Genomic DNA, 57,671 nt, shown 5'->3' on the forward strand with positions numbered 1-57,671 from the left:
ACCCAGGCCTGGCGGAGGAAGCGATCGAGAAGTACCAGCTCTGTGATCCCAATGCTGGGACCTCTGGGTCCACAGGAGGCGATGCCTGAGCCCAGGACCATCACCTGGACTGAGGTCCATCACCTGGGCTGAGGACCGAGGACACGGAGGCACGCCGCCGAGGCTGACGTCCCCACAGGCCCGTCCCGCAGATCAGGGGCCGCGCGACCGCATACCGGTCGAGCGGCCCCTGATCCGTGTTCGGCTCCGGGCCCGTCGACGCCTGTTTTTGTAGGAGAGGCACAACTGGCCGGTCACATCTCTGACCGACTAGGCTCAGGGCCCATGACCGCCTCCGCCCCTCAGCTGCCTCCACCCGCCCGGGTCTCCGAGGCTTCCCTGGAGGTCCTGCGGCGGCACACCGACCACCTCACCACGGCGGTGAACCTCCACCTGGAGGGCACGCTGCCCTGGTACCGCCAGCTCACCACCGACGAGCGCGCCTCCCTGCGGCTGATCGCCCAACGCGGCATCCTCGGCCTGGTCAACTGGCTGGACAACCCGCAGACACGTTCCCTGCCCCTGGTCAACGAGCTCCTCGGCTCCGCGCCGCAGGACCTCATGCGGACCATCTCGCTCCAGCGTGCCCTGCAGCTGATCCGCACGATCGTCGAAGCGGTGGAGCATCGGCTCCCCGGCCTGGTGCCCGCCGACGATCAGCAGGGCATGCTCGAAGCCGTGCTGCGCTATTCGCGTGAGGTGGCCTTCGCCATCGCCGACGTCTACGCCCGTGCCGCCGAGTCCCGCGGCGCCTGGGACTCGCGCCTCGAAGCCCTGCTGGTCGACGCCGTGCTGCGCGGTGAGGCCGGAGAGCAGATCGCCTCCCGCGCCTCCGCCGTCGGCTGGCGCAGCTCGTCGGGAGTCGTCGTCGTGGTCGGACCCGCGCCCGACCAGGCGGACGCCGCCTTCATGAGCCACCTGAGGCGGCAGTGCGTGCGCTTCGCGGCGGATGCGGTGGTCGGCGTCCAGGGCGACAGGCTGGTCCTGCTGCTCGGCGGCGTGACCGACCTCGATGGGGGTCTGGAACGCATCATGTCCAGCTTCGGCGAGGGGCACGTGGTCTACTCGCGCATCTCCAGCTCCATCGAGCAGGCGCATCGCTGCGCCCAGGCCGCCTACTCCGGACACAGCGCCGCCCCGGCCTGGACCCTGGCCCCGAATCCGGTGGCTGCCGACGACCTCCTCCCGGAACGTGCGCTGGCCGGGGACGACACGGCCCGGCAGATGCTCCGCGAGGCGACCTTCATGCCGTTGGCCGCTGCCGGCAACGGTCTGCTCGAGACCGTGACGGCATACATCAGCGCCGGCCGGTCGCTGGAGGGGACGGCCCGCGCGCTCTACGTCCACCCGAACACCGTGCGGTATCGGCTCCGCCGCGTCACAGACATCACGGGCTGGGACCCGACGGAGCCGCGCGACGCGTACGTGCTGCAGACCGCTCTGGCCGTCGGACGCCTGTAGACTCGTCCTGGCCTCCGGTTTGTAGAGACCCCACAAAGGTCCCCGGAGAGCTTGGTCCACCCATGCCCCGCTCCGAGCAGCTGCGATATGGAAGGTTGGTAGTGTGCTAGCGATCATCTGCCCTGGACAGGGCTCCCAGTCCTCCGGCTTCCTCTCGCCGTGGCTCGAGGACGACTCCGCCCGCGAGACGCTGCAGGAATGGTCGGAGGTCGCGGAGACCGACCTGGTCCTCCACGGCACCCAGTCCGACGAGGACACCATCCGCGACACCGCACTCGCCCAGCCCCTCATCGTCGCCGCCTCTCTGCTGTCGGCGCGCGCCCTGGGCCTGACCCCCGGTCACACCCCCGAGGCTGTGGACACCGACCAGCTGCTCTTCGCCGGCCACTCCGTCGGTGAGGTGCCGGCCGCCGCCCTGGCCGGAGTACTCAGCGCGGAGCAGGCGCTGCGCCTGATCCGAGTTCGCGCGCAGGGCATGGCACAGGCGGCCGCCGCGGAGGCGACCTCCATGGCGGCGGTGCTCGGCGGCGTCGAGGACCAGGTGCGTGAGAGCATCGAGGCCCACGGCCTGACCGCCGCCAACGCCAACGGCCCCGGACAGATCGTGGCAGCCGGCACGGCCGACCGGATCGCGGCCCTGGAGGCTGAGCCCCCGGCGCGCGCCCGGGTGATCCCGCTGAAGGTGGCCGGCGCCTTCCACACCCAGCACATGGCCCCCGCCCAGGAGACTCTGGCCGCCGCCGTGGCGGACTTCTCGGTGCAGGACCCGATGGCACGTCTGCTCTCCAACCGCGACGGCCAGGCCGTCGCATCCGGGGGCGAGATCCTGGACCGACTCGTGGAACAGGTCACACGTCCCGTGCAGTGGGACCTGTGCATGGAGTCCATGAAGGCCGCCGGCGTCACCGGTGTGCTGGAGCTTCTTCCAGGCGGCACTCTCACCGGGCTCGCCAAGCGCGGCCTCAAGGGTGTGGCCGCTCTGGCCGTCAAGTCCCCCGACGACCTCGACGCCGCCCGGACGTTCGTCGCCGACCACGCCTGAGCCCCACTCACCGTCCGATGCGCCGAGCCGCGCCCCGATCCCCGCAGCTGCCCTCCGGCAGCGCCGATTCACAGCAAGGACAGCTTCCGTGACAGCCACACTCAATCAGACCGAGACCGTCGCCGGCACCCAGGTGATGGGCATGGGCGCCTACCGCCCGGATGTCATCGTCGACAACGAGCAGATCTGCCAGTGGATCGACTCCTCCGACGAATGGATCCGCCAGCGCACCGGGATCCGAACCCGCCACCGTGCGGCCGCGGACGTCTCCGTGGTGGACATGGCAGAGGGCGCGGCCCGGGGAGCCCTGGAGAAGGCCGGACTCACCGGCGAGGACGTCGGAGCCGTCATCGTCGCCACCGTCACGCACCCCTATCAGACGCCCTCAGCGGCCGCCGCGGTCGCCCACCGGATCGGCTCCACCCCGGCGGCGGCCTTCGACATCTCCGCGGCCTGCGCCGGCTACTGCTACGGCATCGCCCAGGCCGACTCCTTCGTCCGCTCCGGACTCGCGAAGCATGTCCTGGTGATCGGCGTCGAGAAGCTCTCCGACGTGATCGACAACCATGAGCGCAGCATCTCCTTCCTCCTGGGAGACGGTGCCGGCGCGGCCGTCGTCGGCCCGGCCGAGACGCCGGGCATCTCCCCCAGCCTGCTGGGCTCCAACGGCGAGAAGTGGGACTCCGTGTCGATGAACGGTTCGCTGATCCCGTTGCGCGACGCGCTGGCGCGAGCTCGGGAGACCGGCGACGCCGGTGAGCTGCTGGATCCGGAGACCACCCTCTGGCCCACTCTGCGGCAGGACGGACCGACCGTCTTCCGGTGGGCCGTCTGGGAGATGGCCAAGACCGCGCAGAAGGCCCTCGACGCCGCGGGCATCACGGCCGAGGATCTCGCCTCCTTCGTGCCGCACCAGGCCAATATCCGGATCATCGACGAGATGGTCAAGCAGCTCAAGCTCCCGGAGCACGTGCTCGTCGGACGCGACATCGCCGATGCGGGAAACACCTCCGCCGCGTCCATCCCGCTGGCCGCCCACCGGCTGCTGGAGGAGAACCCCGAGCTCTCCGGCGGGCTGTGCCTGCAGATCGGCTTCGGCGCCGGGCTCGTCTACGGCGCCCAGGTCGTCCGCCTGCCCTGACCCGGGCGCGGAGGACCACCACAGATGTCCTGGTCGTGGCGTCGCACAGCCGCCCGGCCAGGCCGACAGCGTCAGGGACACCTGAGGCACACACCAGAACACCGTACGAGCGACTCGTACGACCGAACAGAAGGGAGCAGCCCCGTGGCTGACAAGAACGAGATCCTCGCTGGCCTGGCTGAGATCGTCAACGAGGAGACCGGACTGGAGACCGAAGAGGTCCAGCTGGAGAAGTCCTTCACGGAGGACCTGGACATCGACTCGATCTCGATGATGACCATCGTGGTCAACGCCGAAGAGAAGTTCGACGTGAAGATCCCCGACGAAGAGGTCAAGAACCTCTCCACCGTCGGCGACGCCGTCACCTTCATCGCCGACGCCAAGGGCTGACCTGCCCGGCCTCAGTGTCCGGGGAGCGGGCAGGCGCCGCAGGTCCCGACGATCTCGGGCCGTGCGCCGGCCCGCTCCCGACTGAAGACCCACCATCCACCACTGACCAGAGGTAGATCCATGACACGCCGTCTCGTCATCACCGGCCTCGGCGCCACCACACCCATCGGCGGCGACGTGCCGACCCTGTGGAAGAACGCATTGACCGGCACGCCGGGCGCCAAGACCCTCGAGCACGACTGGGTCGAGCAGTACCAGCTCCCCGTCACCTTCGCAGCCGAGGTCCAGGTCGAGCCCGCGGAAGTGCTCGCCCGGCCCGAGACCCGGCGCATGGACCGCTCCACGCAGCTGGGCATGGTCGCCTCCCGTCAGGCGTGGAAGGATGCCGGCCTGGATGAGGCCGACGTCGATCCAGAACGCCTCGGGGTGTCCTTCGCCACCGGTATCGGAGGTGTGTGGACCCTGCTCGACTCGTGGGACACCCTGCGTGAACGCGGGCCTCGCCGCGTGATGCCCATGACCGTGCCGATGCTGATGCCCAACGGCGCCGCCGGGGCCATCAGCCTGGACTTGGGCGCCCGGGCCGGCGCTCGGACCGCCGTTTCGGCCTGCGCCTCGGGCACCGAAGCCCTGGAGATGGCCATCCGGATGCTGCGGGAGGGCGAGGCCGACGTCGTCATGGCCGGCGGCACCGAGGCCGCCATCCACCCGCTTCCGCTGGCGGCGTTCTCCTCGATGCAGGCGCTCTCCCGCCGGAACGACGACCCTGCCGCGGCGTCTCGCCCCTACGACGTCGACCGCGATGGCTTCGTCATGGGTGAAGGCGCCGGTGCCCTGGTGGTGGAGACCGAGGAGCATGCCAAGGCCCGTGGCGCCACCATCTATGCCGAACTGGCCGGAGCCGCCGTCACCTCTGACGCTCACCACATCACCGCACCCGACCCTGAGGCCATGGGGGCGACTCGGGCACTGCGCAAGGCGCTGGCCGACGCAGGCGCCTCGGTGGAGGACGTCACGCATGTCAACGCCCACGCCACCTCGACGCCGGTCGGCGACAAGCCGGAGTACACGGCGCTGAAGTCGGCCCTGGGGGATCGCCTCGACGAGGTCTGCGTCTCGGCGACCAAGTCCCAGACCGGTCACCTGCTGGGCGCCGCTGGTGCCGTGGAGTCCCTGCTCACCGTGCTGGCTCTCCACGACCGCAAGGCCGCCGTCACCATCAACCTCGAGAACCAGGACCCAGACATGCCGCTGGACGTGGTCACCGGGCAAGCGCGTGAACTGCCGGCCGGCGATCAGGTCGCCCTGTGCAACTCCTTCGGCTTCGGCGGGCACAATTCGGTGGTGGCGTTCCGCACGGTCTGATCGCAGCCTCGGCTCCGATCGTTCTCTGAGCGTTCCCCACCGGGGATCTCGCAGGACGTACGAAGGGCGGTCTGCCCAGGATCTTCTGATCCTGGACAGACCGCCCTTCTGTCACGCTGTGGGAAGCGGTGCCGCGTGGGAAGCGATCGCCCGAAGGCGATTCAGCGGCAGGTTCAGACGTCGGCGGTGGACGGAGGAGGGCTCCACCGGACCGACAGGCGTCAGCCGATCAGCCGACGCGGTGCAGCCAACGCACCGGTGCGCCCTCGGCCGCGTGGCGGAAGGGGTCCAGCTCCTCGTCCCAGGCCTCACCCAGAGCCAGCGAGAGCTCCTGATAGACCACAGAGGGGTCGCCGGCCCCCATCTCATAGGCATAGCGGATCCGGTCCTCGGAGACCAGGATGTTGCCGTGGACGTCGGTGGTGGCGTGAAAGATCCCGAGTTCCGGAGTGTGGGACCAGCGGCTGCCGTCACAGCCCGGGCTGGGATCCTCCGTGACTTCGAAGCGCAGCTGCGCCAGGCTCCGCAGGGTGGAGGCCAACGTGGCTCCGACCCCCTGGGTGCCGCGCCAGCTCAGCTCGGCGCGGAACGTGCCGGGCGAGGCGGGCTGGGGCTCCCACTGGAAGTCCACTCGCGCATCCACCACTGACGACACCGCCCATTCGACATGCGGGCAGAGCGCAGCAGGCGCCGAGTGGATGTGCAGGACACCCCGGGCCGTGTGTGCAGACATATCCATCCTCCGTTGTGCTGTTGGTACGTCTTCCCCTACGACCGACAGCGCGGCACCGGATGAGTGCATCTGCAGTATGAAGCTGTGACTCGACAATTGTGCATGAGCGACGACTCATCTGCCAAGTGGAGTCAGGGCCGACCGAACGCCTGCGCTCTGACGAACGCTGGCCGAGCGGCCTGGACTCCGTGGACAGCTTAACAGGTGAGCGTGCGCCGCGACACCATCTGTGAGGGCTGTGTCTCGTCATCCCTCGCCCCGGTCACCTGTGGCGGGCGCTCACGCTCCGGCAGGACGCCGCGCAGGCTCAGGCCCGAGGATGCGCCTGTCCATAGGCAGCACGCAGGCCTTCGACGGAGACGTGGGTGTAGAGCTGAGTGGTCGACAAGGAGGCGTGTCCCAGCAGCTCCTGCACTGTCCGCAGATCTGCACCACCGTCGAGCAGATGGGTGGCGGCGCTGTGACGCAGCGCGTGAGGACCCCGGGCCGCCGTGGTGCCGAGGCTTTCGAGCAGAACATCGACCACCCGACGGACCGTGCGCTGGTCGATGCGCGCCCCGCGACGTCCCAGGAAGACGGCCTGCCCGGAGCCCTCCGTGACGAGACGCGGGCGCCCCTGCTCCAGATAGGCTTCGACGGCCTGCTCGGCGGGCACGCCGTAGGGCACCATCCGTTCCTTGTCCCCCTTGCCCAGTACGCGGACCATCCGGCGATCGGCGGCGAACGACGGCACGTCGAGCCCGACCAGCTCCGCCACACGCATGCCGGTCGCGTAGAGGAGCTCGACCATGGCGAGGTCCCGCAGGGCGACGGCGTGGTCGATCGGGGCTTCCGCGCGCCGCTCCGCAGTGTCCCGGCACCGCTCGGTGAGCCGGGTGATCAGCTCATCCACCTGACGGTCCTGCAGGACGTCCGGCAGGCGGCGGGCCGTCCGCGCGGTCCGAAGCCGCACTGAGGGGTCCTCGGGCAGGGAACCACGACGGTGCGCCCACGCGGTGAAGCTGCGGACCGCCGCGATCTTGCGGTTCACGGTCGCCCGTCCGAGACCGGCGTCGTGGAGGTCCGCCAGCCAGGTGCGCAGACGGAGCAGGTCCAGCCGAGCCAGTGGACCCACGGCCTGCCGAAGCTGACGAAGGTCAGTGCGGTACGAGCGCACAGTGTGCGCCGAGAGTCCCCGCTCTGCGCTCAGATGGGTCAGGTAGTCCCGGAGCAGGGCGTCCTGCTCGGCATCCGCGGCATCGACGGCACCCACGGCATCGTCGGCGGGCACGCGCGCGAGGTCGCCGTCCGGACTGCCGCCCGGCGGTCTGGCTCTCCGGCCTGTGGCCGGATCGTCCCTGTCCTCCATGTCGGCAGTCTATCGGTGCGATCACGACGTCGGCGGCACACCGTGGCTCCGCCCCCAGCGGCCGCCCGACTCCCGCGCCAGGCCGCACCGTTGGAGCCGGGTGAGCCCGCCCAGCACCTGCGGCATGGGCAGTCCCGCCACTTCCGACAGCTTTCCGGCGGTGCTGAGCCGCCGCAGCGGCAACGCATCGAACAGCAGCCTGTCGGTCTGGTCCAGGCCATCCAGCACCTCCGTGATCCTCGCGCGCTCCCCCGGGGCTCCACTGTCCCCGGCGTCCTGCCCTCGGCCGCCCCGATCGCCCGCTGTGCGCACGGAGACCGTGGGACCCGACCGTTCCGGCAGCGGAAGTCTCGGCTGGTCGAGTCCTCCGATGCGCGGATCCGCAGGCCCGTCGCTGGTGGCTGTCGGGGTCACCTCAGCGATGAGGCTGACGACGTCAGCGGCATCTGTGATCAGTTCGGCGGGGGTCTCGCGAAGGAGCCGGTGACAGCCTGCGGAGCTCGCCGCATGCACACTGCCCGGCACAGCACCGACCGGTCGACCGAGCCCCAAGGCGTGGTGGGCCGTGTTCTGCGCCCCGGACCGCCATCGGGACTCCACCACGACCGTCGCCGCGGTCAGCGCAGCGATCAACCGGTTCCGGTGCAGGAAGCGGTGTCTGGTCGGACTCCCACCGGGCGGCATCTCGCTCACCAGCAGGCCGTGCTCCCCGACCGCCCGCAGGAGAGAGTCATTGCCTGCGGGATAGAATCGGTCCAGACCCCCTGCGAGGACCGCGACGGTCGGAGCGGCCGCCTCGGCACCTCTGAGGATCGCCCCATCCGCTGTCGGGCCTGCCGGACCGTGCGGCGTCGCACCGTCGCGGCGCAGCGCGGCACGATGGGCGGCGGCATCGATGCCGTAGGCCCCTCCGGAGACGATGCAGACACCGTGGCCCACCAGGTCCTCGACGATCTCGGCTGTGACCCGCAGCCCGTAGTCGCTCGCCTCCCGCGAACCGACGACGGCGACCCGACGGGGCAGACGCGGCAGCCGGCCCCATGCAGCCTCGCTGCGCGGCCCGGCGCCACGATGCCATAGCGCCAGCGGCGCGGCCCCGCCGAGATCCTCAAGCTCACTGGGCCACCATGGGTCCTCCGGCACAGTAAGGCCCCCTCCGAACCTCCAGATGGTCTCCAGATCACGCGCCCCCTGGGCCTGCCTCCGGCGAGTGCGCCAACGGGCCAGCCCAGCATGGAGATCGCGTTGTCTCGCACCGAGCCCGGACTGTGCCCCCAGTTCCCCGATCTGAGTGGTCAGCGTCGCCCCAGGATCTGCCTCCGACATGATCAGGGCGTGGGCTTCGACCGGCCCCAGATGAGCGACCAGCAGCCCGGCGAGTGCGTCACCGGGTTCGACCAGGCGACTCAGCTCGGCCCGCACCCGGAGCAGATCCTCCTCGACAGCAGGTCGCCCGCGGTCCTGTCCGACGGCCCCGTTCATGCCGCCCTCCTCTCCTCCGCGGTCTGCCTCAGCTGCATCGCCGCATCGACCTCCTCGGTCCCTGGGCAGGACTGGCCGGCGAGGTCGGCCAGCGTCCAAGCCAGCCGGAGCACCCGGACATAGCCGCGGAGCGAGAGCACCGCCCGATCCAGGCTCGCATCGAGCGCCCGGGTGCTGGCGGGTGCCAGCCGCAGCGGTCCGGTGAGCAGCCGCAGCGGGAGGTCCCCGTTCGTCCTCAAGCCCCAGGGGGCGAGCCGTTCCCTTTGGGCGCCGCGAGCCCCCATCACACGCCGCAGCACCTCGGCGGAGCTCTCTCCGGGCTCCGCCAGGGCCATGGCGGCGGATCGAGGCCGTTCCACCTGGACCTGCAGGTCGATGCGGTCCAGCAGCGGACCAGAGAGCCGCGCGAGGTAGGACCGGCGTTGCAGCACCGTGCAGGTACAGTCCCGCCCGGTGCCCACAGCCATCCCGCATGGACACGGGTTCGCAGCCATGACCAGCTGGAAACGCGCGGGATACGTGACGGTGCCCGCCGATCGGTGCAGAGTCACCGCCCCCGTCTCCAAAGGCTGACGCAGGGCATCCAAGGTGGAGCGTTGAAACTCCGGCGCCTCATCGAGGAACAGGACGCCCCGGTGGGACCGCGTCACCGCGCCCGGGCGGGGAAGCCGGGAGCCGCCGCCGACGATCGCCGCCGTGCTGGCGCTGTGATGCGGCGCTTCGAAGGGAGGACGTCGTGTCAGGGCCGTGACAGGTCCCGTCGGCCCCGCCACCGAGCCGATGGCGGTCACCTCCATCGCCTCATCGTCGCCCAGCGGTGGAAGGACGCCGGGCAGTCGTTCCGCCAACATGGTCTTCCCGGCGCCGGGTGCACCCATGAGGAGGAGATGGTGACCACCGGCGGCGGCCGCTTCCAGCGCGAACCGTGCCTGGGGCTGCCCACGGACCTCTGCGAGATCGGGCAGGGCTTCGGGTCCCGGCTCCACGTCCTGGTCCGCCGCGGCGCTGCCGGTGTGGCGGTCCATCACCACATCCGGGTCCACCGGAAGACGGCGTGGATCCACGCCGGCGACGCCGCGATCCCGCCGTCCGGACACGGCGAAGCCTTGGGCAACCTCGTAGGCATGGGACGCGGCCCAGACTTCGATGCCGGGCACCAGCGCGGCCTCGGCCGCGTTCTGTCGGGAGACCACCACACGCACCGCCCCGGCCCGCGCGGCAGCCGCGACCGCAGGCAGAACGCCTCGCACCGGGCGCAGGCGGCCGTCCAGACCGAGTTCAGCCAGAAAGACCACGTCGTCGGTGCCTGCAACCAACCCGTCGGCCGCCCACGCGCTCATCAGGATCGCCAGATCCAGGGCTGAGCCGGACTTCGGCAGAGAAGCAGGCAGCAGATTCACGGTCAGCCGCCGGGTGGGCAGGTCCAGTCCGGAGTTCTTCGCCGCGGACCGGATGCGGTCCTGGCTCTCCCGCAGCGATGCGTCCGGCAGCCCCAAGAGGATGAAGGCCGGCAGCGACTGGCCGATGTCGGCCTCCACGTCGATCAGGTGCCCTTGGACTCCCACGAGCACCACCGAGCGGGCGCGTCCCATGCTCATGGCCGCAGGTCCTCCAGGTGCTCGATCTCCGGCACACCCAGTGCGGTGTCGCGCTCGGCGGGGAAGAGCACCGAGACGGCGTCCACACGCAGAGGCACCCGCACGCCGCTGTGCTGAGCGGCGTACTCGCGGAGCAGCCGGTGCAGCCGGTGCAGCTTCACCGGGGTCACGGCTTCGAACGGATGACCCCAGCCACGGCCACGGCGGGTCTTGACCTCGACGGCCACCAGGACGCCGTCGTCGAGAGTGATCAGGTCCAGCTCACCGTGGCGGCTGCGCCAGCGTCGGTCCAGCACGATGTGGCCGGCCGCGACCAGGTGCGTCTCCGCGTGCTCCTCCCCCAGCAGTCCCAGCTCGTCCTTGCTCGGCGGCGCCTGGTGCTGGTGCCGCGACGGAGTGATCTCCATCTGTGGTGCTCCCTTCCTCGGTGCGCACCACTCTGCCCCGCCGCCGAAAAGCCCACGAGCTCCGCGACGCGGTCTGTGGAGGGCTGGGCGTGTCGTCAGCCCACCGGTCGCTCCTGTGGAGGAACGGAAGACGCCACGTGCCGGCCCGAGTCACCGGCGGAGGGCGGCGTCCCGGAGGGAATGCCCTTCCGGCACCAGCTTCCAGGAGCGCCGATGCTGAGGGGTCAGCCCCCGCTCCACCAGGGCTGCACGGTGGGCCGCCGAGCCATAGCCGCGGTTCGACTCCCAGCCGTAGCCGGGGTGCTGCTGCGCCAGGTCCGCCATCAGGGCATCGCGGCGCACCTTCGCCACCACACTGGCCGACGCGACGGAGAGGGCCTTGACATCAGCCTTCACCAGAGGATGGACGCGCGGGGACGCCCCGCCCGTCAGCCAGTCATGGGAGCCATCGAGGATGACCGCGTCGACGGCGAGCCCCAGCGAGTTCTCCACCTCGTCCAGGCCCGCCAGGCCCGCCTCGCGGAGCGCCGCCGTGATGCCGATCTGGTCGATGCGGGCGGCCTCTCGGTGCTGGACGCTGCACGAGGCTGCCCGTTCGAGCACCACCGGAGCCCATCGCTGCCGAGCTGCGGCGGTCAGCAGCTTCGAGTCTCGCACCCCGTCGAGCCCCTCGACCACGCCCGTCGTGGGACAGTACTCAAGTCCAGGCTCGTAGAGGTCGAAGACCGTCACGCCGACGGTCACGGGCCCGGCCAACGCCCCACGGCCCACCTCGTCCACTCCGGCGACGTAGCGCGCACCGATCGACGAGGCCAGGGCCAGCTCCGGCAGCAGCGTCGCGTTCTCCGGCATCAGGGCGCCTCCGGCACCTCGATGAAGGGGTCGCGGTCCGACCCGCCACCGGCCCACCGGTCCCAGGGCCAGATGATCGCCGTCGAGCGGCCGATGACGTCGTCGAGCGGCACCGCTCCCATGTCACCATCCTGCACATGAGCTCTCGAGTCCGCCGAGGCCGATCGGTGGTCACCGAGCAGCCAGACGTGACCCTCCGGCACCGTCACGGAGAACTCAGTCTGGCTCGGGGCGTCTCCGGGGAACAGGTACGGCTCGTGGATGGGTTCGCCGTTGACGCTGATCCTGCCGGAGTCGTCGCAGCACTCCACCTCGTCGCCGTCCATCCCGATCACCCGCTTGACCACGTAGTGCGCCGAGGTGTCAGGCATGAGGCCCAGGAAGATCAGTGTGTCCTGCAGCGCCGTCGTGTCGGCGGCCTCCGCGGCACCCCACCATCCGCGCGTATCCTCGAAGACCACGACGTCTCCCCGCTCGACGTCCATGACCTCCGGTGCCAGCAGGTTCACCACGATGCGGTCATCGACCTCCAGCGTCGACTCCATCGACTCCGACGGGATGTAGAACGCCCGCATCAGGAAGGTCTTCACCACGAAGGAGATGACCAGCGCGAGCACCACGATGGTCGCGATCTCGACCAGGAAGGCGGCGGCCGGACTGCGATCCCGCAGCCGGCGGCGCTCCTGCGGACCGTCGGCCCCGGGCCGGTCCGGACCTCCCGTCCCCTCACCCGAAGCGGGCTCCTCGGACACGCCGCGCGGCTCGTCCTCACTGCTCATCCGTGCCCTCCTGGCGTTCGTGGTCGTCGGCGGATCCCAGCAGGGGATGCGGGTCCGCTGCGGACGTGCTGTCCTCGGCGAGGTCACGCCGCGCGCTCCAGGGCCAGAAGACATCGGTAGCGCGGCCGATCAGCCGATCCTCGCTGATCATACCGCCGCCCGGAGCCCCGAGCAGGGCTCGCGAGTCCACCGACTCGTCGCGATTGTCGCCCATGACCCACAGGCGTCCCGGGGGCACCTCGACGTCGAAGGACTGTTCGGAGGCCGGCTCCTCGGGGCTGGGACGCCACCCCAGGTAGGGCTCCTCGAGCTGTTCGCCGTCCACCGTCACACGCCCCTGCTCGTCACAACAGGCCACCGTGTCGCCGCCGACGCCGATCACGCGCTTCACATAGGTCTGTGGGGGCGACCCGATGCCGAACCAGTGACCTGCCCTCTCAGCCAGCTCCACGAGCGCACCATGGTCTGCCTGGTACGGAGTGAAGGAACCCGTGCCGTCGAAGACGACGACGTCCCCACGGTCCGCACCCGAACTTCCCGGATAAGAGCGGTCCACCAGGATCCGTTCGCCGTCGTCCAGGGTGGGCTGCATCGAGTTCTGGTCGACCGTGTAGACGTCGACCACCCAGGTGCGCACCGCCGTGGTGGCCAGCACGGCCGCCAGCACGGTCAGCAGCATCAGATGCCAGAGCCTCACGCGTCGCTGAGCAGACGACGAACCCCGAGCCTCATCGGCAGTGCCGGGAGACTCGGGGTTCGGAGATGACGACATGGGCGCAGCCCGATCGGCTCGTCGGACATCGGACCGGGGCCGACAGACCGGAGCCGGTCAGACCTGGTCCAGACCGATCAGGCCTCGGTCGCCTCGACGTCCTCGCCCTGCTGCCGGGCGATGGCCGACTCGCGCTTCTCGCGGATGCGAGCGGCCTTGCCGTGGCGGTCACGCATGTAGTAGAGCTTGGCGCGACGGACGTCACCGCGGGCGACGACCTCGACCTTCTCGATCACCGGGGAGTGCACCGGGAAGGTGCGCTCCACGCCGACGCCGAAGGAGACCTTGCGGACGGTGAAGGTCTCGCCGACGCCGCGACCCTGGCGGCCGAGCACGTAACCCTTGAAGACCTGGACACGAGTGGTCTTGCCTTCGACGATGTTGACGTGCACGTTCACGGTGTCGCCGGGGGCGAACTCGGGGATGTCATCACGCAGGCTTGCTGCGTCGACGAAGTCGAGAGTGTGCATGGTGTTTCTCCTCGGACGACTGCCACAGGTCACTCGTCCTGATCGACAGACCTCTCACCCGGAGGCGGGCGTATGCCCTCGGGGCGCAGGTCATCAGGTGTGATCTCCGGCGCCGACAGGATCAGCGGCACCGGCGGCCTCACTGTTGACGGTCATCCCCCATGGCAGATGAACCCGTCCAGCAGGCACGGAGGACCATTATGCCAGATCGTCGACGCCTGGGCGACCGGACCGGGACGAGTCCCTCAGCCCTGGGCCTCGTCGGCGCGCCGCGCCGCCTCCTCCTGGGCGACGATGTGCTTCGCGTAGAGATCGGGGCGGATGCGCCGGGTCCGCAGCAGCTGCTCCTGGCGCCGGTGCTCGTCGATCTTCGCGTGGTTGCCCGAGAGCAGGATCTCCGGCACCTCATGCCCGCGCCAGACGGCCGGCTTCGTGTAGACGGGATACTCGAGGAGGCCGTCGGCGTGGGACTCCTCGTCGAGGGACTCCGGATTCCCCAGCACTCCGGGCAGCAGACGGGTGATCGCCTCCACCATCACGATGATGGCCGCCTCTCCCCCGTTGAGCACGTAGTCGCCGATGCTCAGAGGCAGGACGTCGAAGTGCTCCTGGGCCCAGTCCGTGACGCGCTGGTCGATGCCCTCGTAGCGACCAGCGGCGAACACGAGATGCTCCCGTGCGGCCAGCTCCTCAGCGGTGCGCTGGGTGAAGACGTCACCGGCGGGCGTGGGGATGATCAGCACGGGGCGCTCAGCGGGGCTCGGTGCCGCGAGCACGTTCTCCAAGGCCAAGGCCCACGGCTCCGGCTTCATGACCATGCCCGCGCCGCCGCCGGTCGGTGTGTCGTCGACCGTGCGATGCCGGTCGGTGGTGAAGTCGCGCAGCTGGTGGCGGCGCAGCTCCAGAAGTCCGTCACGCTGGGCCTTGCCGATGAGCGAGAGGTCCAGCACGTCGAAGAACTCGGGGAAGATCGAGACGGCGTCGATGCGCATCAGAACGGATGCCTTCCTGGTCATCGGTCACGGAGAGCCGGCTGAGAGGCCTGACGGCTCGGGACGTGGGGTCAGAAGAGACCGGCGGGAGGGTTGAGGCGGATGAGCTGGGCCTCGAGGTCGATCTCCGGAACGAGCTCGACGACGAAGGGAACCAACACCTCCTCGCCCGAAGGCGTCCCCACGGACAGCAGGTCCTGCGCGGCGCCGGTGATGAGCTCCCGCGCGGTGCCGAGCTCCTCACCGTCCGGGCCCACGCAGCGCAGACCGGCGATCTGATGGCTGTACCAGCCGTCGTCGTCCTCCGGCTCCGCCGGGACGTCGATATGCAGGAACGAGCCGCGCAGCGCCTCTGCGGCATCGCGGTCGTCGACCTCGGCGAACCGCAGCAGGCAGATGCTCTTGTTCCACCGCTGACCGGTCACAGTCAACGACGTGGTGCTCCGGTCGAGGGTGTCCCGCCCCGGCGTGCGGATGAGCTCGGCTCCGGGGGCGAGCCGCTCGGAGGGCTCATCGGTGAACAGCTGCACCGTGACCTCGCCACGGACGCCGTGCGGCTTGCCCACGCGAGCGACCCGCAGGCGCTCCGCCGTCTCCGGCGGTGCCTGCGGGTCGCTCGTCTCTGGGCGCTTCCCGTTCTGGGCAGTGCTCATAGTGGTCGCAGCCTGGGACGTCGCTCAGCGACGCCGGTCGGTGTCGACCACGTCGACGCGGACGTGCTCGCCGTCTGGGAGCGCGGCGATCACGGTGCGCAGTGCCTTGGCAGTGCGCCCCGCTCGACCGATGACCCGGCCGAGGTCGTCCGGGTGGACCCGGACCTGGAGCACATCGTGACGGCGCCCGCTGCGACGACGGACGTCGACGTCATCAGGTGAGTCGACGATGCCGCGCACCAGGTGTTCGAGAGCATCGGTCAGCACTGCATCAGCCACGCGGAATCACTCAGCCTTGTCCTCGGTGGTCTCCTCGGCGGAAGCCTCCGCGGACTCCTCGGCCTGGGGCTTCTCGGGAGCCTTCTCGGAGGTTCCGACGATGACCGAGCCCTTCTGCGGGACCTGGTACTCCTCCTTGGGAGCCTTGGTCTTCAGAGTGCCCTCGGCGCCGTCGAGGCCCTTGAACTTCTGCCAGTCACCGGTGATCTTCAGCAGTGCCATGACCTGCTCGGTCGGCTGAGCGCCGACGGAGAGCCAGTACTGGGCACGCTCAGAGTCGATCTCGATGAACGAGGGCTCCTCGGTGGGGTGGTACTTGCCGATCTGCTCGATGGCCGCTCCGTCACGCTTGGTGCGGGAGTCGGCGACGACGACACGGTAGTACGGTGCGCGGATCTTACCCATCCGCTTCAGACGAATCTTGACTGCCACTTGAGTGGTCCACTCCTGTTTCTTGTTTTCAGGGGCGCGGCCGAGCATCGTGCTGCGTGGGGATTGCTGCTCAGTCGATGCGACCGCTCAAGGAACAGTGATCTGCCGCAGGGTCAGAGGGTCGCCACGGCCGATCACAGTACCTGCCCATTGTGCCAGACAAACCCTCAGGGCGCGATTCGACGCGCCCCGGACGCACGGCGCCTCACTTGAGGTACTTCTCGAAGCCCTTCGGCAGGTTCAGCTGGGCCGGGTCGAAGGCGTCGTCACCGGCCGCTCCGAAGCTCGAACCGTCCATGCGCTTCTTGGCCGCCTCGGCCTTCCGGCGCTCCGCCTCCTGGGCCTCCTGCGCGGCGCGGGCCGGGTTGCCGGACTTCGCCTTCTTCTTCCCCTTGCCCTTGGCGGGCTTCTTCCGCCCCTTGCCGGCACCCATACCGGGCATGCCGGGCATCCCGCCGCCGGGCGCCCCTCCGCCGCCGGGCATCTGCGGCATCCCGCCCCCGCCGGCCATCTTCTTCATCATCTTCTGCGCCTGGGTGAACCGCTCGAGGAGCTGGTTCACCTCGGAGACATGGACGCCCGAACCCCGGGCGATGCGGGCCCGACGCGAGCCATTGATGATCTTCGGAGCGACCCGCTCATGCGGGGTCATCGAGTAGATGATCGCCTCCACGCGGCCGATCGAGGACTCGTCGAACTGGTCAAGCTGCTCCCGCATGCCCTGGGCGCCGGGCATCATGCCCAGCAGCTTCTTCATGGAGCCCATCTTCTTGAGCTGCTGCATCTGGGCGAGGAAATCCTCGAGGGTGAAGTCCTCCCGGCCGGCGAACTTCTGGGCCATCTTGGCGGCCTCGGCCTTGTCCCAGCTGGCCTCGGCCTGCTCGATGAGCGAGAGCACGTCACCCATGTCCAGGATGCGCCGGGCCATCCTGTCGGGGTGGAAGACCTCGAAGTCCTTCAGCCCCTCACCGGTGGAGGCGTACATGACGGGCTTCCCCGTCACCGAGGCCACGGAGAGCGCGGCTCCGCCTCGGGCGTCGCCGTCGAGCTTGGAGAGCACCACGCCGGTGAAGTCCACGCCTTCGTTGAAGGCCTGCGCCGTGGTGACCGCGTCCTGACCGATCATCGCGTCGATGACGAACAGCACCTCGTGGGCACCGACGGCGGCCTTGATGTCGGCAGCCTGCTGCATCAGTTCGGAGTCGACGCCCAGACGGCCGGCGGTGTCGATGATGACGACGTCGTGGAGCTTCTCACCTGCCTCTGCCACACCGTCGCGGGCCACGCCCACCGGGTCCCCGGTGGGCGTCTCCTCCTCGGAGGACACCCCGGGATGCGGCGCATACACCGGCACGCCGGCCCGCCGCCCGCCGACCTGCAGCTGGTTCACCGCGTTGGGGCGCTGGAGGTCGCACGCGACCAGCAGGGGGGTATGGCCCTGGTTCTTCAGTCGGTACGCGAGCTTCCCGGCCAGGGTCGTCTTTCCCGCGCCCTGGAGACCGGCGAGCATGATGATGGTGGGAGGCTGCTTGGCGAACTGCAGCTCGCGCGTCTGACCTCCGAGGATGCCCACGAGCTCCTCGTTGACGATCTTCACGACCTGCTGGCCTGGGTTGAGTGCCTCGGCAACCTCGGAGCCCAGCGCACGGGCCTTCACGCGGGCGATGAACTCACGCACCACCGGAACGGCGACGTCGGCGTCCAGCAGGGCCCGACGGATCTCACGGGCTGTGCCGTCGATGTCCGCCTCGGTCAGGCGCCCCTTGCCGCGGAGGTTCTTGAATGTCGCTGTGAGGCGATCGGAGAGGGAGTTGAACACTGGGTGCAGATCCTTAGATCGACAGAGCTGGGGCAGGCAGGGCAGAGCCGCTCCGGCCCGCGTGGCCGACCGGGCGTGTCATCTGCCGAACCTCTAGAGTAGCAATGTGCGTTGGACAGAGACTCCCCCGGCGGGGCCGCAGGAGCCGACAGGCTCCCTGACCGGCTCCCCCGCTGCCCCCTCCCCCCGACCCGGCCGACTCCGCGAGACGGATGTGCTCGGCGCCGCTCTGCGCACCCATCGCGCGGCGCTGCGGACCGTGGAGGACGCCCATCGGCGGGCGGCCGGGAGCTGGTGCACCGACGACGCGGCGGGAGACGACGGCGACGTCCGCAAGCCCGGTGCCGAACCTCGACCCAGGACCGCCGCAGAGGCCGACGCGGGGGCGCATCCGACGGATCGGCTGCGCCGGGACCACGCTCGGGACCACCTGCGCCGCGCTGAGGAGCACCGCCAGCGGCACGAGTTCCTCGCCCAGATCGCGACCATCTCCCCGGGGGCGGTCTCCTCACTCACCGCGGACGACCTGCAGGCGCTCACCGTTGCGGACACCATCGGGCCTCAGGCCCTGCACACGCCTGCGCATCGCCTCCAGGAGGCCCTCGAGGCCGCCCAGGGCCTCCCCGAAGGCGAGATGGGCATCTCTCGTCCTCGCCTGCCGGTGCGACTGGGGATCATCGGGGCTCCCCGGGTCCAGGCCCGCTTCAGCGGACTCGCCGACGTCGTGGCACTGACCGGCTCCACGTGGCGGGAGCACCTTGAGGACCTCGACCTGCTGCTGGTGGCCACCGACACGGGGCCTCTCCCGCTGCTCTGGGAGGACGGCTTCGAGGATGCCGCGGCCTCCCCCGCTGCTCGCGACGCGCTCGACGGCGCGGAGGCCGCCGAGGCTGCTGACGCGCGGGCCGAGCTGGAGCACGCGCTGACGATGCGCCATCTCGCGGAGACCGTCATCCCCGCGTTCCGGGGCAGAGGGGTCCCCACCGTGCTGGTGTCCACCGCAGGGACCGCCGTCGAGGAGACCGCGGAGCTGGCGCGCGCATGCTCGCGGATCGTCACCACCGACGCCGAAGCCGCGGCCCTGTACCGCGCTCAGGAGACCGAGTCGACCGGCGTGGACGTGATCCCGGCGGGCGTCAATCCGCTGATCCACAGTCCGATCGGCACGCGCCCGGCGCGCACCGACCTGGTGGCGCTGCTGGGCTGCGAGCAGACGCACCCGGCGGGCCACCTCTCTGACCCGCCCTACGCCCCGGCGCTGCTCGACGGTGCCCTGATCTCCGGTCGTCCCGTCGTCCTCCTGCAGCCCGACCCCGCGCAGGCGCCGGACTCGGAGCACTGGGTGATCCCCACCCGCTACGGGCCTTGGACGGTCTCGGCGGACGAGGCCGCCGACATCGACCTCACCTACGGCACCGACACGCTGCAGCGAGCCATGGATGTGGCGCTGACCATCAACGCCGTCGTCGACTCGCAGGCGGTGTTCGACCCGCAGATCCTGGAGCTGCAGGCCAGCGGCACGATGGTGCTCTCCACCTACAACCAGGGCCTGAACTCCTACCACCCGCACACCTACATCGCGAACTCCGCGGAGGACGTCGCCAAGACCCTGCAGCTGATGTCGCAGGAGGAGCTGCGCCGCGTCCAGGGCGACGGCATCCGCAAGGTCTTCACCGACCACCACGCCTCCGACGTGCTGCGGCGCATCTGCGAGCGTGCGGGGCTGAACGTGACGCCCGTGCGGGAGAGGGTCCTGGCGGTCACCGAGCAGCGCACGGACGACCTCGCCCGCGAGATGGCCGAGCAGACTCATGCCGACGTCGAGCTGATCACGTGGGAGGAGCTGGCCGGACGGGTGGAGGAGTCCGGGGCGGAGGCCGCGGCCGGGAGCTTCGACGTGCTGCTGCCGGTCTCCCCCACCAGGCACCATGCCCCCACCTACGTGGCCGACCATGTGGCGGCGTTCCGCTATCAGTCGGCACCGGTGACCCAGAAGCTCTCCGGCGACGCCGCGGACAGCGACTCCCAGGCCCACCGCCATCGCCGCGGAGTCCTCGCGCTCGAGCTCACGGCCTGGTGGCGCCCGGCCCCTGACCTCCTCGGGACACGTGAGGAGCTGCTCCGGGCGGCCGAACGGAGCCGGGTCTACTGCGTGGACCACCTGGGCCATCGCCCGGCTGGTCCGCTCACCACCGGCGCTTCGCGTCGGGACGCCCGAGAGGCGTCGGGCACCGCATCGGCGGGGCCGACGACCCCGCATGCGGCCCCTGCCGAGCACCCGGAGACGCCGGCCTCCGCACGTCCGTCCTTCTGGGACGTCGTCCGCGGCGTCGCTGCCGCCTCGGAGGTGAGCACCCCGATGACCCCGAACCTGGAGCGGGAGTCCGCAGCGTCCGGCAGCGCCGGCACGCCCGCGCCGCCGGACGGCTCGTCGTCCGAGGCGGCGCGGCCATCCCCGGAGTCCGCGGCTCCGAGCACACGGCACGCCCCACCGCGACGTCGACCGGCGCCGTCGCCGCTGACCGCAGACGATCTCGAGGCGGTCCAGCAGGAGGCTCGCCGCACGGCCCACGAGCTCGGCCTTCAGCTGGCGGTGATCGTGCCCATCTACAACAACGGCGACCACCTGCGCCACAAGGCCTTCGCCTCGCTGCGACGCTCCTCGATCTTCGAGAGGATGCACGTCCTGCTGGTCAACGACGGGTCCACCGACCCGGTGACGGTGGACACGGTGGAGGAGCTCGCTCACCGGTGGCCGAACGTGACCGCCTACCACCATGCCCGCGGGGGCTCGGGCTCCGCCTCCCGTCCGCGCAACACGGGGCTGGCACTGAGCTTCACCCCGTACGTGACCTACCTGGATCCGGATGACGAGGAGCTCGACGACGGCTACTGGGAGCTGATGGACACGCTCGAACAGGCCCCAGAGGCGAACTTCGCCCTGGGCACCATGGCGGTGTGGACCAGGAAGCATTCGGTGCACGACTACCACGCGTGGTTCGCCGGAGCGATACCACACCGCGACGGACTGTTCCGCGTGGACCGGGAGTCGCTGCCGGCTGTCGGCTTCAGGCCGGCCAGCATCGAGGCCCTGGTCGCCCGGACCGACTGGCTCAAGGGGCTGGGACTCGTCCAGCCGGAAGGGGCCGTCGGTCAGGACACCTACTTCTTCCAGCAGATGCTCTTCCACACCGAGGCCTACGCTCCGGTGTACCGCCCCGTGTACACCTACTACGGCGCGGTGGACACCTCGATCGTCAATGTCGTCTCCCCGGGCTACTTCCGCAAGTACCTCATCCTGGAGCAGGCCCGGGCGGCCTGGCTGCGCGAGACCGGGCTGCTGGAGGCCTACATGGAGCAGCGGTTCGAGAAGTTCTTCGTCACCTGGTACCTGGACAAGTACAAGCGAGTCCTCCCCCACCAGCGGGCGGAGGCCGCGGCCGTGTTGCGTGAGATCGCCGCAGCCTACGGCGAGTACAGTTGGACGTCACCGAAGGCCAGGAGGTTCTTCGAGAGCGGGTCCGGCTGACCTGCGGCCCGCCTGCGTCAGCCGACCTGTCTGTTCCGCCCGCCCGTCCTGCTGTGGCCCTTCCCCGCAAGGCCCGCTACCGTGAAGCACAGCCCGCCCTGTGCGGTCCGCCGCCTCTGGTGGCGCTGCGGCCCGCCCCCATGACAAGGAGTACCGAGGACACGCATGAGTGCAGAAGCCGCGACCGAGCAGCCCCTGTCGGAGGACGCGCGTAACGTCATCGTCGCACTGCTTGGGCAGCAGGAGGCCCTCCTGGCCGAACTCCGCTGGGCCTACGACCAGCTGGAACGCACCCAGGAGGCCGACATCGCCGAGCTGCGCTCCCGGGTGGCCAAGCTGGAGCACCGCGTGGCGGCCCGCCGACAGGCTCCGACTCCCCCGGTGACGGGCAGCTCCCCTGACGAATCTCCGGCCAGCAGGATGCGGCGACGGCTGGAGTCCGCCGTCCAGGATCCGGAGCGGACCGTCCGGGCGGCTTCCCGTCGTGTGCGCCGCCAGGTGGGGAAGGTCGCCCGGCGCGCGGGGATCTCCCGGTGAGCCGGGCTCGACTCCTGGGGCCCTCAGCCCGCCAGTCGGAGCTGGATGAGGCTCGAGAGCGGATCGTCGGCCTCGTGGCGTCCCGCGATCCGTTGCGCCAGCTGCTGGAGCCCGGGGCCCTGCAGTCGCTCGGCGTCCGTGACTCCTCTCCCTTCTGGGGCGGGCGGGCCGGGGCCGAGGCGTTCCTGGACCAGCTGATGCCCGCCCTGGAGGCGCTGCCGCCGCTCGAGGCGGGAGTCTCGCGTCCGGCGCTTCCGAAGACCGTGGCGGTGCTGGGCGATCCTGACCTGATGGAGGTCCTGGCCGGTGCCGCCGATCTCCGGCTGATCGACCCGGACGACTGGGAGTCGACGCTGTCCGCCGCCGACGCGGTGCTGCTCTCCCCCCGCACCGTGAAGGCCCCCCGGGCACGCGGCCGGGTGATCACTGCCGCCCGGGAGGCGGCCATCCCGCTGATCTACTGCGACGCGACGCTGCCGGAGCCTGGGCGCCCCGAGGTGAAGCTCGCGGCACGCTGCGACGTCGTGCTCACGACCTCCGAGGAGGGCGCCGAGGAGTACCGCCGTGGCGTACCGAGCTCAGTGCCGGTGGCCACGGTGGTCCAGCCGGTGAGTCCGCTGCGCCGGTCGCCGCTGGGGTCCCGGACGCACACGCACCGGCTGGTGACGCATCTGGAGCGCCGCCGCGCCGGAGCGCTGGATGCGGATGCCCGCCGCGGTCTGCAGTGGATCCACGACGGCATCGTCTCCTCCGGTTCGCCGCTGCTCCTGGGCCTGGAGGTCCGCGGGCCGGGCGCACGGCGGGAGACTCTCCCCGTCCGGCACCGCCCCTACTGCGCACCGGCGGCGATCTCCCACGCGCCCGGTCTCGACCGGCTCTCCCCGGTCGGCGTCGTCACTCAGGCCGTGGCCGGCTCTCAGACCTTCTTCTCCCCCCGGACCCTGGATCTGCTGGCCTCCGGCTCCCTGGTGCTCTCCACCTACAACCAGGGGCTGAACTCGCACTATCCGGAAGTGCGCATCGCGAACTCGGCCGAGGATGTGGCGGTGGGGCTGGAGTCCCTTGAGCTCGAGGAGCTCCGGCGGGCCCAGGGCGACGGCGTCCGCCACGCGTTCCGTCGGCATCATGCCGTGGATGTGCTGCGCACCGCGCTGGGCATGGCGGGCATCTCTGTGCCGGAAGCCCCGGACCGCGTGCTGGCGGTCGCCTCGGGGGACGACGCCGCCGACCCTGTGCTGGCCGAGCAGCTGCGCCTGCAGACGGCTGGGGCCGTCGAGACCGTGACGTGGGACGAGCTGACGGGCCGCCACGGCGACTACGACGTGCTGGTGCCGGTCTCCTCTGCTCACAGCTACGCTCCCACCTATGTGGAGGACCACCTGGCCGCGCTGGCGCACCAGTCCTGCCCGGTGACCGCCAAGGTGGACGTCCGGCGCGCCGACGCCGGTGATCCGCACGCCCAGCGGCATCATGGGGCGGGCGCCCTCGCGGCCGAGGAGGTCCCGCCGTCGGGCCGGCCGCTGACCGAGCTGGCGCTCTCGGCCTGGTTCCAGCCCCCGGCTGACGCGTCTCTCTCGCCGGAGACGCTGATCGCGTCGCTCCAGCGCGTGCATCTGTCCGATCATCTGGGACACCGGCCTCGCCGGGGGCACACCGTGGTGACGTCCGACGGCGGAGCCGTGCCGGGCCCCCGGACCCCTTCCGGGCTCGCCGACGGAGACGACCTGGAGACCGTGCGGCGCGAGGTCGCCGCCACCGCCGAGAGGGAGGGGCTGCAGCTCTCCGTCATCGTGCCCGTCTACGACAACGGCGACCATCTGCGGCACAAGGCCTTCGCCTCGCTGCGGCGCTCGTCGATCTTCGAGACGATGCACGTCCTGCTCATCAGCGACGGTTCCACCGACCCCTCGACGGTGGACACGGTCGAGGAGCTGGCCGCGGAGCACCCCAATGTGACGTCCTTCCACCACGGCGGGGGAGGCTCCGGCTCGGCCTCCCGGCCGCGCAACACCGGACTGGACCTGGCCCAGACCCCGTTCGTGACCTACCTGGACCCGGACAACGAGGCGATCGAGGACGGCTACGCGCAGCTGTTGGAGGATCTCCGCGCCCACGAGGACGTCGACTTCGTGCTGGGCAACATGTCGCAGTGGGCCCGGCACCACACCCGTCTGCCCTACGCCGGCATCCTTGAGGAGACTTTCGCCGACCATGCTGAGCCGGACGGCACCCTCGTGGTCCCGGACCGTGCCCTGGAGGCGCTGCGGTTCCGGCCGTTGGGCATCCAGACGGTCGTGGCCCGCACGGGGTGGCTGAAGTCGCTGGGCATCAGCCAGCCGTTGGGCGCGGTGGGACAGGACTCCTACTTCTTCCAGCAGATGCTCCACTATGCCCGACGGATCCGGACCCTCGACGTCGGAGTGCACACGTACTACATGGCAGTGAGCAGCTCCACGATCAACACGCTCAATCCGGGGTACTTCAAGAAGTACCTCCCGTTGGACTCCTCCCGCGCCCGATGGCTTCAGGAGGTGGGGCTCCTGGAGGCCTACCGGCGCGACCGGCTCGAGAGGTTCCTCGTCTCCTGGCACCTGCCCAAGCTGAAGAGGGTCCGGCCCGAGGAGTGGTTCGACGCCGCTGAGAACCTCGCGGAGCTGCTGGCCTGCTACGGGGATCATGAGTGGACGGACCCGGCGGCGCTGGAGTTCTGGGACGACCTGGACCTGGCTCGACGGCGCGAATCGTCGCGCCGTCGTCGTGCCGGCGAGAGGACCGGGGCAGGCTGAGCACGCCACCTGCGCCCGGCCGGGGCCTTCCCCGATCAGGCTCTGAGCAGTAGGTTGGAGGCGATGAGCCAGACCCTGGGACACGCTCGTCGCCCCTGATCAGCCGCAGAAGGGAGCCGCATGGTCCGCATCCCGGCCGCAGTGCGTCGCCGCCTGCCGGGCATCGCCTGGCGTGACAGGAAGATTCTCCATCTGGAGGCCAGGGTGGCTCACCTCGAGGCCTCCCGCGAGAGGGTGCGGCGTCTGCTGCGGGAGGCGCGCAGCTCCGGCCGCGATGAGCTCCGTCGTCGCGAGGAGGAGATCACGAGGCTCTCCGATGATCTTCAGGAGGCCATCCTCCGCGCGGAGGCCGCTGAGGCGGAGCATGCCCGATTCCGCCGCTCCTCCTTCAAGGGGAAGCTGTCCTCCCACATGGCGGCGGTCAACGCGGCGAAGCTCAGCGGCTGGCAGGCGACCACTCCGGCGCTGCAGCTGCCCTACAAGCTCCGCAGCTACGCTCTGGCACAGAGCCACGGAATCGCCGTGCCGAGGATCCACCAGGTGTGGTCACGCACCGAGGACATCCGGATCCCCGACGACCTGCCCGCAGACCGGGTGGTGCTCAAGGCCGACGGCGGCCACAGCGGTCTCGGAGTCGTGCCGCTGCGTCGCACCGCCGAAGGCTGGCAGACGCTCACCGGACGCGACACGCTCGTCGACGGGCGGCCCGGCGATCGACTGTTGAGCCGGCTCGAGCGAGCTCGAGGGCCGTTCTTCCTGGAGTCCTTCCTGGAGCCCTTCGCGGAGCCCTTCGCGACGACGGACTCCCGGGCGGGCGCGGATCACGGGGCCGCCGGTCAGGGATCCGCCGATCTGGCGCTGGTCGGCCCGCCCCAGGGAGCCGAGGTCCGCCTCCCGGAGGACATCAAGGTCTACACCGCCTATGGCGAGATCATGCAGGTGCTGGTCATGCGCACCCACGGGGTGAAGGTCATGAACCGGAGCCGCTTCACCCGGCGCTACTTCGACGCCGAGGCGCGCCCGCTGGGCGAGGTGCTGCCCGGCAGGCCGGAGGACCCGGAGATCACCGCGCCGGAGGGGTGGGAGGATCTCATGGAGGCCGCTCGCCGCCTCTCCATCGCCGTGGGGCTCCCTTTCGTCCGTGTCGACCTCTACGCGACCCCTGACGGCCCGGTGCTCGGGGAGCTCACGCCGATGCCCGGAGGCGTCCAGGAGTACCGGCTGAACCACGACCTGCGGTTGGGCGCCGCATGGATGCGCGCCGACCTGAGGCTGGCCCGAGACCTGGCGCGGGGGCGGCCCAGCGGGACGCTGTTCGGCTCTGAGCCCTACCGGTGGTGGTATCCGGAGCCGAGGGGCGGAGAGCCGGCAGGCACGGAGGAAGGTCCTTCCCGGTGGCCGCGGCTCCAGGCGGACCCGTTGCAGTGGTACACCCCGCCGGAGGACGTGGTCCGACTGGGGACGGACGGGAATGGCGCCGACCAGACAGGCGCCGAGGGTGCAACTGCCGAGGTGTCGATCCCTGAAGAGTCCCGTCCGGACGACCGCGGCCCGGATGAGGATCAGGTGGAGCTGAGGATCGCCGACTCGAGCCGCTGACCGATCTCGCCAGTCGCTGACCGCACGAAGTTCTCGGAGACATGGCTGTTGTCGCGGAAGGTGATGGCGCCGCCCAGCACCGCGTAGCAGAACTCGTCGTCGCAGAGCATGTCCTCGGTGGGGATGAAGTGGAAGTTGTCCTCGTCGCCGAACACCTCGACCGACCGGGTCAGCCAGCGGTCGCCCACGTGTGTGTCGTCGACCTCGTCCCGGCACGCCGCCGGATCCTCCTCGTGGAGCGCGACGCATTCGGGCAGCGTCTGCTCGTCCTCGGTCTCCTTGTTCATCCGCGGCACCTCGCCGAAGACGGCCACCTCCTTGCCGGCCTCGAGCCAGGCGTCGATCGGCGCGTACATGGCTCGCGCCGTGTCGGTGAGCTCCAGATCCGTCTCGGGCAGCTCGAGGTCGTCATCGGGCCCGGAGAAGCTGCTGTGGATCTGGCTGCCGGCGACGACCACCGTCTCGACGTCGTCATCTTCGGCCAGCCGGTCCATGACCTCGGCGTTGGCCCTCACGCAGGCGTTGGAGTCGTCGTCAAGCGCACTGACCCGCGGCGAGCAGGCGGAGCGGGTGAGCACCAGCAGACGTTTGTCATGCTCCTGGGCGATCTCGTCGAGCGCCGGCAGCCACATGGTGGCATGCGAGTCACCGAACACGGCGACGGTCCCGTCGGCATCGGTCTCCTCCGCGCCCAGCCAGCACTCCTTGACGCCCTCCTCCTCGGTGTCAGCCTGACAGTCCGCGTAGATCGGTTCGTTGTTCTGCGCCGTGACCTCTGCCGGATGGGGAGCAAGGCCCAGGTCACCTTCCAGCGGGTCACCGCACTGGTCGGGGTTGGCCAGCGCCCGATACCCGTAACAGGGGTGGTCCTCCGAGAGCTCTGTGTCGGCGAAGCCCCGCTCGACGGCGGCCACGGCCGCATGGGCGGTGGAGATCACCAGGACCATCCCGGCCGCCGCCGCCACCACGGCGCGCCAGGTCGGCAGCAGGAACCGCGCACGGCGCAGCGGCGCCTCCACGTACCGCGTGGTCACCGCGGAGAGGCCGACGACGCCGAGGATCAGCATCACCTTGATGTACCAGTGCTTCGCCTCCTCGCTCAGATACGGTGAGAAGACCACGATCGGCCAGTGCCACAGGTAGATCGCGTAGGACCAGTCGCCGATCGCCGTAGCGGGGCGCAGGGAGAACCACCAATGCACGCCCGTGCCGGCTTCGCGCCCGCCGCACATCATCAGCAGCACGGCCCCCAGAGTGGGCATCAGCGCCGCCCCACCGGGGAAGGCGGTGGCGTCGGAGTAGAGCCATGCCGACGCCAGGATCATCCCCAGGCCGGCCCATCCGACCAGATTGGCCACTCGTCCGGTGAATTGGCTGGAGCCCATCCACAGCGCCAGCAGCGCACCGAGGGTGAACTCCCAGATGCGGGTGGGGGTCACGAAGTATGCCTGGGCCGGCTCATGGGCGGTGTACCAGACCGAGAACCCGAAGGACGCGGCCCCGAGTGCCACGAGCACCACGATGAACGTGGTGCGCACCGCCTGCGCCGTCCGGGCCGCCCGGGCGCCGGTGACCAGCAGTGCCAGCACCAGCAGCAGCGGCCACAGGATGTAGAACTGCTCCTCCACCGACAGGGACCAGAAATGCTGCACAGCGGTGGCCTGCTCGTCGAGCTTGGAATAGTCCACCGAATCGGCGGCGAGGATCCAGTTCTGCACATAGAGGGTCGAGGCGACGATCTGCCGCAGCGTGGACTGCCAGGCCGTCGACGGCAGCACCAGCACCGCCGAGACCGCGGTGACGAGCAGGACCAGCAGGCTCAGGGGCAGCAGACGACGGATCCGGCGAGCCCAGAACCTCCCCAGCCGCACCGTGCCGGTCTGGGCCGCCTCCTTAAAGAGGTGTGCCGTGATCAGATAGCCCGAGATCACGAAGAACACGTCCACGCCCACGTAGCCGCCCGGCAGATGCTCGGGCCAGAAGTGGTAGAGCACGACAAGCAGCACGGCGAGGGCCCGGAGCCCCTGGATCTCCGGCTGGAAGCGGCTCCCCCTGCGCCGACGCTGGGCCTCGGCGTGCTCCGGCGCCGAGCCTGCGGCGTCGGCCGATGAACGGCGCGTCGTGGAGGGTACGGTCATCTGCTCTACAGTCCTGTCTCGGGGTCGGATCGGCGCGGAAGCGACGGCGGCGACGGGCCCACCGGCGCTGCGTCCTGGTGAACAGTAACCGATGAGCCGCCCCGCGGACCCGCTGGCAGGCCACACTCCCAGCAAGTTCCCGGCCACCTCCCAGGGTGCTCGTCGAACCTCTATGCCAGCCCTGCATCCGCGCCGTGATCCACGTCTCGCCGCGGGCTGGGCGCCGTGTCCGGGCCGGGGCACTAGAGTGGTGCGTCGCCGACCCTTCCAGGAGCGCCCCTGTGTCTGCCCCGCAGTCCTCAGCCCGTCCGACCGACCCGCCGTCGTCGTCGTCAGCGTCGCAGGAGCGGCTGTCGCGCGGCGTCCCGGCCAGCCGGTTCCGCCCGGAGCTGCACGGCGTGCGGGGCCTGGCGATCCTCGGCGTGGTGCTCTTCCATCTCTTCGGAGCAGGGCGGGTCTCCGGAGGCATCGACATCTTCCTGGCCGTCTCCGGGTTCCTCTTCACGGCGATGCTGCTCCGCGAGGCCGCATCCCGCGGCGGGGTGCACGATGTGGGCCGCTATCTGGCGCGTCTGGCCCGCCGCATCCTGCCCCCGGCCGTCGTCGCGATCGCGGTCACCACGATGGCCGGCCTGCTGATCCTGCCCTCCACCCGCCACCACCAGCTGCTCACGGAGGCCCGGGCCTCACTGCTGTACTGGGAGAACATCGAGCTGGTGTCCTCTCAGCTGGCCTATGAGGCGGCCGGGCCCGCCAGCAGTCCGTTCCAGCATTTCTGGTCGTTGTCGGTCCAGGGGCAGTTCTACCTCCTCTGGCCGGTGCTCGCGGTGCTGGCCGTGCTGCTGGCGCGGGCGCTGCGCCGACCTGCGGTGCACGTGATGGCGGTGCTCGTGGTGCTGGTGCTGGGTGCGTCCTTCGCCTGGGCGCTGTGGATGCGCCAGCAGGCCCCTGAGGCGGCGTACCTGATGACCAGCACACGACTCTGGGAGCTGGCCTTCGGGGGTGTCCTCGCGCTGCTCGGCGCCCGTCTGACCCTCCCCCGTCCGGTGCGCGGGGTCGCGGGATGGCTCGGGCTGGCTCTCATCATCTCCTGCGGCTTCGTCCTGGACGGCGCTTCCCTGTTCCCGGGAGCATGGGCGCTGTGGCCCCTGCTGGGACTGGCCCTGGTGCTGGCCTCCGCCGGCCCGCAGGGAGGGCTTCAGGATCCTCCCGGAACAGCGGCCCGTCTCCTCTCCACGCGACCCCTGGCCTGGGTGGGCAGCATCGCCTACGGCCTCTACCTGTGGCACTGGCCGCTGCTGATCTTCCATCTGGAGCTCACCGACCAGGACGGACTGGGCGTCCTCGACGGGGCCGGCCTCCTGGTGGTCTCCATCCTGGCCGGATGGGCCACCCACCGGTGGATCGAACGCCCGACGGCCGCCCGCGCATCCCTGGCGCCCCGCGTGCCGCTGACGGCGGCCGCAGGCACGCTGGCCATCGGTGCGGTGGCGACCACCATCGGAGTGATCGGCACCACGGTGACCCTGCCGGAGGGGTACTCGATGGCCGGGGTGGACCGTGCGCTGCATCCCGGAGCGGCGGCGACGGCGCCGGGTGCGGACCCCGCCCCTCCCGACGTCGCCCCGGTGCCCGCCGCCGAGGTGCTCGCCGCGGACCGCCCGCAGTACTACGACTGGGACTGCCGCCAGTCGCAGGGCGGGGGGCTGGAAGCCTCCGAGGTGCTCATCTGTGAGGACCCCGACCCGCCGGCGTCGCCGACTGCGACCGTCATGCTCACCGGGGGCTCCCACGCCGGCCAGTGGCAGCACGCCTGGATGATGCTGGCGGACACCTACGACTGGGAGCTGATCATCGCCGACAAGTCCGGGTGCCGCCTGCAGTCCACGGAGAACGCCCGCTCCTCCTCCTGCGCCGCGTGGAACGCGAACCTGATCGACGCGGTCGCCGAGCGGGCCCCGGACCTGGTGGTCACCCCGGGCACCGTGATGAACCGGAGCACGGAGTCGATCGAGGACGGGGCCCCGCAGCGCTGGCGGGAGCTGCGCAGCACCGGTGCGGAGGTTCTGCTGATGCGTGGGACGCCCCGCCCGGATGGCTCAGTGGCCGACTGCCTGGCCCAGGGTCGGGAATCAGGCGAGTGCGGTGCCGACCCCTCGCAGATCGCCGCCGCCGACCCGCTCGATGACCTCGACCTCCCCGACGGAGTGCACACCGTGGACCTGACGGACCACATCTGCCCCGACGGAACCTGCGACGCCGTCGTCGGCAACGTCGTGGTCTGGTATGACGACTCGCATCTGAGCACCTATTACGTCGAGACCCTCGCCCCGCTGCTGGACGCCGAGCTGCAGTCCGACGTCCCTCAGCTGTTCCGGTGACGTGGAGCGCTCCCGGGGCTCGCTGCGCACGGAGATGACGCACCGCAGACTCACTGCTGACCTGCAACTCCGGGCGGCTCGCTGAAGCCCGGAGGCCGCAGGGCCTCTCGTGACCGAGCCGTGATATAAGCTTGCGGGCGTCGCTGTGCTCTGCGCGTCAGTGTCGGCGGGTCCCCTGTCCGGACGGCCTCGCTCCTGTGCGGGGCCGGCGTGCGTACTTTCTGTTCTTCGAGGAAAAGAGTTCTTGTGGTTTCGAGGGAGTTCTCGACCGTCGGTGTGATCGGCCTGGGCTACATCGGTCTGCCCACCGCGGCCATCCTGGCCGACAGCGGGGTGCGAGTCGTGGGGATGGATGTCTCGCCGATCAATGTCGACGCGGTCAACAACGGGGAAGTGCCGTTCGTGGAGCCGGGCCTGAGGGAGGTCGTGGAGCGCGCGGTGGCCGCCGGGAAGCTCTCAGCCTCCACCGAGACCCCGGTGGCGGACGCCTACATCGTCGCGGTGCCCACCCCCTTCACCGACTCCCACTCGGCGGACCTGTCCTACATCGAGGCCGCCGCCGACGGCATCGCGCCGAAGCTGACCGGCGGTGAGCTGATGATCCTGGAGTCCACCTCTCCCCCCGGGGCGACCGAGCACATGGCCGAGCGGATCCTGAAGTCCCGCCCTGACCTCGCAGCGGGTGACCTGCTCGTGGCCCACTGCCCGGAGCGCGTGCTGCCTGGGCGGATCATGGTGGAGATGGCCACCAACGATCGGATCGTGGGCGGCCTGACCCAGGCGGCTGCCGAGGCGGCGAAGACCCTGTACCAGAACTTCTGCACCGGTGAGGTCCTGCTCACCGACGCGAAGACCGCGGAGATGGCCAAGCTGACCGAGAACAGCTTCCGCGACGTCAACATCGCCTTCGCCAACGAGCTCTCTGTGATCTGCGACCAGCTGGGCGTCGACGTGTGGGAGCTCATCGACCTGGCCAACCACCACCCGCGCGTCAACATCCTGCAGCCGGGGCCGGGCGTCGGGGGTCACTGCATCGCGGTGGACCCCTGGTTCATCGTGGACGCGGCCCCAGACGCTTCACGGCTGATCCGCACCGCGCGGGAGACCAACGATGCCAAGCCTGAGTGGGTGCTCGGCCGCATCGAGCAGGCACTGGAGCACCACGGGCGGGAGGCCACGGTGGCGCTGATGGGACTCGCGTTCAAGGCCAACATCGACGACCTGCGGGAGTCGCCGTCGCTGTCGATCGCCCAGCGGCTGGCCGAGCGGGCGCCGGAGGCCCGCATCCTGGCCGTGGAGCCGCACATCGACCAGCTCCCCGCGCAGCTCGCCGGTTCCGGAAACGTCACGCTGGCCGGGATCGACGAGGCCCTGCAGACGGCACAGATCCTCGTGCTGCTGGTCGATCACGACCAGTTCAAGGCCATCGACACCGCCCGGCTGGCCGGGCACACGGTGATCGACTCCCGCGGCATCTGGCGCTGACGCCCCGGCTCCCCCGCGAACCGCCCGCGGCACGTGCGAAATCCACCCGATCAGGGTCACGGACTGTGACACACTGGTCGGGTGGATTTTGACGTTCTGACCCTTTTCATCGTTCTGGCAGTGGTCCTCGCCGGCACCATCGGCCTGTTCCTCCTCACCGGCGGCCGCAGGCTGCCCGAGGGGACCTTCCCCGAGACCCGCGACGCCGACGACCTCCCGGAGCCTGACGGCCCTGCCGGCACCGCCGTCGCCGAAGACACCGACGCCGCGCCGCTGACCACCGCGGAGGCGACCGCCGAGACGGTCACCGAGCCCGAGCTCTCCGAGGAGGTCGCCGAGGAGGCGGCCCCGACGATCGAGACGCCGGAGCCTGTGGCCGGACGGCTCGCCCGTCTTCGTGCCCGGCTGGTGAAGTCCAACAACGTCTTCGGCCGGTCGCTGCTGGCACTGCTCTCCTCGGACCAGATCGACGAGGACGTCTGGGACGAGATCGAGGAGACGCTGCTGATGGCGGACCTCGGCACCGAGCCGACCATGGAACTGGTCGATCGTCTGCGTGAGCGGGTGAAGGTCGAGGGATCGCGGGACCCGGACCGGGTGCGTGCGCTGCTGCGTGAAGAGCTCACCACGCTGGTTGACCCTTCCCTGGACCGCAGCCTGAACGTCCGCGCCGCCGGCCGCCCGGCGGTGGTGCTCGTCGTCGGCGTCAACGGCGTCGGCAAGACCACCACCGTGGGCAAGCTGGCCCGCGTCCTGGTGGCGGAGGACAAGGACGTCCTGTTGGGTGCGGCCGACACGTTCCGGGCGGCCGCCGCCGAACAGCTCACCACCTGGGGCTCCCGGGTGGGCGTGCCCACAGTCTCCCGCGACGAGGGCACCGACCCCGCCTCAGTGGCCTATGACGCCGTCGCAGCCGGCATCGAGGGCGAAGTCGACGTCGTCATGGTCGACACCGCCGGCCGGCTCCAGAACAAGGCGAACCTCATGGACGAGCTCGGCAAGGTCAAGCGAGTCATCGAGAAGCAGTCCGAGGTCGACGAGGTCCTGCTGGTCCTGGACGCGACCACCGGACAGAACGGGCTGAACCAGGCCAAGGTCTTCTCCGAGGTCGTCGACGTCTCCGGAATCGTGCTCACCAAGCTCGACGGCACGGCACGCGGCGGCATCGTCGTGGCCATCCAGCGGCAGCTCGGCGTGCCGGTGAAGCTGGTGGGCCTCGGCGAGGGGCCGGACGACCTGGCGCCCTTCGATGCGGAGACCTTCGTCGACGCCCTGCTCGAGGAGCGCTGAGCAGCCTCCCTCCCTGCCTCGATCCGCGTGCGAGCGGTCCCTCCGATCCGGCCCGCTGCCGCGCGTCAGCTCCCGTTCCTGCCCCGGAATCCCTGAGATTCCGGGGCAGGAGCGGGAGTTTTTACGTCACCGAAACATCAGGGCGCGGTCGGTGAAACACGGACCGAGAACCATGGAGATCAGCTCGCATCGGTGAAAGACATCGGTGAGTACTTGTTTCCTGGAGGGACACATGGAAATCGTGATCGAAGACGTGGGAGCGATCTGGGTGGTCGTCGCCGGTGCGCTCGTGCTGTTCATGACGCCGGGCCTCGCGCTCTTCTACGGAGGGCTTTCACAGACCCGCTCGGCAGTCAACATGATGATGATGAGCTTCGCCGCGATGGGCCTCGTCGCCCTGACCTGGGCGCTGTGGGGCAACGCCATCGCCGGGGCTGACCCGGTGGCGGGCGGCCTGTTCGGCAACCCCACCTCTGACTTCGTGCTCTACGAGTCCCTGGCTGAAGGCGGAGACTCTCTGGTGTGGGTCGGCTTCGGCGCCACCTTCGCCATCATCACCTGCGCGCTGATCTCCGGTGCGGTCGCCGACCGTGCCAAGTTCGCCGGCTGGATGGTGTTCGTGCCCATCTGGATCACGCTGGTCTACGCTCCGCTGGCCTTCTGGGTCTGGGGCGACGGCGGCCTGCTCGTCGAGGGCGGATTCATCGGTGACACCGTCGGTGAGGCCGTGGACTTCGCCGGCGGGCTCGTGGTGCACATGTGTGCCGGCGTCGCCGCCCTGGCTCTGGTGCTGGTCATCGGCCCGCGCCGCAACTTCGCCCCGAACAAGCCGCACAACGTCCCCTTCGTCCTGCTGGGTGCCTCGATCCTGTGGTTCGGCTGGTTCGGCTTCAACATCGGTGAGGCCGGCAGCGTCGAAGAGGCATCGCTGAACTGGATCAACACGCTGCTCGCTCCGGCCGCCGCCCTGGTGGCCTGGCTGCTCACCGAGTGGGCCCGCGGCAAGAAGCCGACTCCGGTCGGCGCCGCCTCGGGCATCGTGGCCGGACTGGTCGCCATCACTCCCGCGGTGGCCTTCGTCTCGCCGCTGGGCGCCATCGTCATCGGCCTGGTCGCTGGTGCGGTCTGCTGCTTCGCCGTGGAGTTCAAGTACGGCAAGTTCGACGACACGCTCGACGTCGTCGGCCTGCACCTGGTCGCCGGCCTCTGGGGCACGCTGGCCATCGGACTGTTCGGCCGCGAGGAGCTCATCGCCGACGGCCGCGGCAGCCTCTTCCTCAACGGCGACTTCTCCCTGCTGTGGGCCCAGATCGTCGCCTGCCTGGTGACCCTGGTGTTCACCTTCGTGGCCACTTACATCATCGCCACGCTGATCCACAAGACCATGGGCTTCCGGGTGGAGGCCGAGGTCGAGCAGGGCGGCATCGACGCCGTCGCCCACCACACCGAGGCGTACTCCCACGACGCCGTCCCTGCCGGGGCCGGCGCCCGGGAGTGACAGCCTGATCTGACCGATCACTCGCCCAGATCAGGACGGGCCGGGTGGATGCGCATCGCGCTCCGCCCGGCCCGTCCTCGCGTGTCCAGTGTGGTCTGGTCTCAGGTGCGGGCGGCGGCAGGTCGACCGCTGTGGTCGAGGGTCTCCGGTGCGCGTGTCCAGGCCAGCGCCCCGACCATGAGGATCACCCCGGTGAGCCCGAAGGCCCACGCATAGCCGAAGTGGTCCACGATCAGCCCGGCGAGCAGCGGGCCGATGATGGCGCCGAAGTCCTGCGTCATCTGGAAGGTCGAGACCACAGGCCCACCGTTGCGCCCCTCGCCCACGACGTCGGCGATGGCCGCCTGTTGGGCCGGATTGACCAGCCCCGTGCCGACGCCGGCCACGAGACTCAGGGCGAGCAGCACCCAGGGCTCCGGCGCCAGGCCCAGCACGCCGGTGGCGCAGGCGGTGATGACCAGACCCAGGATGATGGGAGGCCTGCGCCCGAAGCGGTCGGTGCGGCGGGAGAACAGCAGCACGGCGGCCACATTGCCGGCGGCGAAGGTCGCCAGCGCCACACCGGCGAGCTGGGAGGAGTCGATGACGAACCCGGACCCGGCGAACGCCGTGGCGGCGAAGAGCGGAACCAGGGAGTTGCGCAGACCGAAGGTGGCCCACCCGTTGGCGAACCCTGCCGTGAGCGCCGCGCGATACCCCGGCACGGACCACGCCTCCTTCAGAGTCGCCCGTTCGCGCGCGTCCCGGCGGCCACGATCCTCCAGACGCGAGCCCCGCAGCATCACGAACACGATCAGCGCTGCGATCACCAGTGCGCCCCCGTAGACCAGGAACGGGACATGCGGCCCGAAGACGAGCAGCCCAGAGCCCACCAGGGGCCCCGCCACATTGCCGATGAGGAAGGCCGAGGCGTAGGCGCCGGAGATCTTGCCGCGGATGCTCGGCGGTGACTTCCTGGCCAGGAAGGTCATCGCCGAGACCGTGAAGAACGTGGAACCGATTCCTCCGACGGCGCGGAACGCCAACAGCAGCTCATAGGTGGGGGCGAAGGCCGTGGCGATCATCGAGGCCGCCACGATCAGCAGGCCCACCACATAGACCGGGGTCTCCCCCAACGCCTGCGTGAGCCTGCCGGAGGCCGGCGCGAAGACCAGACGGAAGAGCCCGAAGGCCGAGACCACTGCGGAGACGGCGAACGCGGACACGCCGAAGTCGGCGGCATACTGCGGCAGGATCGGCGCCACGATGCCGAATCCGATCGCCACCACGAAGGCCGCGACGATCAGCACGCGCAGTTCGTTGGGGATCGGTGGACTCTGGACAGCAGGCTTCTCAGGCATGTCGCTCACATCTCGTCGTCAACGCCCGTCGGGCTCCGCTTGTTCCTCGGCGCGCCGGGTCCGGCCGCTGACCTGGCCGTCACGTGGCGTTCTGCAGTGCCACGGACTCGGTGTCCTGGGCGCGGGCCAACCGCTGGGACACCACCCGGGTGGAGCCGTCCTGGCGCATGGACACCCCGTAGAGGGCATCGGCGATCTCCATGGTGCGCTTCTGGTGCGTGATGACGATCAGCTGCGACGACTCCCGCAGCTCCTCGAAGATGACCAGCAGACGCGAGAGGTTCGTGTCGTCCAGCGCCGCTTCGACCTCGTCCATCACGTAGAAGGGACTCGGGCGGGCCTTGAAGATCGCCACCAGCAGGGCCACTGCGGTCAGGGAGCGTTCCCCTCCGGAGAGCAGCGAGAGCCGACGGATGCGCTTGCCCGGAGGACGCGCGTGGACCTCGATGCCGGTGTTGAGCATGTCCTCCGGGTTGGTCAGCTCCAGCCGCCCTTCCCCGCCGGGGAACAGCCGGGCGAAGACCCGCTCGAACTGCTCCTTGGTGTCGCCCCAGGCTTGGGTGAACACCTGCTCCACGGTCTGGTCCACGTCTGAGATGATGTCCAACAGGTCCTGCCGGGAGGCGTTCAGATCCGCAAGCTGCTCCTGCAGGTAGGCGTGCCGCTCCTCGAGGGCGGCGTGCTCCTCCAGGGCGAGGGGGTTCACCTTGCCCAGCGCTTTCAGGTCTCGGCGGGCACGCTGCAGTCGGGCCTCCTGCTCCCCGCGGTCGTAGGGGCGCGGCTCCGCCTCCTCGTCCTCCGGGTCGGGCACGGGCTGGTCCGGGCCGTAGTTCTCGATCAGATACTCGGGGCTGAGGCTGAGTTCCTCGTGGCCCCGCTGCTCCGCGGCCTCCAGGCTGAGCCGCAGCTCCGTACGGGTCAGCTCCGCCTGGTGCAGACTCGCGGTGACCGTGTCGAGCTGCTCAGCCTCGGCGCTGCGCGCGGTGCGCAGGCGCTGGATCTCCGTGGAGACCTCACGGTGCCTCTGCTGAGCCTCGTCGTGGGCGTCCTGGGCGCGCGCCAGCACGGAGGCGAGCCGCTCCACGGCCTCTTCAGCCTCCGCCTGGACCTCTTCGGCCTCCTGAGCCCGACGGTTCCGAGCCTCCGCGACGCGCCGAGCCTCCTCACGTCGGGACTCCTCCGCCTGAGCGCTGCGGCGCAGTGAGGCGGCACGCTCCTGGAGCTGATTGAGCTGCTCCTCTGCGGCACGAAGGGCCAGTCGCGCCTCGACCTCGTCGCGACGATGCGTCGACGCCAGTTCCGCCAGGCGGTCCCGCTCCGCGGTGGAAGGGTCCTCATCGATGTCGTCGCTCTCGGCTGCGGCCAGGCGGGCGCTCGCCTCGTCGAGCTGCTCCTGGGCCTCATCCCGGGCTTCTCCGGCCTCGAGGATCTCCGTCTGTGCGGAGGCGATGCGCTCCTCGGCGCGAGACACCTCCGCGCTGAGCCGTCCCAGCTGCTCCGTGGTGGCGGTCATCTCGGCATCGTTGGCGTGCAGGGCCTCCAGGCTCTCCTCCACCGCCAGCTCCGCGGCGCGGACCTCGGAGGCCTGGGCGTCCGCCTCGGCAGACACCTGCGCGAGCTCCCGCTCGGAGGTCTCCACGGTCTGCGTCAGCTCCGTGATCTGAGCCGAGATGGCCACATCGGAGTTCTCCAGTGCGGTGCCGCCGATGTGCTCTCCGAGACGCAGCACATCCCCGGAGGCCGTCACTGCGGTGTGCACCCCTTCGACGGCGAGGCACTGCCGGGCCGCCTCCAGGTCCGGGCACAGCACGACGCCGCCGAGGGCATGCGCCAACGGCACGGAGAGGTCCTCGGGCCCGGTGATGGCCTCCGCGGCAGGCACGCTGCCCGGAGGCAGCTGCGGTGCGGTCACGGGCTCCGGAACGGGAGGCGACGCCGAGCGATCCACCGGGTGGACGAGGTGGGCGCGCCCGCCGTCGTGATCCGCCAGCCACGCGAGGACCTCAGCGGCCCGGTCGGCGTGGGCCACCACCAATGCCGTGTCCAGGGACCCCAGGCAGGCGGCCAGCGCCTTCTCCCAGCCCCCGGTGACGCTGAGGCGGTCCGCCAGCGGCTCGACGTCGTTGTGCTCCCGCCGCAGGGCGCCGGCACCGTCTCGCGGCGCCCGCGCCGCGGAGAGTCCCGAGAGCCGGGCCCGATATTCGCTCACGGCGGCCTCGAGACGACGCCGCTGGGCCTGCAGCTCGTCGTGACGGGCCCGGAGGGTCTCGTAGCGGCTCTGAGCCGTCTCATAGGCGGCGTCGAGGTCCTCTTCACCGGTCTCGATGCCGGCGACACGCTGTTCCAGGTCGGAGAACTCCGCTCGAGCACGCTGCTGCGCCTGGCGAGCCTGCGCGCTCTGCTCCTCGGCTCGACGGCGGCGCGCTTCTGCTGCCTCGATCCGCCCCTGGGCCGCATCTGCGCGGCCCCGCAGCGTGGCCAGGCCCGCGCGTCGGTCGGCGACGGCGCGCAGCTGCTCCGTCAGGCGGGTCTCCTCCGTCTTCAGCGCGTCCTCGCTCGCGCCGCGACGCTCACTGGTCTCCTCGAGCCGGCTCCGGGCCTGGTCCACCTCGGCCTGGGCGGTCTCGGCCTCCTGCGTGACCTGCTGGGCCTGGGCGCGCAGCTGTTCGGGGTCGCGGCCGGAGGTGTCCACCGTGGCGGAGGCGTAGAGACTGCGTGCCCGCTCGGCCGCGACGGAGGCGACCGACCGCAGCCGCTCCTGCACCTGGGCCAGCCGGTGGTGTCCGGCCAGCAGCTTCTCCCCCCGCAGACGCAGGGCACGGGCCTGCTCGTCCCATGCTGTGATCTGCTCGTCCTGGCCCTGCAGGGAGGTCCGGAGCCGTTCCGCCAGCGCCCGGTCCTCCTCCTCGCCGCGCCCGGACTCATGGAGCGCGGTGGCGGCCTGCACGAGGTCGTCGGCGATGAGCCGGGACAGAGCGTCCCGCACGTCGTGCTGGATGCGCTGCGCCCGTCGGGCCACCTTGGCCTGACGGCCCAGCGGCGCGAGCTGACGGGAGATCTCAGAGATCAGGTCCTCGAGCCGGTCCAGGTTGCCCTGCATGGACTCGAGCTTGCGCACGGTGCGCTCTCGACGCCGTCGGTGTTTCAGCACCCCGGCGGCCTCCTCGATGAACCCGCGCCGCTGCTCCGGGGTGGCGTGGAGGATCTGGTCCAGCTGGCCCTGGCCGACGATGACATGCATCTCGCGGCCCAGCCCCGAGTCGGAGAGCAGCTCCTGGATGTCCAGGAGCCGACACTTCTGACCGTTGATCGTGTACTCGGACCCGCCGGTGCGGAACATGGTCCGGCTGATGGTGACCTCGGTGTACTCGATGGGCAGCGCGCCGTCGGAGTTGTCGATGGTGAGGCTGACCGACGCCCGTCCCAGAGGCTGCCGCTCGGCGGTTCCGGCGAAGATGACGTCCTCCATGGACCCTCCGCGCAGAGACTTCGCCCCCTGCTCCCCCATCACCCAGGCCAGCGCGTCCACCACATTGGACTTTCCGGAGCCGTTGGGTCCCACCACAGCGGTCACGCCAGGTTCGAACTCGAAGGTGGTGGCCGAGGCGAAGGACTTGAAGCCCCGGATGGTGAGCGTCTTCAGGTGCACGCCCGGTCCTCCTCCGTCACATCGTCTGGGTCACATCGTCTGGGTCACATCGTCTCCGTCACACAGTCGGCTCTCGGCCGCCGCGTGCCGCGGGCTGCTCAGCCCTGCGGGGCGAAGTCCGGCATGCGCTCACCGAGTCCGAAGAGCTTCTCGACGGCGACGACAGTGCGGGCGGCCGCCTGGCCGTCCCCGTAGGGGTTCACGGCGTTGGCCATCGCCCGGTAGGCCGCGGCGTCGTCGAAGAGCGTGGACACCTCGTCCACCACACGGTCCTCATCTGTTCCGATGAGCCGCACGGTGCCGGCGTCGACCGCTTCCGGTCGCTCGGTGTTCTCGCGCATCACCAGCACCGGCTTGCCCAGGCTGGGAGCCTCCTCCTGAACGCCGCCGGAGTCGGTGAGCACCACAGTGGCCAGGTTCATCAGGCGCGTGAACTCCCCGTAGGGCAGCGGCTCGGTGACGATGACATTGTCGTGGCCGGCCAGTGCCGGCAGGATGGCTTCACGAACCACCGGGTTGCGGTGGGCCGGCAGCACGATGAGCTTCTCCGGGTACCGCTCCGAGAGCCGGGCCAGCGCGCGGCCCACACCCTCCATGGCGGAGCCCTGGTTCTCCCGCCGGTGCGTGGTGACCAGCAGGACCTCCTGACCGGAGGCGGCGGCATCCTCGAGCTGACCGTCGGAGAACGGCACCTGCTTCTGGGCGACCTCCAGCAGCGCATCGATGACCGTGTTTCCGGTCACCACGACGTCCTCCTCCGCGACGGCCTCCCGCAGCAGGTTCGCGCGGGACTGGCCGGTCGGCGCCAGGTGCAGCGAGGTGATCTGCGAGGTCATCTTCCTGTTGGCCTCCTCCGGGAACGGAGAGAACAGGTTGAACGACCGCAGGCCGGCCTCGGCGTGGATCACCGGGATGCCGACGTAGAAGGCCGCCAGGGCGCCGGCGGTGGTCGTGGTCGTGTCGCCCTGGACGATCACCGCGTCCGGCCGGTCCTCGGCGAAGAGGGCGTCGAGGCCGGAGACGGTCCGGGTGAGCACCCCGTTGAGGGTCTGCCGCTGCTGGATGATGTTCAAGTCATGGTCCGGGACGATCCCGAAGAGCTCGTTGACCTGGTCCAGCATCTCGCGATGCTGGCCGGTGACGGTCACCCGGCACTCGAAGTGCTCGCTGGCCTGCAGGGCCTTCACGATCGGGGCCATCTTGATGGCCTCCGGCCGGGTTCCGTAGATCGGCATGATGCGCTTCATCGCCGGTGTGCTTCCCCTCTGATGGTGATTCTCGTCTGCTCGCTCGTGGGCGTCGTCGCTGCCGGAGTCGCCGACTCCAGCCTATCCCCTGCGACGCGCCCGCGGGTGGAGACCCTCCGGGCCGGGGACGGGCGCGGCCCTGCGCTACTGTGGTGGCGATGAGCAGCTCAGCAGACTTCTCCGGGGAGGCCCTCCAGGGACGCCGACTTCAGCGCGCACGCCACGCCGCGGCCTTCCGGGACCCCGACTCCCCGCCGCGTCGCCTGATCACGCGCCTCCCCGACGTGGACTGGGCGGCCCCCCGCGAGTTCGAGGGCGCCCCATCGGCCACACGGCAGATGTTCGCCGCCGCTCGGCGCAAGAAGGTCACTAAGCATGAGGTGCAGCACGCCTTCCGAACCTTCACACTCAACGGAGACGTCATCGGCGGGCTCAACCACCGCACGCATTCGCTGGTGAGCGATCAGGCCAAGCGTGCCTGCCGCTCCCGGCCGCTGGCCAAACAGCACCTGCAGGCCGTGGAGGTCCCCACCCCGGACGGCCGGGGATTCCGGGTGCGCGAGCTGGACGAAGCACTGGCCCACCGGGCGCAGCTCGACAGGCCGGTGGTGATCAGACCGGCCACCGGGTCAGCCGGCGTCGGCGTCTCCTGGGGAGTCCGGACCGAGGAGGAGTTCCGCGCGGCCTGGGCCTACGCCGGAGCCGCCCGGACCAATCCGCTGTACCGGAGCCTCTCGCTGCTCGTCGAGGAGCAGGCCACCGGCATCGATGTGCGCGCCTACGTGGTCGGGGAGAAGACAGTGGCGGCCGTCGCCCGGCTGCCGCTGTTCATCGTCGGTGACGGGCGCGCCACGGTGCGGCGCCTCGTGGACGACGCCGTGGCGGCCCGGGCCCGCAACGCCCATCTGGCCAAGCACCCGCCGGAGGTCGACGACGACGCCCTCGCCGACCTCGGACTCCGCGCCTCCGAGGTGCTCCCCCGCGGGGAGCACCGTGACGTCAGCGGCACGTCGAATCCGCTGCAGGGCGGCATCACCGTGGACATCACGGCCGAGCTGCGCGAGGCCCATGCCGAGCTGGCCGTGGAGGCGATGTGGGCGCTGCCGGGGTTGCGCGCGGCCGGAGTGGACCTGCTCATCCCCGACCTCGACGGCGACGACGGCGCGGTCGTCGTCGACGTCGCCGACGACGCTGACATCTCTCTGCATCGCTATCCCTCCCACGGGAGCCTGCGCCGTCCGGCCAACGCCGTGGTGGAACAGATGATGCGGCGCGCGAGACGCTGACCCGTGCGCCCCGTGGGACCTTCTGCGCCTCCGCCCTCCCCATCCACGTCGGGCTCTTGCGAGGACCCGGCTGCGGGCCGCGGGGCGACGACGTCGCTGACTCAGGGCCTTCCGGATCGTCGTCGGCTGCCTGCGTTGGAGGGCACCAGAGGCCTCGCCATCCTCGGCGTGGTGCTCTTCCACCTGTTCGGGGCCGGGCGTGTCTCCGGCGGCATCGACATCTTCCTGGCCGTCTCCGGCTTCCTGTTCACCGGCATGCTGCTGCGCGAGGCGGCGAGCACGGGCCGCATCGCCCTCGGCCCCTACCTGAGCCGCCTGGCGCGGCGCATCCTCGCCCCGGCCGCGCTCGTGATCACAACGACCACGGTGGCCGGACTGCTCATCCTGCCGGTCACCCGCCACGGTCAGCTGCTCACCGAAGCCCGCGCCTCGCTGCTGTGGCTGGAGAACCTGGAGCTCATCCGGTCCCAGCTCACCTATGAGGCGGCCGGGCCCGAGACGAGTCCGTTCCAGCACTTCTGGTCCCTGTCCGTCCAGGGGCAGTTCTATCTGCTCTGGCCGCTGGTGGCCGTGGCGGCGGTGCTGCTCGCCCGCCGTATGGGCCGTTCGGCCGCCGCAACGATGGGGGTGCTCACTGCTGGTGTGCTCATCGCCTCGTTCCTGTGGGCCGCGCACCGTCAGCACGTGGACCCCGCCGAGGCCTATCTGTCCTCCAGCACCCGTGCCTGGGAGCTGGCCTTGGGCGGGCTGATGGCACTGCTGGCCGTCCGGTTCCGGCTGCCTGATCGGTTCCGCTCCGCCGCCGCCTGGACGGGACTGGGGCTGGTGGTCAGCTGCGGGTTCGTCCTCGACGGCGCCGCGCTGTTCCCGGGTCCGTGGGCGCTGTGGCCGCTCTTCGGGCTCGCCCTGATCCTCGCGGCCGCGCAGAGCTCCTCCTCCGCGATCGCACAGCCTGCGCCGCTGCGGCTGCTGTCCTCCCGTCCGCTGGCCCGAGTCGCCGACCTGGGCTATGGGCTGTATCTGTGGCACTGGCCGGCCCTGATCCTCTTCCTCGAGACCACCGGGGCGGAGTCCCTGGGGCTGCCGGGGGCGCTGGCGGTTCTCGCGTTCTCCCTGACGGCGGCCTGGGCCACGCACCGCTGGGTCGAACGGCCGCTGGCCCGACTCGGCCGGAGCACGCCGGGCCAGCACCCCACACGTGGGCCGTCTGCAGGTCGCGGCGCGTCCCGGTCCCAGCGTGTCACCCTGGCGCTGGCCGCCACGACCCTGTCCCTGGGAGCGGCGGCGACGACGGCCCACCTCCACCTGACCACGGCCCCACAGGAGGACGGTCTGGCGATGCAGGGCATGGACCGGGCGCTCTACCCGGGAGCCTCGGTGTCCGGCTCCTCGGCCGCCGTCGCCGGGACTCCGGAGCTCGACGAGGTCCCGGCCTTCCCCGAGCTCACGGGCCTGAGCCGCAGAGTTCCCGAGTACGCGACCCGGGACTGCCATCAGCGCACCGGGAACCGGCCGGGGACCTCTGAGGTGCTGGTCTGCGAGGACATGGACGCCCCGGAGGACCCCCGGGCCACGATCATGCTGGCGGGCGGCTCCCACGCGGGCCACTGGCAGCACGCCTGGCTCATGCTGGCCGAGGAGCACGACTGGGAGATCCTGGTGGCCACCAAGGGCGGGTGCGTGTTCCGTGATATCGAGGACGTCGAGGACAACCAGTGCGCCCAGTGGAACGCCGGCTTCGCCGAGGTGGTCGCGGACCGGGAACCCGACGTCGTGGTGACTCCCGGCACCCGCATCCCCCGCGAACCGGGAGAGGAGTTCGTCGTCGAGGGTGCCCCAGAACGGTGGCAGGAGATCACCGACGCCGGTGCCGAGCTGCTGCTGATGCGCGGCACGCCTCGCCAGCTCGACGACGTCCCCGACTGTCTGGCCTCGGGCGGGGATGCCCACAGCTGCGCCCCCGACGGCTCCAAGTTCGCGGAGGTCGACCCGCTGAGCACGCTGGAACTGCCCTCCGGAGCTTCCACGGTGGACCTCACGGATCTGTTCTGCCCTGCGGGTCGATGCGCGGCCGTCATCGGCAACGTGGTGGTCTATCGGGACAGCCACCACCTGACGAACGAATACGTGGAGACGGCGGCTCCGTACCTCGAGGAGCGGGTGCGCGAGGTCATGCCGCATCTGTTCGAGCCGGAGGCCCAGGCGGTTCGACCGCCGGGCGCCGAGGACCCCGCTGATACAATGGCTGGCGCTCCGCGGGAAGAAGACTCCCTGTGAACGCCCCGCAACAACGGACCCGGCGGATGGCCGGACCCGCGACGACGCCCCTGGAAGGAACGTGGTGATGGCCACCCCGACAGCAGAGCGCTCGGCCGCCCCGACGCACGTGGACGAGCCTCGCCAGGCCGGACACGTGGTGCAGCTGGATGGCAGCTCCTTGGTCCGCGTGGGCGCGCGCCCCCGGCTCCTGGACTACATCCAGCGGCTGTGGGCGTTCCGGCACTTCATCATCTACGACTCCCATTCGAAGGTGCAGACCGCCAACTCCAATGACGCGATGGGTCGTGTCTGGATGGTGGTCAACCCAATCCTGAGCGGCCTGGCCTACTTCCTGGTGTTCGGGCTGCTGCTGGACCTCTCCCGCGGGATCAGCAACTTCATCGGCTACCTGATCATCGGCGTGTTCATGTTCCGGTACACCACCTCGGCGGTGTCCTCCGGCGCCAGCTCCATGGTCAGCAACCAGTCGGTCGTCCAAGCCTTCAACTTCCCCCGGGCGAGCCTCCCGTTCGCGATCAACGTCCGCGAGCTCTTCGCCAATGTGCCCATGCTGATCGTGATGGCGCTGTTGGTCATCACCATCGGCGACATCCCGTTGGCGGACACTCCTCCGACTCCGGTCAGCGTGGACTGGCTGTGGCTGTTCATCTTCCCGGTGCTGGCGCTGAACTTCCTGCTCAGCACGGGTCTGGGCATGCTGCTGGCCCGCGCGGTCTCGGCCTACACCGATGTGAAGCACATGATCAGCTTCGGCATGCGCATCTGGTTCTACACCTCGGCCGTGTTCTTCACCGTGGACCGTTTCGCCGGGTCGCCGGGAGGCGAGTACATCGAGTTCGTGATGTACCACAACCCCATGTTCTGCGTGCTGGACATCATCCGCTCCACGTGGCTCTACGGCGAGATGGCGGACCCGTATCGCTGGGTCGTGCTGACCGTCTCCTCGGTAAGCATCTTCATCATCGGATTCCTCGTGTTCTGGCACGGCGAGGAGAAGTACGGGAGGGAGCGATGAGCACCCCGGTGCGCAACTACACGCCCCGACGCGTGAACTGGCGGTCCTCCGGAGCACCGGCCACGGAGGCTCCCGCCCCTACCGCCACCGGCGAGCTGGACATTCTGGAGGATGAGCAGCTCTTCGAGGAGATCTCGTGGGCGGAGGAGGACTCCGCGCCCGTGGTCGAGCGCCTCGACTCCTCGGACATCGCCGTCGCCGTCGACCACGCCTCGATGATCTACCGGATCCGCTCCTCCACCGAGTACCTGAACTCCACCGGCCGGTTCTCCCGGCAGCTGCGGCGGATCACCGGTTCCGGGTGGGCGAACGTTCCGGCCCTCCAGGACCTCAGCTTCGTGGTCCGGCAGGGCGAATCCGTCGGGGTCATCGGCACCAACGGGTCGGGCAAATCCACCCTGATGAAGCTGCTGACCGGGAAGATCCGCCCGACCACGGGGGAGATCTATGCGACCTCCACCCCGATCATGCTCGGCGTCAACGCGGCACTGGTGAAGCAGCTCTCCGGCCGGGAGAACATCAAACTGGGCTGCCTGGCCATGGGGCTGACGCCCAAGGAGGCCGCGGAGAAGTATGACATGGTCGTGGAGCTCTCCGGGCTGGAGGACTCGCTGAACCTGCCGCTGAAGTCCTACTCCTCGGGCATGGCCTCCCGCCTTCAGTTCGCGATCGCCACAGCGGTGGACCCCGACATCCTCATCATCGATGAGGCCCTGAACACCGGTGATGCGCAGTTCCGCGCGCGCACGAAGCGCCGCCTCGACGAAGTCCGGCAGCAGGCCGGCTGCGTCTTCCTGGTGTCGCACTCCTTGGGAACCATCAAGCAGATGTGCTCTCGGGTCCTGTGGATCGAGCAGGGACGTCTCCTGGCCGACGGCGACCCGGAGTGGGTCACCCAGCAGTATCAGGAGTACACCGAGCACAAGTCTCAGAACCGGATGCGCTCGGCGCAGATCGTCTACGAGCGCACCCTCATGCAGCTCGACCAGGTGCAGGTGGATTTCGACTCCGGCACGCGCCCGAAGCGCGCCGGCTGAGGCGCCTCCAGCGGCACGCAGGGCCCGGGACGACGCGTCGTCCCGGGCCCTGCGTGTTCTCTGACCGACCGGTCAGCCGAACCAGATGCCGATCTCGCGCTCAGCGGACTCCACGGAGTCGGAGCCGTGCACCAGGTTCTTCTGGACCTTCTCTCCCCAGTCTCGCCCCAGGTCACCACGGATGGTCCCCGGAGCGGCGGTGGTGGGGTCGGTGGTGCCGGCCAGGGAGCGGAACCCTTCGATAACCCGGTCACCCTCCAGGATGGCCGCCACGACGGGCCCGGAGAGCATGAAGTCCACCAGCGGCTGGTAGAACGGCTTGCCCTCGTGCTCGGCATAGTGGGCGGCCAGCTGCTCGGTGGTCGCCTCCAGCTGCGCCAGGGCGGCGATGCGGTAGCCCTTGGCCTCCACCCGGCGTAGGATCTCCCCGGTCAGACCCCGGGCGACGCCGTCGGGCTTGACCAGGATCAGCGTACGTTCAGTCATTCAGCTCTCCTCGTGATGCGTGTGATCGTTCTCGGGCGGGCTCGGCTCCTGCTCGGTGGCCAACCGCTCCTCCGCCCTCCATCTTTCCATCTTCTCCACGTCCAGCTGGCGTCCCTTGACCACCGCGTACCACCAGCAGGCCAGGAAGAGGACACCGACGAAGTACATGTAGGGCTCGACCAGCCCGCCGGCCAGGATGATGAACTGCAGGATCCAGCCGAGCCACCAGCCCACCGGACGCTTCAGCAGCGCGCAGGTGAGGATCAGCAGCACGGAGACCCCCAGCGACCCGCCGAAGAGCCACCAGGCGTACCACTCGTTCTGGTGGAGCCCCCACGCCATGAGCCCGAAGAAGAACATCAGCAGAGCCTCAAGGCTGAGCACGGCGGAGCCGAACATGACCCGCACCGAGCGCGGCGGCCGGGTCATCCCGGGGCGCCACTCCCGCTGGGCCCGGGTCTGGCGGCGCGGCCGCCCGCCGCGGTCGGCGTCGTCCTGAGCGGTCATCTCAGAGCTCACCTCCGCCCAGCAGCGTGCGGGCCTCACCCACCACGGTGATCGACCCGGTGATCAGGACTCCGCCCGCAACCCCCTCGGCGGAGGAGTCCAGGCGACCGACTGCCCAGTCGATGGCCTCGTCCAGACGTTCGGTAAGGTGAATGTCCTCCTCGCGGAAGCCGACGTCGAGAGCCAGCTCCGCCAGCTGTCCGGCCGGTATCGCCCGGGGAGACGTGGACTGGGTGAAGCAGATGTCCTCCGCCAGACCGTCGTACTCCCGGTGCAGGGTCGCGAGGATCTCGCGGGCGTCCTTCTCCTGGAGGATGCCGACCACCAGCACCAGCTGTCCCAGGCCGAAGGATTCCTTGAGCGCCTGGGCGCTGGCCTCGACCCCGGCCGGATTGTGGGCGGCGTCGATGATCATGGAGGGTCCGGTCCGCAGCACCTCCAGCCGGCCCGGGGAGCTCATGTGCTCACAGGCCAGCTGCAGAGTCTCCAGGGACAGCTCCTGCTCTCCTCCCCCGATGAACGCCTCCAGCGCCGCCACGGCGACCGCCAGGTTCTCGGCCTGGTGCGCCCCGTGCAGAGGAAGTAGCAGGTCGGGGTACCGGCCCGCCAGACCCCGGAGGGTCACCTGCTGGCCGCCCACCCCGGGTGCGCGGCTCTCCACGCCGAACTCCACCCCTTCGAACTGGAATGGCGCTTCCGCCTCCCGGGCGGCCTCGAGGAGGACGTCGGCCGCCTCGGGCACCTGCGCCGCGGAGACCAGGAAGCCTCCCGGCTTGATGATGCCGGCCTTCTCCAGGGCGATGTCCCGCTCGGAGTCCCCCAGCAGGTCGGTGTGGTCCAGGGAGATCGGGGTGATGACGCTGACCGCACCGTCGGCCACATTAGTGGCGTCGGTGATGCCGCCCAGCCCGACTTCGAGGACCATCACGTCCACCGGCTCATCGGCGAAGATCGCGAAGGCCAGGATCGTGACGCACTCGAAGTAGGTCAGCGGCACCTCGCCGCGCTCGGCGAGCTGCTGGTCCACCAGGCCCAGATGCGGGCGGATCTCATCCCAGATCCGGACGAAGGTCTCGTCCGGCACCGGGGAGCCGTCCAGGCAGATGCGTTCGGTGACCTTCGCCAGGTGCGGAGAGGTGTACCGGCCCACGCGCAGATCATGGGCCAGCAGCCCGGCCTCGATCATCCGGGCGGTGGAGGTCTTGCCGTTGGTGCCGCTGAGGTGGATCACCGGGGCCGCGCGCTGAGGCTCGCCGAGGAAGTCCATGGCCATACGCATCGGTTCCATGCGCGGCTCCATCTTGTTCTCCGGAGCTCGGGAGAGCAGCTCAGCGTAGACGCTGGCCACGGAGAACTGGTCCAGCGGCTGTCCCTCCACAGGGTTCAGCGACTCAGAATCTGACATGTCAGGTCTCCTTGCAGAAGGTCGAGTAGCGGGCGATCGTGCTGCAGCCGGCCGGCGTCGGGGTCCTCGTCACACCCGGACCACGCTGATCAGCGGCTCGGAGGCGCCGTCGTCGCTGAACAGCCGCAGATCGTCGGTCAGCGTCTCCTCGCAGAGGAGATCCCGGTGGCTCTCCAGCGCGGAGATCGTCGCCGGGGTCGCCGTGACCGTGGTGCGGATGCGGTCGGAGACCTGCAGGTCGGCGTCCTTGCGTGCCTGCTGCACGGAGCGGACCAGGTCACGCGCCGTGCCCTCCGCGCGCAGGGCGGCCGTGAGACGGGTGTCCAGGACCAGGAAGCCGCCGCCGGCACCCTCGACGACGCCGTCCAGCACAGTGACGGCCTGATCGGCCAAGGCGTCGGAGACGGTGGTGGTCAGCGTGTATTCCCCCTCCTGCAGCCGGAGCCCGCCGGCGACGACGACACCCTCGGAGACCGACCAGTCTCCGGACTTCGCCCCCTTGATGGCCTTCTGCACGTCCTTGCCCAGCCGCGGGCCGGCTGCCCGCGCGTTGATCACCAGCTGCTGGCCGATCCCCCAGTCGTCGGCGGAGACCTCCGAGGCGTCGAGCAGCCTGACCTCTTTGATGTTGAGCTCCTCGGCGACGATCTGCTGGTAGGTGCCGGCCAGCGCCTCGGCGTCGGGCACCACGACGGTCAGCGTCGCCAGGGGCTGCCGGACTCGCAGCTTCGCGGACTTCCGCAGCGAGGAGCCTGCGGAGGTGATGCCCCGGGTCAGGTCCATCAGCTCCACGGCGCGCTCGTCGCGCAGGTAGTCCTCCGGGTCCGGCCAGTCGGCCAGGTGCACGGAGCGCTCACCGGTGAGGCCCCGCCAGATCTCTTCGCTGATCAGCGGCAGCAGCGGAGCCGCGACTCGTGCGAAGGTCTCCAGCGCGGTGTACAGCACGTCATAGGCGGCGGTGTCCTCCTCGTAGAACCGGTGACGGGACCGGCGGATATACCAGTTGGTCAGCGTCTCAGAGAAGGCCCGGAGCGCCTCGCAGGCTCCGGAGACGTCATAGGCGTCGAGGGCCACGGTGGCGTCACGGACCAGATCTCCGGTCGCGGCCAGGATGTACCGGTCCAGGGGGTTCAGCCCCTCGACGTCGGCCTCGGCCGCGGTCACCTGCCGCGCCTGGTAGCCCTGCCCCCCGTTCGCGGTGTTGGCGTAGAGGGTGAAGAAGTGCCATGCGTTCCACATGGGCAGCAGCACCTGCCGCACACCTTCGCGGATGCCCTCCTCGGTGACCACCAGGTTGCCGCCGCGCAGGATCGGTGAGCTCATGAGGAACCAGCGCATCGCGTCGGAGCCGTCACGGTCGAAGACCTCGTTGACGTCCGGGTAGTTCTGCAGGGACTTGGACATCTTCTGTCCGTCCGAGCCGAGCACGATCCCGTGGCTGATGACGTTGGTGAAGGCGGGACGGTCGAACAGGGCGGTCGCCAGGATGTGCATGGTGTAGAACCAGCCGCGCGTCTGCCCGATGTACTCCACGATGAAGTCCGCCGGATGGTGGTCCTCGAACCAGTCGGAGTTCTCGAAGGGGTAGTGCACCTGGGCGAACTGCATGGAGCCGGAGTCGAACCAGACGTCGAGGACGTCGGGCACGCGGACCATCCGCGCCCTGCCGGTGGGGTCGTCCGGGTTGGGACGGGTCAGCTGGTCGATCCAGGGGCGATGCAGGTCCGGCTCCCCCTCGGCGTTGCGCGGCACGTCGCCGAAGGCCTCCTGCAGCTCCTCGAGCGAGCCGTAGACCTCGGTGCGCGGGTAGGCGGGGTCGTCAGAGACCCACACAGGGATCGGGCTTCCCCAGTACCGGTTGCGTGAGATGGACCAGTCCCGGGCGTTCTCGAGCCACTTGCCGAACTGGCCGTGCTTGACGTTGCCGGGGATCCAGTTGATCTTCTCGTTGTGCTCCAGCATGCGGTCCTTGATCTGGGTGACCGCCACGTACCAGGAGGTGACGGCCTTGTAGATCAGGGGCGTCCGGCAGCGCCAGCAGTGCGGGTAGGAGTGCGCATAGGACTGCTCCCGGACCAGCCGCCCGGCGGCCTTGAGGACGTTGATGATGGTGCGGTTGGCCTCGAATACCTGGACTCCGGCGATGTCGGCCAGCGGCGCCTCGCCGGCCGCCGTCGGTTCGGCGAACAGGGGCAGGAACCTTGCGCCCTCGTCTACCGAGAGGATCACCGGGATGCCGGCCTCCTCGGAGGACCTCTGGTCCTCCTCACCGTAGGCCGAGGCCTGGTGGACCAGTCCGGTGCCCTCCGAGGTGGTGACGTAGTCCTCCACCAGCACGCGGAACGCGTGCTGGGTGCCCCAGGTGTCGGCGTCGGTGTAGTAGTCCCACAGCGGCTGGTACTCCAGGCCGGCCAGGTCCGAGCCGAGGTACCGGGAGACGACGGCGGCGGAGGCGTGCTCAGCGGCGGTGCCGTCCTCGGTGTCGGCGAAACCGAGGTCCTTCGCATAGGAGGCGAGCAGCTCGGCGCCCAGCAGGTGGCGCCCCGGCTGCGGCCCGTCCGCAGGAGCTTCGACGACGACGTACTCCACCTCCGGGCCTACGGCCACGGAGAAGTTGGTGGGCAGCGTCCAGGGCGTGGTGGTCCAGGCCAGCAGGTTGACCCCGCGCAGGGCGTCCCCATGATCACCGCCCCCTGTGATGGGGAAGGTCACGGTGATCGAGGGGTCCTGGCGGTCCCTGTAGACCTCGTCGTCCATGCGCAGCTCATGGTTGGACAGCGGGGTCTCGTCCTTCCAGCAGTACGGGAGCACCCGGAAGCCCTGATAGGTCAGGCCCTTCTCGTGGAGCTGCTTGAACGCCCAGATGACCGACTCCATGTACTCGACGTTGAGCGTCTTGTAGTCGTTGTCGAAGTCCACCCAGCGGGCCTGCCGGGTGACATAGTCCTGCCACTCGGCCGTGTACTTCAGCACGGAAGCGCGGCAGGCGTCGTTGAACCGGTCCATGCCCATGGACTCGATCTCGGCCTTGTCGGTCATCCCGAGCTGCTTCATAGCCTCGAGCTCGGCGGGGAGCCCATGGGTGTCCCAGCCGAAGCGGCGCTCCACCCGGTGTCCGCGCTGCGTCTGGTAGCGGGCGACCAGATCCTTCACGTACCCGGTGAGCAGGTGCCCGTAGTGCGGCAGGCCGTTGGCGAAGGGCGGGCCGTCGTAGAAGACGAACTCCCCGCCGCGTCCTCCCTCAGCATCGGCAGGCCGGTTCTCCACGGAGGCCTGGAAGGTGTCGTCCTCGGCCCAGCCGGCGAGGATCCGCTCCTCGATGTCCGGGAAGCGCGGGGAGGCGGGCACGGAGCCGGCGGCCCCGGCCGCCGGGGTGGCGCGGGGGTACACGGGTGAGGAGTTCTTCTCGATCATGGAGGTCCGTCCTGGGTGCTCAAGAACTGGTGGGCGTCTCGTTCTTCCGCAAGGACGCCTCGGCCGGGCCGGACGCGGTACCACCTCGCTTGTCCGCCGTCGGCCGCGGCGCCTCGGCGCCGGGACCGCTCAGCGGGCCTCTCCATGACAGCTGTGACGGGCTTGCCCGTCCGGATCTACTGAGGCCCGCGCTGCGGACCTGTTCTGCCGGAAGCTCACCGGTGATGGCCGGGTCGTCGCTGATGCCCATATTCTACGGGATCCCCCGGCATGACGCCGAACCGTGGAGCGCGCCTGCACTCGGGCGGCGGTCATCCCTTCCGGGCCGGAGAGGCCGAGGCTACCGTGGTGGCTTGTCACGGGACGACATCGACGTCACCGGGCCGGATCGACGGGTGCGAGGAGGCGGGACGTGCAGATCATCTGGATCTCGGAGACCGCGGCCACCGAGGCCGTGCTGCTGGTCTGCGCCTTCGTGCTCTCTGCGGTGATCGGCATCGAACGGGAGGTCCGACTGAAGTCGGCCGGAGCCCGAACCCATATCCTGGTGGGCCTGGGTTCGGCGCTGTTCACCCTGGTGTCCGCCTATGGCTTCGCTCCCCTGCTGGGCGACGAGGTGATCCTGGATCCGTCCCGCATCGCGGCCCAGATCGTCACCGGCATCGGATTCCTGGGCGCCGGAGTGATCTTCGTGCGGCAGAACATCGTCTCGGGGCTCACCACGGCGGCCTCCATCTGGGTCACCGCCGCGGTCGGCATGGCGTGCGGAGCGGGCATGCCGGTCATCGCCGCGCTGACCGTCGTGCTGTACCTGCTGGCCGTCACAGTGATCACGGTCGTGGCGCGCAGGCTCCCTCACCACAGCCGCAGCCGCGTCTTCCAGGTGCGCTACCTCGACGGCCGCGGCGTCCTGCGGGACGTGCTGGGCCGCGCCTCAGATCTCGGATACGCCTCGGCTCTGTCGCGCACCCGGCATGTCGAGGGCGACGACGGCGCCATCGTGGAGGCCACGCTGCGCTTCACCCGGCATCAGGGCGTCAGCGAGGACGAGCTGTTCCGCTCGCTCTCCGAGATCTCCGGAGTGCGTGAGGTGCGCTCGGTGCAGGAGGAGCACGACTGAGAGGCTCGACCGCATCACGCTCGGCGTCCTGCAGACCGGCCCCTTCCTGGGCTGACGCCCCCTGCTCAGCCAGAGTCCTGCTCAGCCAGAGTCCTGCTCAGCCAGAGCTCTGCGCCGTCGGGCGGACCGCCAGCCACAGCTCCATGTGGTCCTCCTCGCCGCCGTCGTCGTGCACCGTGGCGAGCATCTCGGGGACGTCCAGCGGCTCGTACGGGTTGGCGGGGAACCACTCCCCGTAGGCCTGAGGCCACAGCTGCTGGATCTCTTCGATCTCCACGCCCTGGGAGCTGAGCACCAGCCACTGATGCGCCTCGACCTCAAGCGACTCAAGCGGCCCGTGGTCCGGCTGCCGGCCGTCGTCCGGGGGAGGTGACTGGGTCGCGGCGGCCAGCCAGTAGTCGAACGTGCTGCCGTCCTCGCGCTCCTCCTCGAAGGCGGTGCACACGGCAAGCACACCGGGCGGCCTGCCGGTGGACAGCGCGGCGATGTCCTCCAGCGTCTTCTGGCCCAACTCGTCCAGGAACGCTGTCATCGCGGGGTTCGGTCCCTGGTGGACGATCGGCAGGCGACGCCGCCGGCCCAGCAGGGTGAAGGCGTCCAGGGTCTCGATCCGATAGGTCATCTGCTGTGTTCCTTCCACGGAGAGGGTGAACCGCAGCGGGGGCTGCGATCGCAGGCGAGGGGCCGCTCTGCGGGCATCCACGGGGCCGACGCCGTGGACCGCGCGGAAGGCACGGCTGAAGGCGTCGGCCGAGCGGTACCCGAAGCGCACGGCGATGTCCTGCAGCGGCTCCTGCCCGCTCAGCACCGCCGGTGCGGCCAGGGTCATACGCCGGCGCCGCACGTACTCGGACACCGGCATCCCGGCCAGCACGGAGAACATCCTGCGGAAGTGATGCTCCGAGGTCAGGGTGGCTCGTGCCAGCCGGGCGACGTCGACCGTCCCCGAGGTGCGGTGGTGCGCACCGTCGGCGATCTGCTCCTCGATGAGGGCGATCGCCCGGTTCCAGCTGTCCATCCGTTCCTCCTTCGGATCGCCTCGATCCGACTGCTGCGGTTGATCTGACCTCATCAGCCTAGGAAGACGACGACGCCGCGGAACCGATGATGCATGCCCGATCCTGTCGGGTCGGCATCGTCGGATCCGCGGCGTCTCACGAGGAGGACATGCGCGCGGGGCTCAGCCCTGCTCAGGCTCGGCCAGCTCCACCTCGGTGACGGTGAGCTCGTGCACGGTCTCCCCCTGGCCCACGAGTTCCAGGGCACGCGAGCGAGTCGCGGCGCGGATGTCGCCCAGAGCGGCCTCCACGTGGCTCAGCGCCTCGTTCGGACCCGTGACGCGGGCCGAGAGCACCTCGGTGCGCTGCTTGACCTTGGCCTCGGACTTCGCGCGGCGCAGTCCGGCCAGAACCTCAGCCACCGAAGGCAGGATCGCCGGGTTGCCGTGGACGGACTCCAGCGCCTCGGCGCTGGGCCAGGCGGCACGGTGCACCGAGCCCTCGCGCCACCAGCGCCAGACCTCGTCGGTTGCGAAGGGCAGCACCGGGGCGAAGAGCCGCAGCACCGCATCCAGCGTGGTGGCCAGAGCGGCGCGGACCGAGGCCTGGGCCTCATCGCCGCGGGCACCGTAGGCCCGGTCCTTGACCAGTTCCACGTAGTCGTCGGTGAACCGCCAGAAGAAGGACTCCACCCGCTGCAGCGCACGGGCGTAGTCATAGGCCTCGAAGGCGTGGGTCGCCTGTTCCACCACCTCGCGCAGCTCGGCGATGAGCGCCCGGTCCAGCGGCTCGGCCAGCACGTCGGCGTCCTCGCCTCGGGTGACGATGTGCTCCTCGGTGACCCCGAGGTTCAGTGCGAACTTCGAGGCGTTGAGCAGCTTGATCGCCAGACGACGGCCGATCTTCATCTGGGCGACCTCATAGGCAGTGTCGGCGCCCAGCTTGGCCGAAGCCGCCCAATAGCGGACCGCGTCGGAGCCGAACTGCTCCAGCACGTCGTCGGGGACGACCACGTTGCCCTTGGACTTGGACATCTTCTTCCGGTCCGGGTCCAGGATCCAGCCGGAGATGGCGGCATCCGTCCACGGGGCGGAGTCGTTGAGGGTATGGGCCCGCACCACGGAGGAGAACAGCCAGGTGCGGATGATGTCGTGCCCCTGGGGCCGCAGGTCGAACGGGAACACCTTGGCGAAGAACTCGTCGTCGTGGCTCCACCGGCCGGCGATGTGCGGCGTCAGCGAGGAGGTCGCCCAGGTGTCGAGGACGTCGGCCTCTCCGACGAAGCCTCCGGCCTGGCCGCGCTGGGACTCCTCGTATCCAGGAGCGACGTCCGTGGTGGGGTCCACCGGAAGCTGCGCCTCGTCGGGCAGGATCGGACGGTCGTAGTCGGGTTCTCCCTCGGCGTCCAGCGGGTACCAGACGGGGATCGGCACGCCGAAGAACCGCTGACGGGAGATCAGCCAGTCGCCGTTGAGCCCTTCCACCCAGTTCTCGTAGCGGGAACGCATGAACGCGGGGTGCCAGTCGATCTCGGCGCCGCGGCGCAGCAGCGCCTCGCGCCGGTCGGCATCGCGGCCGCCGTTGCGGATGTACCACTGCCGGGAGGTCACGACCTCCAGCGGCTTGTCGCCCTTCTCGTAGAAGTGCACCGCGTGCGTGATCTTCTCCGGCTCGCCGTCGAGCAGACCGGCCTCGCGAAGCAGCTCCACGACGGCCTCCTTGGCAGAGTGGACGGTCTTGCCGGCCAGCTGCTCGTAGTGCGCGCGACCCTGCTCCGAGGAGATCCACTCCGGCGTCTCGCGGGAGAGCCGGCCGTCTCGGCCGACGACGGTGCGGGTCGGCAGCTGGAGCTCGCGCCACCAGGTCACGTCGGTCATGTCTCCGAAGGTGCAGATCATCGCGACGCCGGAACCCTTCTCCGGGTCGGCCAGCTGGTGGGCCTTGACCTCGACGGCGACATCGAACAGCGGCGAGGTCACGGTGGTGCCGAAAAGGTGCTGGTACCGCGCGTCCTCCGGGTGCGCGACGAGTGCGACGCAGGAGGGCAGCAGCTCGGGACGGGTGGTCTCGATGAAGACCTTCTCCCCCTGACCGGTGAAGAACGGGTACCGGTGGTAGGCCCCGGGCCGCTCCTTGGCCTCCAGCTCCGCCTGCGCCACGGCGGTCCGGAAGGTGACGTCCCACAGCGTCGGGGCCAGTGCCGTGTAGGCGTGGCCGTTCTGGACGTCCCGGATGAACGCGCGCTGGGAGATCGCCCGGGTGCTGTCGTCGATGGTGCGGTAGGTCTGGGTCCAGTCCACGGAGAGCCCCAGGCGGGAGAACAGGTCCTCGAAGACCTTCTCGTCCTCGACGGTGAGCTTCTCGCAGAGCTCGATGAAGTTGGGCCGGGAGATGACGTCCCAGTCCCGCTGATTCTTCGCAGGGCTCGACGGCGGCGTGTAGTCCGGGATGTAGGGCTTGGAGGGGTCGCACCGGACCCCGTAGTAGTTCTGCACCCGGCGCTCGGTGGGCAGGCCGTTGTCGTCCCAGCCCAGCGGGTAGAAGACGTTCTTGCCGCGCATGCGCTGGAAGCGGGCCAGCACGTCGGTCT

42 protein-coding genes (1 of these 42 running past the window's edge) are annotated in these 57,671 nt (G+C 70.0%); 18 read left to right on the top strand and 24 right to left on the bottom strand.

From position 1 onward, the window contains the following. The first annotated feature begins 324 nt into the window (after positions 1-324). The 5 genes from ABD658_RS13215 (at position 325) to fabF (ending at position 5,438) form a co-directional block, all read left to right on the top strand. Complete coding sequence (locus ABD658_RS13215; RefSeq protein WP_344680942.1) at positions 325-1,500, top strand: PucR family transcriptional regulator; 1,176 nt, start codon at positions 325-327, stop codon at positions 1,498-1,500. A gap of 103 nt (positions 1,501-1,603) precedes the next feature. Further along, positions 1,604-2,542 carry an ACP S-malonyltransferase gene (locus ABD658_RS13220; RefSeq protein ID WP_344680940.1) on the top strand — a complete coding sequence of 313 codons (939 nt, stop codon included), beginning with the start codon at positions 1,604-1,606 and terminating at the stop codon, positions 2,540-2,542. A 136-nt stretch (positions 2,543-2,678) separates the two neighbouring features. Further along, the gene (locus ABD658_RS13225) at positions 2,679-3,683 is read left to right on the top strand and encodes a beta-ketoacyl-ACP synthase III (protein WP_344744778.1); all 1,005 of its coding nucleotides are present in this window, start codon (positions 2,679-2,681) and stop codon (positions 3,681-3,683) included. A 144-nt stretch (positions 3,684-3,827) separates the two neighbouring features. Then, complete coding sequence (locus tag ABD658_RS13230) at positions 3,828-4,073, top strand: acyl carrier protein (protein ID WP_070161425.1); 246 nt, start codon at positions 3,828-3,830, stop codon at positions 4,071-4,073. A 120-nt stretch (positions 4,074-4,193) separates the two neighbouring features. Continuing rightward, entirely contained in the window at positions 4,194-5,438 is a 1,245-nt protein-coding gene (gene fabF / locus ABD658_RS13235; RefSeq protein ID WP_085437108.1) for a beta-ketoacyl-ACP synthase II, read from the top strand. A 229-nt stretch (positions 5,439-5,667) separates the two neighbouring features. Here fabF and ABD658_RS13240 read toward each other — a convergent pair whose 3' ends face one another. The 14 genes from ABD658_RS13240 to ffh form a co-directional block, all read right to left on the bottom strand. Continuing rightward, a complete protein-coding gene (locus ABD658_RS13240; RefSeq protein ID WP_070161423.1) occupies positions 5,668-6,171 on the bottom strand; it encodes a DUF3145 domain-containing protein in 504 nt (167 codons plus the stop codon). Positions 6,172-6,478: 307 nt separating this feature from the next. Then, entirely contained in the window at positions 6,479-7,519 is a 1,041-nt protein-coding gene (locus ABD658_RS13245; RefSeq protein WP_344680935.1) for a tyrosine recombinase XerC, read from the bottom strand. Between the two features lie 21 nt (positions 7,520-7,540). Then, positions 7,541-9,001: a DNA-processing protein DprA gene (locus ABD658_RS13250; protein WP_344680933.1), complete on the bottom strand. Its 1,461-nt coding sequence runs from the start codon at positions 8,999-9,001 to the stop codon at positions 7,541-7,543. After that, positions 8,998-10,599 carry a YifB family Mg chelatase-like AAA ATPase gene (locus ABD658_RS13255; RefSeq protein WP_344744762.1) on the bottom strand — a complete coding sequence of 534 codons (1,602 nt, stop codon included), beginning with the start codon at positions 10,597-10,599 and terminating at the stop codon, positions 8,998-9,000. The genes ABD658_RS13250 and ABD658_RS13255 overlap by 4 nt, the downstream gene beginning before the upstream one ends. Beyond that, positions 10,596-11,006, bottom strand: coding sequence for a YraN family protein (locus ABD658_RS13260; RefSeq protein ID WP_344680928.1), 411 nt, complete (start codon positions 11,004-11,006; stop codon positions 10,596-10,598). Before ABD658_RS13260 ends, ABD658_RS13255 begins: the two co-directional genes overlap by 4 nt. Positions 11,007-11,156: 150 nt before the next feature. Continuing rightward, on the bottom strand, positions 11,157-11,858 hold the full coding sequence (locus ABD658_RS13265) for a ribonuclease HII (protein WP_344680926.1): 702 nt from the start codon (positions 11,856-11,858) through the stop codon (positions 11,157-11,159). Continuing rightward, positions 11,858-12,637 carry a signal peptidase I gene (gene lepB / locus ABD658_RS13270; protein WP_344680924.1) on the bottom strand — a complete coding sequence of 260 codons (780 nt, stop codon included), beginning with the start codon at positions 12,635-12,637 and terminating at the stop codon, positions 11,858-11,860. The genes ABD658_RS13265 and lepB (ABD658_RS13270) overlap by 1 nt, the downstream gene beginning before the upstream one ends. Continuing rightward, a complete protein-coding gene (lepB, locus tag ABD658_RS13275; protein WP_344680922.1) occupies positions 12,627-13,334 on the bottom strand; it encodes a signal peptidase I in 708 nt (235 codons plus the stop codon). The genes lepB (ABD658_RS13270) and lepB (ABD658_RS13275) overlap by 11 nt, the downstream gene beginning before the upstream one ends. 152 nt (positions 13,335-13,486) lie before the next feature. After that, positions 13,487-13,879, bottom strand: coding sequence for a 50S ribosomal protein L19 (gene rplS / locus ABD658_RS13280; RefSeq protein WP_070161411.1), 393 nt, complete (start codon positions 13,877-13,879; stop codon positions 13,487-13,489). Between the two features lie 245 nt (positions 13,880-14,124). Beyond that, on the bottom strand, positions 14,125-14,871 hold the full coding sequence (gene trmD, locus ABD658_RS13285; RefSeq protein ID WP_070161409.1) for a tRNA (guanosine(37)-N1)-methyltransferase TrmD: 747 nt from the start codon (positions 14,869-14,871) through the stop codon (positions 14,125-14,127). 71 nt (positions 14,872-14,942) lie between these two features. Continuing rightward, the gene (gene rimM / locus ABD658_RS13290) at positions 14,943-15,524 is read right to left on the bottom strand and encodes a ribosome maturation factor RimM (RefSeq protein WP_083277662.1); all 582 of its coding nucleotides are present in this window, start codon (positions 15,522-15,524) and stop codon (positions 14,943-14,945) included. Positions 15,525-15,548: 24 nt separating this feature from the next. Continuing rightward, complete coding sequence (locus ABD658_RS13295; protein WP_070161407.1) at positions 15,549-15,791, bottom strand: RNA-binding protein; 243 nt, start codon at positions 15,789-15,791, stop codon at positions 15,549-15,551. 18 nt (positions 15,792-15,809) lie between these two features. Next, on the bottom strand, positions 15,810-16,235 hold the full coding sequence (gene rpsP / locus ABD658_RS13300; RefSeq protein ID WP_311024747.1) for a 30S ribosomal protein S16: 426 nt from the start codon (positions 16,233-16,235) through the stop codon (positions 15,810-15,812). 205 nt (positions 16,236-16,440) lie between these two features. Further along, complete coding sequence (gene ffh, locus ABD658_RS13305) at positions 16,441-18,054, bottom strand: signal recognition particle protein (RefSeq protein ID WP_344680916.1); 1,614 nt, start codon at positions 18,052-18,054, stop codon at positions 16,441-16,443. 106 nt (positions 18,055-18,160) lie between these two features. Between ffh and ABD658_RS13310 the strand changes: the two genes are divergently transcribed. From ABD658_RS13310 to ABD658_RS13325, 4 genes are all read left to right on the top strand, one after another. Beyond that, positions 18,161-21,583, top strand: coding sequence for a glycosyltransferase (locus ABD658_RS13310; protein WP_344680914.1), 3,423 nt, complete (start codon positions 18,161-18,163; stop codon positions 21,581-21,583). A 165-nt stretch (positions 21,584-21,748) separates the two neighbouring features. Continuing rightward, positions 21,749-22,120: a hypothetical protein gene (locus ABD658_RS13315; RefSeq protein WP_344680912.1), complete on the top strand. Its 372-nt coding sequence runs from the start codon at positions 21,749-21,751 to the stop codon at positions 22,118-22,120. Beyond that, positions 22,117-24,906, top strand: coding sequence for a glycosyltransferase (locus tag ABD658_RS13320; RefSeq protein WP_344680910.1), 2,790 nt, complete (start codon positions 22,117-22,119; stop codon positions 24,904-24,906). Before ABD658_RS13315 ends, ABD658_RS13320 begins: the two co-directional genes overlap by 4 nt. Positions 24,907-25,026: 120 nt before the next feature. Next, positions 25,027-26,505, top strand: coding sequence for an ATP-grasp fold amidoligase family protein (locus tag ABD658_RS13325; RefSeq protein WP_344680908.1), 1,479 nt, complete (start codon positions 25,027-25,029; stop codon positions 26,503-26,505). Here the strand turns inward: ABD658_RS13325 and ABD658_RS13330 are convergent. Next, positions 26,469-28,643, bottom strand: coding sequence for an acyltransferase family protein (locus ABD658_RS13330; protein WP_344680906.1), 2,175 nt, complete (start codon positions 28,641-28,643; stop codon positions 26,469-26,471). The genes ABD658_RS13325 and ABD658_RS13330 overlap by 37 nt on opposite strands. 281 nt (positions 28,644-28,924) lie before the next feature. On the opposite strand from ABD658_RS13330, the gene ABD658_RS13335 reads away from it, so the two are divergent. From ABD658_RS13335 to ABD658_RS13350, 4 genes are all read left to right on the top strand, one after another. Further along, positions 28,925-31,024: an acyltransferase family protein gene (locus ABD658_RS13335; RefSeq protein ID WP_344680904.1), complete on the top strand. Its 2,100-nt coding sequence runs from the start codon at positions 28,925-28,927 to the stop codon at positions 31,022-31,024. Positions 31,025-31,270: 246 nt separating this feature from the next. After that, complete coding sequence (gene wecC, locus ABD658_RS13340; protein WP_344680902.1) at positions 31,271-32,509, top strand: UDP-N-acetyl-D-mannosamine dehydrogenase; 1,239 nt, start codon at positions 31,271-31,273, stop codon at positions 32,507-32,509. A gap of 81 nt (positions 32,510-32,590) precedes the next feature. After that, on the top strand, positions 32,591-33,799 hold the full coding sequence (ftsY, locus tag ABD658_RS13345) for a signal recognition particle-docking protein FtsY (protein WP_344680900.1): 1,209 nt from the start codon (positions 32,591-32,593) through the stop codon (positions 33,797-33,799). 232 nt (positions 33,800-34,031) lie between these two features. Next, positions 34,032-35,297 carry an ammonium transporter gene (locus ABD658_RS13350; RefSeq protein ID WP_070160403.1) on the top strand — a complete coding sequence of 422 codons (1,266 nt, stop codon included), beginning with the start codon at positions 34,032-34,034 and terminating at the stop codon, positions 35,295-35,297. Between the two features lie 101 nt (positions 35,298-35,398). Here ABD658_RS13350 and ABD658_RS13355 read toward each other — a convergent pair whose 3' ends face one another. The 3 genes from ABD658_RS13355 to wecB form a co-directional block, all read right to left on the bottom strand. Continuing rightward, complete coding sequence (locus tag ABD658_RS13355) at positions 35,399-36,637, bottom strand: MFS transporter (RefSeq protein ID WP_311024755.1); 1,239 nt, start codon at positions 36,635-36,637, stop codon at positions 35,399-35,401. Positions 36,638-36,716: 79 nt separating this feature from the next. Further along, the gene (gene smc / locus ABD658_RS13360; protein ID WP_344680894.1) at positions 36,717-40,286 is read right to left on the bottom strand and encodes a chromosome segregation protein SMC; all 3,570 of its coding nucleotides are present in this window, start codon (positions 40,284-40,286) and stop codon (positions 36,717-36,719) included. 98 nt (positions 40,287-40,384) lie between these two features. Further along, a complete protein-coding gene (gene wecB / locus ABD658_RS13365; protein ID WP_344744771.1) occupies positions 40,385-41,533 on the bottom strand; it encodes a non-hydrolyzing UDP-N-acetylglucosamine 2-epimerase in 1,149 nt (382 codons plus the stop codon). 158 nt (positions 41,534-41,691) lie between these two features. Here wecB and ABD658_RS13370 point away from each other — a divergent pair, with 158 nt between their 5' ends. The 4 genes from ABD658_RS13370 (at position 41,692) to ABD658_RS13385 (ending at position 47,151) form a co-directional block, all read left to right on the top strand. Next, complete coding sequence (locus tag ABD658_RS13370) at positions 41,692-42,819, top strand: ATP-binding protein (protein WP_344744773.1); 1,128 nt, start codon at positions 41,692-41,694, stop codon at positions 42,817-42,819. A gap of 135 nt (positions 42,820-42,954) precedes the next feature. Beyond that, positions 42,955-45,096, top strand: coding sequence for an acyltransferase family protein (locus tag ABD658_RS13375; RefSeq protein ID WP_344680888.1), 2,142 nt, complete (start codon positions 42,955-42,957; stop codon positions 45,094-45,096). 67 nt (positions 45,097-45,163) lie between these two features. Further along, positions 45,164-46,114, top strand: a complete 951-nt coding sequence (locus ABD658_RS13380; protein WP_344680886.1) for an ABC transporter permease — start codon at positions 45,164-45,166, stop codon at positions 46,112-46,114. Continuing rightward, positions 46,111-47,151 carry an ABC transporter ATP-binding protein gene (locus ABD658_RS13385; RefSeq protein WP_344680884.1) on the top strand — a complete coding sequence of 347 codons (1,041 nt, stop codon included), beginning with the start codon at positions 46,111-46,113 and terminating at the stop codon, positions 47,149-47,151. Before ABD658_RS13380 ends, ABD658_RS13385 begins: the two co-directional genes overlap by 4 nt. Positions 47,152-47,223: 72 nt before the next feature. Here the strand turns inward: ABD658_RS13385 and ndk are convergent, their stop codons facing one another. From ndk to ileS, 4 genes are all read right to left on the bottom strand, one after another. Then, entirely contained in the window at positions 47,224-47,637 is a 414-nt protein-coding gene (ndk, locus tag ABD658_RS13390) for a nucleoside-diphosphate kinase (RefSeq protein WP_085437097.1), read from the bottom strand. Beyond that, positions 47,638-48,144, bottom strand: a complete 507-nt coding sequence (locus tag ABD658_RS13395; RefSeq protein WP_344680880.1) for a DUF4233 domain-containing protein — start codon at positions 48,142-48,144, stop codon at positions 47,638-47,640. A gap of 1 nt (position 48,145) precedes the next feature. Beyond that, positions 48,146-49,549, bottom strand: coding sequence for a bifunctional folylpolyglutamate synthase/dihydrofolate synthase (locus tag ABD658_RS13400; RefSeq protein ID WP_344680878.1), 1,404 nt, complete (start codon positions 49,547-49,549; stop codon positions 48,146-48,148). 69 nt (positions 49,550-49,618) lie between these two features. Further along, the gene (gene ileS / locus ABD658_RS13405) at positions 49,619-52,963 is read right to left on the bottom strand and encodes an isoleucine--tRNA ligase (RefSeq protein ID WP_344680876.1); all 3,345 of its coding nucleotides are present in this window, start codon (positions 52,961-52,963) and stop codon (positions 49,619-49,621) included. Positions 52,964-53,375: 412 nt separating this feature from the next. Between ileS and ABD658_RS13410 the strand changes: the two genes are divergently transcribed. Then, positions 53,376-54,083: an MgtC/SapB family protein gene (locus tag ABD658_RS13410; RefSeq protein WP_085437095.1), complete on the top strand. Its 708-nt coding sequence runs from the start codon at positions 53,376-53,378 to the stop codon at positions 54,081-54,083. Positions 54,084-54,180: 97 nt separating this feature from the next. Here the strand turns inward: ABD658_RS13410 and ABD658_RS13415 are convergent, their stop codons facing one another. Next, positions 54,181-55,101: an AraC family transcriptional regulator gene (locus tag ABD658_RS13415; RefSeq protein WP_344680871.1), complete on the bottom strand. Its 921-nt coding sequence runs from the start codon at positions 55,099-55,101 to the stop codon at positions 54,181-54,183. Between the two features lie 162 nt (positions 55,102-55,263). Then, on the bottom strand, positions 55,264-57,671 hold the 3' portion of the coding sequence (valS, locus tag ABD658_RS13420) for a valine--tRNA ligase (RefSeq protein WP_344680869.1). Its footprint extends 271 nt past the window's final position; the window shows 2,408 of its 2,679 coding nt (coding positions 272-2,679); its start codon lies off the right edge, out of view; the stop codon is at positions 55,264-55,266.

It is taken from the genome of Nesterenkonia aethiopica (assembly GCF_039534665.1).
GTDB lineage: Bacteria > Actinomycetota > Actinomycetes > Actinomycetales > Micrococcaceae > Nesterenkonia > Nesterenkonia aethiopica.

What these genes read in the sequence shown, in the direction of transcription:
- ABD658_RS13250 (WP_344680933.1), bottom strand. Translation starts at nt 9,001, where the DNA reads ATGAACGGGGCCGTCGGACAGGACCGCGGGCGACCTGCTGTCGAGGAG.
- lepB (WP_344680924.1), bottom strand. Translation starts at nt 12,637, where the DNA reads ATGAGCAGTGAGGACGAGCCGCGCGGCGTGTCCGAGGAGCCCGCTTCG.
- wecB (WP_344744771.1), bottom strand. Translation starts at nt 41,533, where the DNA reads ATGAAGCGCATCATGCCGATCTACGGAACCCGGCCGGAGGCCATCAAG.
- ndk (WP_085437097.1), bottom strand. Translation starts at nt 47,637, where the DNA reads ATGACTGAACGTACGCTGATCCTGGTCAAGCCCGACGGCGTCGCCCGG.
- ABD658_RS13330 (WP_344680906.1), bottom strand. Translation starts at nt 28,643, where the DNA reads ATGACCGTACCCTCCACGACGCGCCGTTCATCGGCCGACGCCGCAGGC.
- trmD (WP_070161409.1), bottom strand. Translation starts at nt 14,871, where the DNA reads ATGCGCATCGACGCCGTCTCGATCTTCCCCGAGTTCTTCGACGTGCTG.
- rplS (WP_070161411.1), bottom strand. Translation starts at nt 13,879, where the DNA reads ATGCACACTCTCGACTTCGTCGACGCAGCAAGCCTGCGTGATGACATC.
- ABD658_RS13215 (WP_344680942.1), top strand. Translation starts at nt 325, where the DNA reads ATGACCGCCTCCGCCCCTCAGCTGCCTCCACCCGCCCGGGTCTCCGAG.
- fabF (WP_085437108.1), top strand. Translation starts at nt 4,194, where the DNA reads ATGACACGCCGTCTCGTCATCACCGGCCTCGGCGCCACCACACCCATC.
- ABD658_RS13325 (WP_344680908.1), top strand. Translation starts at nt 25,027, where the DNA reads ATGGTCCGCATCCCGGCCGCAGTGCGTCGCCGCCTGCCGGGCATCGCC.
- ABD658_RS13265 (WP_344680926.1), bottom strand. Translation starts at nt 11,858, where the DNA reads ATGCCGGAGAACGCGACGCTGCTGCCGGAGCTGGCCCTGGCCTCGTCG.
- ABD658_RS13395 (WP_344680880.1), bottom strand. Translation starts at nt 48,144, where the DNA reads ATGACCGCTCAGGACGACGCCGACCGCGGCGGGCGGCCGCGCCGCCAG.
- ABD658_RS13315 (WP_344680912.1), top strand. Translation starts at nt 21,749, where the DNA reads ATGAGTGCAGAAGCCGCGACCGAGCAGCCCCTGTCGGAGGACGCGCGT.
- ABD658_RS13400 (WP_344680878.1), bottom strand. Translation starts at nt 49,549, where the DNA reads ATGTCAGATTCTGAGTCGCTGAACCCTGTGGAGGGACAGCCGCTGGAC.
- ABD658_RS13245 (WP_344680935.1), bottom strand. Translation starts at nt 7,519, where the DNA reads ATGGAGGACAGGGACGATCCGGCCACAGGCCGGAGAGCCAGACCGCCG.
- ileS (WP_344680876.1), bottom strand. Translation starts at nt 52,963, where the DNA reads ATGATCGAGAAGAACTCCTCACCCGTGTACCCCCGCGCCACCCCGGCG.
- ABD658_RS13240 (WP_070161423.1), bottom strand. Translation starts at nt 6,171, where the DNA reads ATGTCTGCACACACGGCCCGGGGTGTCCTGCACATCCACTCGGCGCCT.
- ABD658_RS13385 (WP_344680884.1), top strand. Translation starts at nt 46,111, where the DNA reads ATGAGCACCCCGGTGCGCAACTACACGCCCCGACGCGTGAACTGGCGG.
- ABD658_RS13350 (WP_070160403.1), top strand. Translation starts at nt 34,032, where the DNA reads ATGGAAATCGTGATCGAAGACGTGGGAGCGATCTGGGTGGTCGTCGCC.
- ABD658_RS13380 (WP_344680886.1), top strand. Translation starts at nt 45,164, where the DNA reads ATGGCCACCCCGACAGCAGAGCGCTCGGCCGCCCCGACGCACGTGGAC.
- ABD658_RS13370 (WP_344744773.1), top strand. Translation starts at nt 41,692, where the DNA reads ATGAGCAGCTCAGCAGACTTCTCCGGGGAGGCCCTCCAGGGACGCCGA.
- ABD658_RS13225 (WP_344744778.1), top strand. Translation starts at nt 2,679, where the DNA reads ATGGGCATGGGCGCCTACCGCCCGGATGTCATCGTCGACAACGAGCAG.
- ABD658_RS13415 (WP_344680871.1), bottom strand. Translation starts at nt 55,101, where the DNA reads ATGGACAGCTGGAACCGGGCGATCGCCCTCATCGAGGAGCAGATCGCC.
- ABD658_RS13260 (WP_344680928.1), bottom strand. Translation starts at nt 11,006, where the DNA reads ATGGAGATCACTCCGTCGCGGCACCAGCACCAGGCGCCGCCGAGCAAG.
- ABD658_RS13355 (WP_311024755.1), bottom strand. Translation starts at nt 36,637, where the DNA reads ATGCCTGAGAAGCCTGCTGTCCAGAGTCCACCGATCCCCAACGAACTG.
- ABD658_RS13255 (WP_344744762.1), bottom strand. Translation starts at nt 10,599, where the DNA reads ATGAGCATGGGACGCGCCCGCTCGGTGGTGCTCGTGGGAGTCCAAGGG.
- rimM (WP_083277662.1), bottom strand. Translation starts at nt 15,524, where the DNA reads ATGAGCACTGCCCAGAACGGGAAGCGCCCAGAGACGAGCGACCCGCAG.